This is a genomic window from Peptoniphilus sp. BV3AC2 (assembly GCF_000478945.1).
Lineage (GTDB): Bacteria > Bacillota > Clostridia > Tissierellales > Peptoniphilaceae > Peptoniphilus_B > Peptoniphilus_B duerdenii.
Window position 1 is genome coordinate 1 of sequence record NZ_AWXD01000018.1, and the last position, 56393, is coordinate 56393.

The 56393-nt window shown below is 36.6% G+C and carries 64 protein-coding genes and 1 pseudogene (1 of these 65 running past the window's edge); 9 read left to right on the forward strand and 56 right to left on the reverse strand.

Going from position 1 to position 56393, the window contains the following annotated elements:
• The first annotated feature begins 1529 nt into the window (after positions 1-1529).
• Complete coding sequence (locus HMPREF1252_RS04210; protein WP_023059563.1) at positions 1530-2120, forward strand: S-layer homology domain-containing protein; 591 nt, start codon at positions 1530-1532, stop codon at positions 2118-2120.
• A 117-nt stretch (positions 2121-2237) separates the two neighbouring features.
• On the opposite strand, the gene HMPREF1252_RS04215 is transcribed toward HMPREF1252_RS04210, so the two are convergent.
• From HMPREF1252_RS04215 to whiA, 52 genes and pseudogenes are all read right to left on the reverse strand, one after another.
• Entirely contained in the window at positions 2238-2831 is a 594-nt protein-coding gene (locus HMPREF1252_RS04215; protein WP_023059539.1) for a ComF family protein, read from the reverse strand.
• The gene (locus HMPREF1252_RS04220; RefSeq protein WP_023059552.1) at positions 2818-5022 is read right to left on the reverse strand and encodes an ATP-dependent RecD-like DNA helicase; all 2205 of its coding nucleotides are present in this window, start codon (positions 5020-5022) and stop codon (positions 2818-2820) included. The genes HMPREF1252_RS04215 and HMPREF1252_RS04220 overlap by 14 nt, the downstream gene beginning before the upstream one ends.
• A gap of 4 nt (positions 5023-5026) precedes the next feature.
• The gene (locus HMPREF1252_RS04225; protein WP_023059523.1) at positions 5027-5668 is read right to left on the reverse strand and encodes a hypothetical protein; all 642 of its coding nucleotides are present in this window, start codon (positions 5666-5668) and stop codon (positions 5027-5029) included.
• Positions 5658-6578 carry an oligopeptide/dipeptide ABC transporter ATP-binding protein gene (locus tag HMPREF1252_RS04230; protein WP_023059547.1) on the reverse strand — a complete coding sequence of 307 codons (921 nt, stop codon included), beginning with the start codon at positions 6576-6578 and terminating at the stop codon, positions 5658-5660. The genes HMPREF1252_RS04225 and HMPREF1252_RS04230 overlap by 11 nt, the downstream gene beginning before the upstream one ends.
• Entirely contained in the window at positions 6571-7533 is a 963-nt protein-coding gene (locus tag HMPREF1252_RS04235) for an ABC transporter ATP-binding protein (RefSeq protein WP_023059530.1), read from the reverse strand. Before HMPREF1252_RS04235 ends, HMPREF1252_RS04230 begins: the two co-directional genes overlap by 8 nt.
• On the reverse strand, positions 7530-8363 hold the full coding sequence (locus HMPREF1252_RS04240) for an ABC transporter permease (protein WP_023059525.1): 834 nt from the start codon (positions 8361-8363) through the stop codon (positions 7530-7532). Before HMPREF1252_RS04240 ends, HMPREF1252_RS04235 begins: the two co-directional genes overlap by 4 nt.
• 1 nt (position 8364) lies before the next feature.
• Positions 8365-9288, reverse strand: a complete 924-nt coding sequence (locus HMPREF1252_RS04245; RefSeq protein WP_023059516.1) for an ABC transporter permease — start codon at positions 9286-9288, stop codon at positions 8365-8367.
• A gap of 45 nt (positions 9289-9333) precedes the next feature.
• Positions 9334-10854 (reverse strand): ABC transporter substrate-binding protein, encoded by a 1521-nt coding sequence (locus tag HMPREF1252_RS04250; RefSeq protein WP_023059557.1) that lies wholly within the window; start codon positions 10852-10854, stop codon positions 9334-9336.
• Between the two features lie 10 nt (positions 10855-10864).
• A complete protein-coding gene (gene murA, locus HMPREF1252_RS04255; protein ID WP_008900983.1) occupies positions 10865-12115 on the reverse strand; it encodes a UDP-N-acetylglucosamine 1-carboxyvinyltransferase in 1251 nt (416 codons plus the stop codon).
• Between the two features lie 1106 nt (positions 12116-13221).
• Positions 13222-13563, reverse strand: coding sequence for a 50S ribosomal protein L17 (gene rplQ, locus HMPREF1252_RS04265; RefSeq protein WP_008900984.1), 342 nt, complete (start codon positions 13561-13563; stop codon positions 13222-13224).
• Positions 13564-13573: 10 nt separating this feature from the next.
• A complete protein-coding gene (locus HMPREF1252_RS04270; RefSeq protein ID WP_008900985.1) occupies positions 13574-14521 on the reverse strand; it encodes a DNA-directed RNA polymerase subunit alpha in 948 nt (315 codons plus the stop codon).
• A gap of 29 nt (positions 14522-14550) precedes the next feature.
• Positions 14551-14946 (reverse strand): 30S ribosomal protein S11, encoded by a 396-nt coding sequence (rpsK, locus tag HMPREF1252_RS04275; RefSeq protein ID WP_008900986.1) that lies wholly within the window; start codon positions 14944-14946, stop codon positions 14551-14553.
• 12 nt (positions 14947-14958) lie between these two features.
• Positions 14959-15321: a 30S ribosomal protein S13 gene (gene rpsM / locus HMPREF1252_RS04280; protein WP_008900987.1), complete on the reverse strand. Its 363-nt coding sequence runs from the start codon at positions 15319-15321 to the stop codon at positions 14959-14961.
• A gap of 12 nt (positions 15322-15333) precedes the next feature.
• Positions 15334-15447 carry a 50S ribosomal protein L36 gene (gene rpmJ / locus HMPREF1252_RS04285; RefSeq protein ID WP_004820371.1) on the reverse strand — a complete coding sequence of 38 codons (114 nt, stop codon included), beginning with the start codon at positions 15445-15447 and terminating at the stop codon, positions 15334-15336.
• A 24-nt stretch (positions 15448-15471) separates the two neighbouring features.
• Positions 15472-15690: a translation initiation factor IF-1 gene (gene infA / locus HMPREF1252_RS04290; RefSeq protein ID WP_008900989.1), complete on the reverse strand. Its 219-nt coding sequence runs from the start codon at positions 15688-15690 to the stop codon at positions 15472-15474.
• Entirely contained in the window at positions 15683-15946 is a 264-nt protein-coding gene (locus HMPREF1252_RS04295; RefSeq protein WP_023059536.1) for a KOW domain-containing RNA-binding protein, read from the reverse strand. Before HMPREF1252_RS04295 ends, infA begins: the two co-directional genes overlap by 8 nt.
• Entirely contained in the window at positions 15930-16583 is a 654-nt protein-coding gene (locus tag HMPREF1252_RS04300; protein WP_023059544.1) for an adenylate kinase, read from the reverse strand. Before HMPREF1252_RS04300 ends, HMPREF1252_RS04295 begins: the two co-directional genes overlap by 17 nt.
• A 9-nt stretch (positions 16584-16592) precedes the next feature.
• Positions 16593-17870: a preprotein translocase subunit SecY gene (gene secY / locus HMPREF1252_RS04305; RefSeq protein ID WP_008900992.1), complete on the reverse strand. Its 1278-nt coding sequence runs from the start codon at positions 17868-17870 to the stop codon at positions 16593-16595.
• The gene (gene rplO, locus HMPREF1252_RS04310; RefSeq protein ID WP_023059540.1) at positions 17870-18316 is read right to left on the reverse strand and encodes a 50S ribosomal protein L15; all 447 of its coding nucleotides are present in this window, start codon (positions 18314-18316) and stop codon (positions 17870-17872) included. The genes secY and rplO overlap by 1 nt, the downstream gene beginning before the upstream one ends.
• A gap of 16 nt (positions 18317-18332) precedes the next feature.
• Positions 18333-18503 (reverse strand): 50S ribosomal protein L30, encoded by a 171-nt coding sequence (gene rpmD, locus HMPREF1252_RS04315; protein ID WP_008900994.1) that lies wholly within the window; start codon positions 18501-18503, stop codon positions 18333-18335.
• Between the two features lie 10 nt (positions 18504-18513).
• The gene (gene rpsE / locus HMPREF1252_RS04320; protein WP_008900995.1) at positions 18514-19020 is read right to left on the reverse strand and encodes a 30S ribosomal protein S5; all 507 of its coding nucleotides are present in this window, start codon (positions 19018-19020) and stop codon (positions 18514-18516) included.
• 15 nt (positions 19021-19035) lie between these two features.
• Positions 19036-19398: a 50S ribosomal protein L18 gene (gene rplR / locus HMPREF1252_RS04325; protein WP_008900996.1), complete on the reverse strand. Its 363-nt coding sequence runs from the start codon at positions 19396-19398 to the stop codon at positions 19036-19038.
• Positions 19399-19410: 12 nt separating this feature from the next.
• Complete coding sequence (rplF, locus tag HMPREF1252_RS04330) at positions 19411-19947, reverse strand: 50S ribosomal protein L6 (protein ID WP_008900997.1); 537 nt, start codon at positions 19945-19947, stop codon at positions 19411-19413.
• A gap of 13 nt (positions 19948-19960) precedes the next feature.
• A complete protein-coding gene (gene rpsH / locus HMPREF1252_RS04335) occupies positions 19961-20356 on the reverse strand; it encodes a 30S ribosomal protein S8 (protein WP_023059527.1) in 396 nt (131 codons plus the stop codon).
• A 23-nt stretch (positions 20357-20379) separates the two neighbouring features.
• Positions 20380-20565: a type Z 30S ribosomal protein S14 gene (locus HMPREF1252_RS04340; RefSeq protein ID WP_008900999.1), complete on the reverse strand. Its 186-nt coding sequence runs from the start codon at positions 20563-20565 to the stop codon at positions 20380-20382.
• A gap of 12 nt (positions 20566-20577) precedes the next feature.
• The gene (gene rplE / locus HMPREF1252_RS04345) at positions 20578-21120 is read right to left on the reverse strand and encodes a 50S ribosomal protein L5 (protein WP_008901000.1); all 543 of its coding nucleotides are present in this window, start codon (positions 21118-21120) and stop codon (positions 20578-20580) included.
• 11 nt (positions 21121-21131) lie between these two features.
• A complete protein-coding gene (gene rplX / locus HMPREF1252_RS04350) occupies positions 21132-21440 on the reverse strand; it encodes a 50S ribosomal protein L24 (RefSeq protein WP_008901001.1) in 309 nt (102 codons plus the stop codon).
• A gap of 13 nt (positions 21441-21453) precedes the next feature.
• A complete protein-coding gene (gene rplN, locus HMPREF1252_RS04355; RefSeq protein WP_008901002.1) occupies positions 21454-21822 on the reverse strand; it encodes a 50S ribosomal protein L14 in 369 nt (122 codons plus the stop codon).
• Positions 21823-21840: 18 nt separating this feature from the next.
• Complete coding sequence (gene rpsQ / locus HMPREF1252_RS04360) at positions 21841-22095, reverse strand: 30S ribosomal protein S17 (RefSeq protein WP_023059526.1); 255 nt, start codon at positions 22093-22095, stop codon at positions 21841-21843.
• A gap of 3 nt (positions 22096-22098) precedes the next feature.
• Positions 22099-22305, reverse strand: a complete 207-nt coding sequence (gene rpmC, locus HMPREF1252_RS04365; RefSeq protein WP_023059538.1) for a 50S ribosomal protein L29 — start codon at positions 22303-22305, stop codon at positions 22099-22101.
• Positions 22295-22726, reverse strand: a complete 432-nt coding sequence (rplP, locus tag HMPREF1252_RS04370; protein ID WP_008901005.1) for a 50S ribosomal protein L16 — start codon at positions 22724-22726, stop codon at positions 22295-22297. The genes rpmC and rplP overlap by 11 nt, the downstream gene beginning before the upstream one ends.
• A gap of 20 nt (positions 22727-22746) precedes the next feature.
• On the reverse strand, positions 22747-23505 hold the full coding sequence (gene rpsC / locus HMPREF1252_RS04375) for a 30S ribosomal protein S3 (protein ID WP_008901006.1): 759 nt from the start codon (positions 23503-23505) through the stop codon (positions 22747-22749).
• Positions 23506-23515: 10 nt separating this feature from the next.
• The gene (rplV, locus tag HMPREF1252_RS04380; RefSeq protein ID WP_008901007.1) at positions 23516-23851 is read right to left on the reverse strand and encodes a 50S ribosomal protein L22; all 336 of its coding nucleotides are present in this window, start codon (positions 23849-23851) and stop codon (positions 23516-23518) included.
• A gap of 12 nt (positions 23852-23863) precedes the next feature.
• Positions 23864-24148: a 30S ribosomal protein S19 gene (gene rpsS, locus HMPREF1252_RS04385; protein ID WP_008901008.1), complete on the reverse strand. Its 285-nt coding sequence runs from the start codon at positions 24146-24148 to the stop codon at positions 23864-23866.
• 10 nt (positions 24149-24158) lie between these two features.
• A complete protein-coding gene (gene rplB, locus HMPREF1252_RS04390) occupies positions 24159-24989 on the reverse strand; it encodes a 50S ribosomal protein L2 (protein WP_023059554.1) in 831 nt (276 codons plus the stop codon).
• A gap of 17 nt (positions 24990-25006) precedes the next feature.
• Positions 25007-25297, reverse strand: coding sequence for a 50S ribosomal protein L23 (rplW, locus tag HMPREF1252_RS04395; RefSeq protein WP_008901010.1), 291 nt, complete (start codon positions 25295-25297; stop codon positions 25007-25009).
• Positions 25297-25986: a 50S ribosomal protein L4 gene (rplD, locus tag HMPREF1252_RS04400; protein WP_008901011.1), complete on the reverse strand. Its 690-nt coding sequence runs from the start codon at positions 25984-25986 to the stop codon at positions 25297-25299. The genes rplW and rplD overlap by 1 nt, the downstream gene beginning before the upstream one ends.
• A gap of 11 nt (positions 25987-25997) precedes the next feature.
• The gene (gene rplC / locus HMPREF1252_RS04405) at positions 25998-26630 is read right to left on the reverse strand and encodes a 50S ribosomal protein L3 (protein ID WP_023059545.1); all 633 of its coding nucleotides are present in this window, start codon (positions 26628-26630) and stop codon (positions 25998-26000) included.
• A 59-nt stretch (positions 26631-26689) separates the two neighbouring features.
• On the reverse strand, positions 26690-27001 hold the full coding sequence (gene rpsJ / locus HMPREF1252_RS04410) for a 30S ribosomal protein S10 (protein WP_008901013.1): 312 nt from the start codon (positions 26999-27001) through the stop codon (positions 26690-26692).
• Positions 27002-27625: 624 nt separating this feature from the next.
• On the reverse strand, positions 27626-29299 hold the full coding sequence (gene ilvD / locus HMPREF1252_RS04415; RefSeq protein ID WP_023059548.1) for a dihydroxy-acid dehydratase: 1674 nt from the start codon (positions 29297-29299) through the stop codon (positions 27626-27628).
• A 37-nt stretch (positions 29300-29336) separates the two neighbouring features.
• A complete protein-coding gene (locus HMPREF1252_RS04420) occupies positions 29337-30608 on the reverse strand; it encodes a GntP family permease (protein ID WP_023059518.1) in 1272 nt (423 codons plus the stop codon).
• A 128-nt stretch (positions 30609-30736) separates the two neighbouring features.
• Positions 30737-31861 carry a helix-turn-helix domain-containing protein gene (locus tag HMPREF1252_RS04425; RefSeq protein ID WP_369756262.1) on the reverse strand — a complete coding sequence of 375 codons (1125 nt, stop codon included), beginning with the start codon at positions 31859-31861 and terminating at the stop codon, positions 30737-30739.
• 39 nt (positions 31862-31900) lie between these two features.
• A pseudogene (locus HMPREF1252_RS10075) lies at positions 31901-32364 on the reverse strand (PrpR N-terminal domain-containing protein); the annotation flags it as partial.
• Positions 32365-32442: 78 nt separating this feature from the next.
• Positions 32443-33561, reverse strand: coding sequence for a hypothetical protein (locus HMPREF1252_RS04435; protein WP_023059520.1), 1119 nt, complete (start codon positions 33559-33561; stop codon positions 32443-32445).
• Positions 33558-34445 (reverse strand): ADP-ribosylglycohydrolase family protein, encoded by an 888-nt coding sequence (locus HMPREF1252_RS04440; RefSeq protein ID WP_023059558.1) that lies wholly within the window; start codon positions 34443-34445, stop codon positions 33558-33560. Before HMPREF1252_RS04440 ends, HMPREF1252_RS04435 begins: the two co-directional genes overlap by 4 nt.
• Positions 34439-35101 (reverse strand): HAD family hydrolase, encoded by a 663-nt coding sequence (locus HMPREF1252_RS04445; RefSeq protein ID WP_023059542.1) that lies wholly within the window; start codon positions 35099-35101, stop codon positions 34439-34441. The genes HMPREF1252_RS04440 and HMPREF1252_RS04445 overlap by 7 nt, the downstream gene beginning before the upstream one ends.
• Before the next feature lie 8 nt (positions 35102-35109).
• Positions 35110-35577 carry a tRNA (cytidine(34)-2'-O)-methyltransferase gene (locus HMPREF1252_RS04450; RefSeq protein ID WP_008901020.1) on the reverse strand — a complete coding sequence of 156 codons (468 nt, stop codon included), beginning with the start codon at positions 35575-35577 and terminating at the stop codon, positions 35110-35112.
• Positions 35568-37103, reverse strand: a complete 1536-nt coding sequence (locus HMPREF1252_RS04455) for an NAD(P)/FAD-dependent oxidoreductase (protein WP_023059517.1) — start codon at positions 37101-37103, stop codon at positions 35568-35570. The genes HMPREF1252_RS04450 and HMPREF1252_RS04455 overlap by 10 nt, the downstream gene beginning before the upstream one ends.
• Positions 37100-38053, reverse strand: a complete 954-nt coding sequence (gene pfkA, locus HMPREF1252_RS04460) for a 6-phosphofructokinase (protein WP_023059519.1) — start codon at positions 38051-38053, stop codon at positions 37100-37102. The genes HMPREF1252_RS04455 and pfkA overlap by 4 nt, the downstream gene beginning before the upstream one ends.
• A gap of 7 nt (positions 38054-38060) precedes the next feature.
• Positions 38061-41483, reverse strand: coding sequence for a DNA polymerase III subunit alpha (locus HMPREF1252_RS04465; protein ID WP_023059549.1), 3423 nt, complete (start codon positions 41481-41483; stop codon positions 38061-38063).
• A 150-nt stretch (positions 41484-41633) separates the two neighbouring features.
• Complete coding sequence (locus tag HMPREF1252_RS04470; protein WP_008901024.1) at positions 41634-41900, reverse strand: HPr family phosphocarrier protein; 267 nt, start codon at positions 41898-41900, stop codon at positions 41634-41636.
• A complete protein-coding gene (gene whiA, locus HMPREF1252_RS04475) occupies positions 41890-42816 on the reverse strand; it encodes a DNA-binding protein WhiA (RefSeq protein ID WP_238318186.1) in 927 nt (308 codons plus the stop codon). The genes HMPREF1252_RS04470 and whiA overlap by 11 nt, the downstream gene beginning before the upstream one ends.
• Positions 42817-43106: 290 nt before the next feature.
• Between whiA and HMPREF1252_RS04480 the strand changes: the two genes are divergently transcribed.
• The 4 genes from HMPREF1252_RS04480 to HMPREF1252_RS04495 all read left to right on the forward strand — a co-directional run bounded on the left by HMPREF1252_RS04480 (position 43107) and on the right by HMPREF1252_RS04495 (position 46756).
• Positions 43107-44039 carry an AAA family ATPase gene (locus tag HMPREF1252_RS04480; RefSeq protein WP_023059562.1) on the forward strand — a complete coding sequence of 311 codons (933 nt, stop codon included), beginning with the start codon at positions 43107-43109 and terminating at the stop codon, positions 44037-44039.
• Positions 44029-45711, forward strand: coding sequence for a hypothetical protein (locus HMPREF1252_RS04485; protein WP_023059560.1), 1683 nt, complete (start codon positions 44029-44031; stop codon positions 45709-45711). Before HMPREF1252_RS04480 ends, HMPREF1252_RS04485 begins: the two co-directional genes overlap by 11 nt.
• A gap of 164 nt (positions 45712-45875) precedes the next feature.
• Positions 45876-46316, forward strand: a complete 441-nt coding sequence (locus tag HMPREF1252_RS04490; protein WP_023059515.1) for a LytTR family DNA-binding domain-containing protein — start codon at positions 45876-45878, stop codon at positions 46314-46316.
• A gap of 8 nt (positions 46317-46324) precedes the next feature.
• The gene (locus tag HMPREF1252_RS04495; protein WP_023059537.1) at positions 46325-46756 is read left to right on the forward strand and encodes a DUF3021 domain-containing protein; all 432 of its coding nucleotides are present in this window, start codon (positions 46325-46327) and stop codon (positions 46754-46756) included.
• A 58-nt stretch (positions 46757-46814) separates the two neighbouring features.
• On the opposite strand, the gene HMPREF1252_RS04500 is transcribed toward HMPREF1252_RS04495, so the two are convergent.
• From HMPREF1252_RS04500 to HMPREF1252_RS04515, 4 genes are all read right to left on the reverse strand, one after another.
• The gene (locus HMPREF1252_RS04500; protein WP_023059543.1) at positions 46815-48188 is read right to left on the reverse strand and encodes a GntP family permease; all 1374 of its coding nucleotides are present in this window, start codon (positions 48186-48188) and stop codon (positions 46815-46817) included.
• 23 nt (positions 48189-48211) lie between these two features.
• Positions 48212-49207 carry a 4-hydroxythreonine-4-phosphate dehydrogenase PdxA gene (gene pdxA, locus HMPREF1252_RS04505; RefSeq protein WP_023059550.1) on the reverse strand — a complete coding sequence of 332 codons (996 nt, stop codon included), beginning with the start codon at positions 49205-49207 and terminating at the stop codon, positions 48212-48214.
• A gap of 8 nt (positions 49208-49215) precedes the next feature.
• Positions 49216-50505 (reverse strand): four-carbon acid sugar kinase family protein, encoded by a 1290-nt coding sequence (locus HMPREF1252_RS04510; protein WP_023059522.1) that lies wholly within the window; start codon positions 50503-50505, stop codon positions 49216-49218.
• Positions 50506-50626: 121 nt separating this feature from the next.
• Positions 50627-52351: an S-layer homology domain-containing protein gene (locus tag HMPREF1252_RS04515; RefSeq protein WP_023059524.1), complete on the reverse strand. Its 1725-nt coding sequence runs from the start codon at positions 52349-52351 to the stop codon at positions 50627-50629.
• 330 nt (positions 52352-52681) lie between these two features.
• On the opposite strand from HMPREF1252_RS04515, the gene HMPREF1252_RS04520 reads away from it, so the two are divergent.
• The 4 genes in view from HMPREF1252_RS04520 to HMPREF1252_RS04535 are tightly spaced (at most 44 nt apart) and all read left to right on the forward strand, a layout consistent with a single transcriptional unit that may run on beyond the window.
• On the forward strand, positions 52682-53473 hold the full coding sequence (locus tag HMPREF1252_RS04520) for an SDR family oxidoreductase (RefSeq protein ID WP_023059531.1): 792 nt from the start codon (positions 52682-52684) through the stop codon (positions 53471-53473).
• Between the two features lie 12 nt (positions 53474-53485).
• The gene (locus HMPREF1252_RS04525; protein ID WP_023059532.1) at positions 53486-54757 is read left to right on the forward strand and encodes an MFS transporter; all 1272 of its coding nucleotides are present in this window, start codon (positions 53486-53488) and stop codon (positions 54755-54757) included.
• Positions 54757-55551 (forward strand): amidohydrolase, encoded by a 795-nt coding sequence (locus tag HMPREF1252_RS04530; RefSeq protein WP_023059546.1) that lies wholly within the window; start codon positions 54757-54759, stop codon positions 55549-55551. The genes HMPREF1252_RS04525 and HMPREF1252_RS04530 overlap by 1 nt, the downstream gene beginning before the upstream one ends.
• A 44-nt stretch (positions 55552-55595) precedes the next feature.
• Positions 55596-56393, forward strand: the 5' portion of a protein-coding gene (locus HMPREF1252_RS04535; RefSeq protein WP_023059541.1) for a dihydrodipicolinate synthase family protein. 99 nt of this gene lie beyond the right edge of the window; only the first 798 of its 897 coding nucleotides appear in the window; its start codon is at positions 55596-55598; its stop codon lies off the right edge, out of view.

A 56393-nucleotide genomic window follows, 5' to 3' on the forward strand; every position in this document is an offset into this window, starting at 1 on the left:
AATAGGATGGATGCCCTTACCAATTTCTTGGTAGTATATTAATACCCTGCTGTAATAAATCTAAACATGTTTTTGTTAAAAATTTTTAAAAATATTTTTTGTTTTTTTTGTTTTTTGTTATTTTTTGATTGTTTTGAGTGTTATTTTTTGTTTATTTTTTTGTTTTATTGTAAGGTTTTGAAAGTTTTGTAAAGTCTAAGGAAACAGTCACCCTAAGGAGAGGGTGGAGGTTTTACGACACCCGTATTCAAACGGGTATAACCCTAGTGGGGTAAACCCCTCTACACGGTCATCCTGAGCGGAAAAGGCGTTAGCCTTTGGAGTCGAAGGATCTTACCTATATTTAACCCGTCTCTGCCAAAAAAATATAAAAATTTTCCTCCCAACTACAGTCACCCTGAGCGAAAGAGCCGAAGGCTCTGAAGTCGAATGGGTATAACTTCCGAAGGTAAAGTCTTTGCAAATGAAATAATTTTAAAAATTATAATGAATATAAATAAATATCTTATTAATAACCTAACCATAATCTTTCTTCTTCAAATTTTTTACGAGGGAGAGGGAGGGAATTAACGTCTCTCGAAAAAACCTGCGGTTTTCTCTTCGAGACTCGCAGTTTCCTCCTTTCTCCCTCGAGCTCCCTCTACCCACCTCGCATTGGGGAGGTTTTGGTAGTGATTTTCTTATTCGGCTAAAATTTTCCAAACTCGCTACGCTCAAACAGTGGAAAATTTCTTAACGCCGAAAGCAAAAATCACTTGTGGTTGTATAGGTTTTATCTGTATTAGTATTGTGAGTAAGGATTCTATGTGTTTACATATACATTTAGATATTCTACACGCCTGCCAGTTTAGTTAAAAAAACTTAGTATCCAAGTTTATGGAAGCAGATTGCTTCCGCTACAAAGATAAGTAATTTATAATGTTTTTTAATAATATATACATTTGCATAAAATAAAAAGCTCAAAAGGAGATTCCGTCTGGAAGAAACTCTTTAAAATTCAAGCCTAAGGAGACCGGCTATAAATCGCACTGTTTGAGCGCAGCGAGCCTAGATTTATAGGTCGACGCGGCTTAGAATTTTTGAGTTTCTGTAATCGGAATCGACTTTGAGCTTTTATTTTTGGGATGATTCATTTGCTAAGACTAGGTTAAATAAAGGTCAGATCCTTCGAAGCCCTAGCCGAAATCTCTGATTTCGTTGCAGGTCTCGTGCAAAGAGTTCCAAAGAAGCCGAATGAAATGAAGGCTGATTTGTTGAACTCGACTGCCTCTCAGGGTGACTGCCTTCCTTTGAGCTTTCCGTGCAGAGCCTCTCGGCTGTGGAACCTAGAAGGTTCCGCTACGGGGATAAATTTAAGGTTTAGTTATAACACGCCTGAAGGCTGAGGAAAAGGTATTTAGTGTCAGGGTTTATGGAAGCAGATTGCTTCCGCTATAGAAATAATTCATATCTATTTTTCCCCATCCATTTGCCTAAATTCCATTATTATTATAAAATATACTTTAGAATTTTATTTTACGAGGAGATTTATGAAGAGATTATATATTTTTATTTTATCTGTTATTGTACTTACTTCTACTTTTATAAATGTAGATGCCCGCTCATTTAGCGATGTGGCGGAAAACGACTGGTTCTATTCCACCGTTTCAGAACTCACCGACAGAAGGATTGTAAAAGGCTATGACGATGGCACTTTTAAACCTTACAAAGAGGTGACCTACGCTGAGTTTTTCACTCTTATGACCAATGCGACTGGTCATTCTCAAGAACCTTTTACCATTGTCCCAAGAAAGTGGTACTTAAATACTTTTAACTTCCTTAACCACAGCGGTGTTCCTGCCGATGAAGCTAAGGCGGATATGCCTATTTCAAGGGCAGAGATGGCGAGATTTACTTCTCTTATCTTAGAAAAGGTAGTTGGATATGAGTTTAGCTCTGGTTCTGTCTCTTTCACTGACGAAAAGGATATCGACAAGGATTACATCCAATATGTAAAGAATTTGGCAGCTGCAAATATTATAACTGGAGATGATTCTGGCAATTTCTTGCCGGACAAATCTCTAAATAGAGCCGAAGCTTCACAAGTTATCAAAAAGATTTTAGAGCTTGTGAGAAATTAAAACAAAAAAATTAAACGACTAGTAATAGTCGTTTTTTTATGCGAATTTTTAATTTTCTATGTTAAACTTTCCCAACAAAAAAAGCAATCCTTCGACTGCTTTTTCTCTTTATTATTTTTAATGGGCGAGGACTACCACATAGACTTCTTCTGCTCCTGCTTTCTTAAGTGCCTTCGCCGCTTCTTCAACAGTTGCTCCTGTGGTTAATACGTCATCTATTAGTAGCACCTTTTCTCCTTGTAGTTTTTCGCTTTCAAAGGCATCCCTTAGATTTAATTTTCGCTCTACAAAACTAAGTCCTATTTGATCCTTGGTGTGATTTTTCTTTCTTAAGACTTCTTTTACTTCGATGCCAGTCATATTTTTTATTTCTTCTGCGATGAGTTTCAGTTGGTTGTAGCCTCTTTTTAGATATGCGGCTCTCGTCATTGGAATATAGGTTAAAAAGTCTATCTTTGTAGATAGTTTTTCTCTAAATATTTCTTCTATTATTATTTCTGCAAATGTCTTGTAGAAATGGGTTTCGTCGTTGAACTTGTACCTCTTTATGATTTCTCTTAGGAATCTATTGTAATTTAAACAGATATTTATATCTGTAATTCCATCTAGTTTTATCTTCGGAGTATCGAAGTCGAGGTTTGAGTAACAATCTTTGCAGAGACCAGCTTTATACTTTGGGTTGGTGCAATTTTCACATCTAGATAAATCCATAGATTTTCCTCTTCTCCCAGGTGGTTATGATTTTATCTTTTAGACCTGTGTACCTTCTCATGACATGGTTGTTGTTGACCATGATGTCTAGATATTTTCTATCTCCAACTAGCACAACCATTTCAGATGCCCTCGTGATTGCTGTGTAGAGTAAGTTTCTTGAAAGAAGCATAATCGGTGCTGAGTGCAAGGGAATTATCACCGCGCGAAACTCTGAACCTTGGGACTTGTGAATTGTGCTTGCGTAGGCTAGTGTGAGCTCCGATAGATTTTCCATAGGGTACTCAACTCTTTTTATTTCGTCGAATACCACCCACATTTCACGATTTTCTCTATCGATGGATTCAATCATGCCAAGCTCTCCGTTGAAGACGCCCATTCCTTCTTCTTGGTAGATTTCCGATTCGGAACTAAATTCCAAATTATAATTGTTTTTGATCTGCATTACCTTGTCACTTTCTCTAAAAGTTCTGCCAAAGGATACAATTTCATCTCCTGACTTTGGATTTAGCGCTTCCTGCAAGGTCTTGTTCAAATTGTCCACGCCGACTATTCCCTTCTTCATAGGGCTTAGCACCTGGATATCTCTTATGGAATCGAGATTTTTAAAGGCTGGAAGCCTATCTTTTACAAGATCTACTATGGTGTTTAAAGTTTCCGTAGGATCTGGACTTTCTATAAAGAAAAAGTCTTTTGATTTATTGTCCAAGATCGGCCTTATCCCTTTATTTATTCTGTGGGCGTTCTCTATTATAAGCGAACCTTCTTCCTGTCTGAAGATTTCATTTAAGTAGACCACGTGAATTATTTTCGATTCGATGATGTCCTTTAAAACATTTCCTGCTCCTACAGAAGGAAGCTGATCCTTGTCTCCTACGAGAACGAGCCTTATCTCTTCTGGAATGGCTTTTAATATATTGTGCATAAGAAATAGATCCACCATGGAGCACTCGTCGACTATGAGCACGTCGCAATTCAGTTCTTCCATCTCCTGAATGCTTACTCCCGGTTTTATTTCCAAAAGTTTGTGCAATGTTGACGCCGGTCTCTTGGTGGCTTCTTCCATTCTTTTTGCCGCTCTCCCCGTCGGTGCTGCTAGACTTACCTTGAGCCCTTCTTTTTCACAGAGGTCGATGATGGTTGTAAGGGTTGTGGTCTTACCTGTACCTGGACCTCCTGTGATGACTGTGACTCCATTTTGGAGCGCTTCTTCCACAGCTTTTTTCTGATTCGTCGCAAGATGGATTTCCTTTCTATCTTCTATTTCTTCGATTTCTTCTTCGATATTTAATTTAATCGGATACTTTTTCGATGCGAGTTTTGTAAGCACTCCCGCCACGAAGTTCTCTGCTTTATAGTAGTTGGTGAAGTAACAACTGTCCACATCGTCGATTCTCTCTATGTAAAAAAATCTATCGAAGGCGAGACTATTTATCTGACTTTCCACCTGCTCAATGGTGACTCCCAAAACTTGGGCAGATTTCTTCACGAGGATTTCCCTTGGAAGATAGGTATGACCTTCCAAATTTCCTTGGGAGAGGGTGTACTTTATGCCGGATTTGATTCTAAATGGATCGTCTTTTTCAAAGCCGAGGCTCATGGCGATTTCGTCGGCAGTTTTAAACCCGATGCCCTTTACTTCTTCCGCCAAGATGTATGGATTTTCTCTCACTATCTTTTCGCTATCGTCTTTAAAAACTTGGTAGACCCTCATGGCGAGGTTTGAAGTCATGTTTAATTTTCCGAAGAACATGATTACAGATTTTGCTTCCTTGGTCTCTTGGAGAGCTTCCATCATCTTTCCAAATTTAACAGGTCCGATACCTTCCACTTCTTTTAATCTCTCTGGAGTTTCTTCCAAAATCTTAAATGTTTCCATTCCGAACTTGTCATAGATAGATTTTGCGGTCTTCTCTCCTATGTAGGGAATCAGCCCAGAGGATAGGTATGCTATGACTCCGGACTTGGTGTCGGGAAGTATCTCTTCAAAATGCTCAAATTTAAATTGTTCTCCATATTTGTTGTGAAAAACCATGTTGCCGCTGAATTTGTAGCGCAGACCTTCCTTGATGGTCATGCCATTTCCAGTTACAACTAGATCGGTATCTCCACTTATGGTTCGAAGAACGCACCATCCATTTTCTTCGTTTCTAAAGATGATACGCTCTACGATTGCTTCTATCTCTAACATAGTATCACTTCGCCAATCTTATTTTACTTTCCTTGCCCTGGTAGACGTATATGACTTCCAATCCTCCGTCCACCTTCTTTACAGACTTTATCTTGAAGAATTCTTTGGGCACTTCAATAGTCTCTGCAACTTTTTCCTTTATATATTCTTCGGTCTTCAGTTTCTTTTCGTTTATATAGTCGGTTACAAATGGAATGGTCTTCGTGGTGTAGTAACTGTAACCGCAATATAGTAGAAATACGAGGATTGAAAGTTTTATTAATAAAAAGAATAGTTTTATTCCATTAGATACGAATGCAAATAGATCCGCCAACGCTCTAAACGGTCTAAATCCTCTTTTGCGTTTTGGTTTTCTGTAATATTCGTATTCATCATCGTCATCATAGTAATCATATTCATCGTCATAATCTCTTTCGAATTTATCTTCTTGAGATTCATCCCTTTCGCCTCTACCAAATCCAATGAACTTCTTTTTCTTTTTAATTTTATTCTTTTTTGGAGCTTTTGGTCTTTCTTCGTAGTCGTCTAAATCTTCTTCAAAGGATTCCTCTTCTGATTCATTTCTCATATTTTCCAGTTGCAGCTCTTCGTTTAATTTCCTTGCCACTTCGTCCATTGGAAGTGTGTCTTCTAATCTATCCTTCATTGCACATTACAAAGTGGCCTTCCTCCACTTCTACTAGGCAGTTTTTGCTATTCTTTCCACTGCAGTTAACTCTATGTTTACAATTTTCTTTTAATTTTATAAGCTCTTTTGAATTATCCTCGAGTTCGATTTTTTTATCCCAGGGATTCTGTTTCGGTATAGCTGAAAGAAGTCTCCTCGTGTATGGATGGACTGGATTGTTAAATATTTTTTCCGTCTTCGCCATCTCTACTACCTTTCCATGGTACATAACCACCACTCTGTCAGCGATATGTTCTACCACTGCCAGGTCGTGGGATATAAATATCATGGAGAGATTCATCTTTTCTTTAAGTTCATTTAAAAGATTTATTATATGCGCCTGGATTGAGACGTCTAGGGCTGATGTAGGTTCGTCTGCAATTATAAGTCTTGGATGAGGTGCCAGCGCTCTTGCTATTGCAATTCTCTGTCTCTGCCCGCCGGAAAATTCGTGTGGATATCTGTCGTAGGTAAAGCTACTAAGTCCAGATAGTTCCATGGTCTCAAGGACTCTTTCTCTCAGTTCTTTTCCTCTTAAGCCACTTATATTTCTCGCACCTTCTGCTATGATCTGTCCAGTCTTCATTCTAGGATTTAGAGATGAATATGGATCTTGGAAAATCATTTGAACCTGTTTTCTATATTCTACCAGTTCTATGCTGGTCATGTCGAAAATATTTTTATCCATGTAGAATGCCTTGCCTTCTACTCCTTCGTAGAGGTTCATAATGCATCTAGCCACAGTGCTTTTGCCAGAGCCACTCTCTCCTACTATTGCCAAGGTTTCATTCTCTTTTAAATCGAAGGATACCCCGTCCACTGCGCGGACTTCTCTCTCCTTGGATTTAAAAACCATTGTCAAATCTCTTACTTCTAAAATATTACTCATCATAATCACCATATAAAAAACAGCTTACTTTGTGTTCGCCGCCGACTTCTCTAGGCATTTGCCATTTACAAATATCCATCTCCTTTGGACATCTGGAATGGAATCTACAGTTGTCGCTAAACTCTTTTGGACTTGGTACGGAGCCAGGTATATTGTAAAGAGTCTTTTGATCCGCTCCGATAACTGGACGAGATTTCATAAGTCCAATGGTGTACGGATGTTTTGGATTTCTAAATATCTCTTCTACTGGTCCAGACTCTATAACTTTACCCGCATACATTACAACCACATAGTCTGCAATCTCTGCAACCACGCCAAGGTCGTGGGTTATAAATAGGATTGAGGTGTTGTAGTCTCTCTTTAGATCCACCATAAGCTTTAAAACTTCCGCTTGAATAGTCACATCAAGCGCAGTTGTAGGTTCATCTGCTATAAGAAGTTTTGGGTTTGCAGATAGCGCCATGGCAATCATTATTCTCTGCCTCATCCCACCGGAAAGCTGGAATGGATAGCTTTTGTACACAGTTTCTGGATTTCTAATTTCTACTTTTTCTATCATCTCTATGGATTTTTTCTTTGCTTCTTCTTTGTTCATATTGAAATGGGTTTTGAAGACTTCATCCATTTGGTATCCAATCCTAAGAGCAGGATTTAGAGATGTCATCGGCTCTTGAAAGATCATTGAGATTTCTCTACCACGGATCTTCCTTAGTTCTTCTTCCGATTTATTAAGTAAATTTTTGCCTAAAAATTCTATTCTTCCTTCGATCTTCGAGTTTCTTCTATCCATAAGTCTAAGAATCGACTTGGCGGTTACGGATTTTCCACAGCCAGATTCTCCGACAAGTGCCACAGTCTTCTTCTCAGGAATTTCGAAGTTTACACTGTCCACCACTTTTAGCCAAGAAGAGTCAGTTTTGAAACTTATGCTTAAGTCTTGTACAGATAAAATCATTTTGCCCTCCTTAGTTTTGGATCCATTGCGTCTCTTAATCCATCTCCTACAATATTTAAAAGTAGAATGGTAATTGCGATTGCAAGCCCTGGAAACATGGACATATATGGATAGTCTCTAAAGTACATACGAGATTCAGAAAGCATAGAGCCCCATTCAGGATTAGGAGGTAAGACTCCCATACCGATAAATGAAAGGGACGCCGCTGATAGGATAGAAGTCCCTACTCCGATGGTCGCCTCAACTATTATCGGCGCGATACAGTTTGGCAATATGTGTACAAAGAGGATTCTCATATGGCTCGCACCAGAAACTCTAGCAGATTCTATAAATTCTTTTTCTTTTAAGGACATAACCGTTGATCTTACTATACGAGCGTACCTTGGAACTGATGAAAGGCTCACAGCGATGATTAAATTTTTCATTCCATTGCCAAGAGATGCAGCAATTGCAATTGCAAGCACTAATGATGGAATAGAAAGTACGATATCCATAATTCTCATGACGATTCTGTCAAAGGTATTTCCGAAATATCCTGCAAATGCTCCGATGAGTGTACCTATTGCTCCAGCTATGATTACAGAAATAAATCCAATCTTAAGAGAAATTCTCGCACCGAATATAATCCTTGAAAATATATCTCTACCAAAATTATCTGTCCCCATTAAATTTTTGATATTTGGAGAGGTAAAGGCAGCTTCTGGATGTTGTTCAGAAAAAGTATATGGAGCTACATAGTCTGCAAAGATTGCAAGAAAAATAATTACGATTAGTAGGTCCATTGCAATCCTTGAAACCCTTGATTTTCTAAATTGTTTTAAAGTTTCCATATTAATCCCTACCTATCCTTGGATCTATAAATCCGTACAAAATGTCTACGACGATACTGATTAAACTATAACAGATTGAAATCAAAATAACTCCGCCTAAGACCACTGGAAGATCCCTCGTCTTTATGGATTCAACCATAAGTCTTCCTATGCCTGGGATGGAAAATACGGTTTCTGTTAGGACAGATCCTCCAAGAAGACCTCCCGCTTGAAGTCCAATGGTCGTTATAATTGGAATCATCGCGTTTTTAAGGGCATGAATAAAGATAATCTTTTGTTTCTTTAGTCCCTTTGCAGTGGCGGTTTCTATATAGTCTTGATTTAAAACTTCTAGCATAGATGATCTCGTCATCCTCATTATGATTGCTGATGATTGAAGTCCCAGTGCAAATGCAGGCATAATCATCGCCTTGAAACTGGAAAAGCCTGATGGAGGAAGCCATCTAAGTTTTACAGAGAAAAGTAAAATAAGTAGAATTCCCGTCCAAAATATAGGCATGGCAATCCCAGCCATTGAGAATATCATTACAAATTTATCTACAAATGTTCCCCTATTCACAGCGGATAAAACTCCCAGTAAAATTCCAAAAAATACTGCGATTAGTAGAGAAAATCCTGTGAGTTTTAAAGTGTTTGGAAATACTGCAAGAAGAGTTTTAGTTACACTTGAACCAGAAATATATGAAGTTCCAAGATCAAATTTAAATATAAGTCCTTTTAAAAATCTAAGATATTGAGCGAGGAATGGATCGTTTAGACCCATCTTCTCCCTTAGAGCTTCGATTACTTCCTTTGGGGCATTTGGTCCTGCCTTAGCAAGGGCAGCGTCTCCTGGACTCAAGTAAAAGAGAAGAAAAACTATGAAACTTACTCCTATGACCGTGGGAATAAGCATCAGTATTCTTTTAAGCACACGTTTAGTCATAATTCACCTTTATTTAAAGAAAAGAGGGGAAGTCCCCTCTTTTTATTATTTTTCTACAGCTTCGAATCCAACTTTTCCAAATTTTTGTGCATAGGTTGGCGCTATATCAAAGCCAGTTACATTCTTTTTCATACCTACCACTGTTTCACCATAGCAGATGTACATCCATGGTAGTTCTTTATTTACAAGTTCTTGAGCTTCTTTGTAGATAGCTCCACGTTTTGCGTCGTCAAATTCACGAGCCCCTGCATCGATTAGTACATCAAGTGCAGCATTTCCGAAATCGTTGAAGTTAGGTCCGTTACCCTTACCATCACTGTGGAATGGTTGGTAAAATTCGTAATGGGTATCCTCTGCAGGAGTCCAGCTCATGATGAACATATCATCTTCTTTATTTTTAAGAGCTTCAACAAGAGCGCCCCATTCTAGTTTTACAATTTCAAGATTGATTCCGTATTCTGTAAGTTGCTCTTTCATCATTTGAGCAACGTCATTTCTCTGTTGATTGTCATTTACATAGATCTTTATAGTTGTGCCTTCTGTCATACCAGCTTCTGCAAATAATCTCTTAGCTTCTTCTTTATCAACCTTAGTAGGCTCTATAGAGTCTGCAATTGAATATTTGAAGTTAGGGTTTACGTTTGATGTTGCACGCTTACCAACGCCTTGGTACACAGTCTTAAAGATGGTGTCCATGTCGATAGCCTTGGTCATTGCAAGTCTCGCATTTATATTGTCAAATGGAGGCTTAACTGTGTTAAATGACACGAAGTGAACAGAGTTGTCTAGTTTTCTATCAAGTTTAAGATCTGGATTTTCTTCAACTTTTTTAATGTCGTTTGGAGCGATTTGGAAAGCCATATCTACTCCACCACTTTCAAGTTCAATGATTCTTTGAGAAGCCTCTGGAATAACTTTAAACACTAAGTTTTCTATGCTTGGTTTGTCACCCCAGTAATTTTCATTTCTCTTAAAAGTAACTGAATCTAGTTTAGTCCATTTATCTAGTACAAATGGTCCGGTTCCAATTGGATTTTCACGGAAATTTTCGCCTTTTTCTTCCAAATCTTTTTGTGAAATTATGCTGCTTGCTGGATGGGCAAGAGCTTCAAGGATTGTAGCATCCGGTTCTTTTAATTTAATTTCTAAAGTTGTATCGTCAATCTTTCTTAAATTGTCTGTATCAATATTTTTGAAAATATATCCAAATTGATCACATTCAGCTACCCTCTTAAGTGAAAATATTACATCTTCAACAGTTAAAGGATCTCCATTAGAAAACTTAACACCTTCTCTAATCTTTATAACTAAAGTCTTATTGTCCGGTCTTTCCAAAGATTCAGCAAGTCCATTTACAAGATCTCCATTTGGAGCCTTATCTAAAAGAGTATCGAAGATTTGCTTCAAAATATTTTCTGAGAAAACATCGTTGTAATCAATTGGGTCAAGGGATGTACCATCAGCAGAAACTGCAACTCTAAAAGTACTTAGATCCGCCTCTTTATTTCCGCAACCCGTCATAAACAATATCAATCCAAAAACAACAATTAATAACCTCTTTTTCAATTTTTACCTCCTATTTACGACTGATAATTGCACCAAGAGCAGTGAATTTTTCCTCAATATTTTCATATCCTCTGTCGATATGATAAATATTTGAAATAGTAGTCGTTCCATCTGCAACCAGACCAGCTATAATAAGCGCTGCTCCAGCTCTAAGGTCCGTAGCTTCTACTTCAGTGCCTACCAGACTTCTAGTACCTTTTACAATAGCTTCTCTATCTATAACATTAATATTTGCACCCATTTTAGCAAGCTCTGCAGCGTGCATAAATCTATTTTCAAACACAGTTTCCTTCATAACGCAGGTTCCGTTTGAGATAGTCATAAGAGCCATGAACTGTGCCTGCATATCAGTTGGAAAACCTGGATAAGGAAGGGTCTTGATATCGAAAGGATTTACGATTTTATTTCCCTTTACCCTTACAGAATCATCGTCAACTTCCACCTCAGCACCAGCTTCGATAAGCTTTGCAATAATAGGTTTCATATGGGAAGGAATGCAATTTTCTACTAGCACATCTCCACCGGTCATAGCCGCTGCCACCATAAATGTACCCGCTTCGATTCTATCAGGAATAATTTGGTGAGTTGCACCGCTTAGACTTTTGACACCTTTAATTCTTATGCTAGAAGTACCTGCACCCATAATTCTCGCACCCATCTTGTTTAAAAAAGATGCAAGATCTACAATCTCAGGCTCCATAGCCGCATTTTCGATTATAGTTTCACCTTCCGCCATAGTTGCAGCCATCATAATATTTTGAGTAGCACCAACAGAAGGAAAGTCTAAGTAAATAGTCGAACCTATTAATTTTTCAGCAGAAGCAGTAATCTTCCCAGGTTCTTCCACAATATCCACCCCTAGAGCTCTAAAACCCTTTAGGTGAAGGTCTATTGGTCTAGCACCAATATTGCAACCACCAGGAAGAGGATTAATAACCTTTCTCATTCGAGCAAGAAGTGGTCCCATAACCACAGAAGAAGCTCTCATTTTGCTCATAAGCTCGTAGCTAGTTTCATAAGCATTTAAATTTTTCGCATTGATTTTAAGAGTATGTTTGCCAAGGTGCTCAACCTCAACTCCGAGGCTCTTAATAACCTCGATCATTATACTTATATCCTTTAAATCAGGAACACCTTCTAGAATCGTCTCCGTCGTTCCAAGAATAGTCGCTGCAAGAATAGGAAGAGCAGCATTCTTCGCTCCAGATACTTTTACAGTACCATTTAAAGGTCCTGATTTTTTTACATAAATTCTTTCCATATATATCTCCTAATATAATTTCAACATTAAAAAAGCTCACAAGAGCTATATAAATTATATCATAAATTCTCGTTAAATATTATAATATCGGCAAAAGCTTGTTATCTTTTAATATATACCCAAGTGTATTTGTAATATATTTATTTGAGAAGGAATTAAATATATATGGTTTTGGTTTTTGGTTAAATGGAATTTTAAATAAATTTTATTAAATTAGGTTTATAATTTGCGTAAACCTTAAAGAAAGATAGCCACCATGAGCGAGTATTAGTCGAAGGATCTCTTAAAAAAAACCAATTGCAAAGACTGGTTAAATATAGGTCAGATCCTTCGACTCGGAAATAAATTTCCTCGCTCAGGATGACCAAGTGAGAGGGTTGCCCCTAGATTTGCATCAATTACTTGTATAGTTTTAAGACTTCACGTCTTCTGCTGTTGAAGCAAAATACTTCCACTACGGCAATGATATATTTTCCTGCATTAAAATAATAATTACATTTACATAAAATAAAAAGCTCCAAAAGAGATTCCGTCTGGAAGAAACTCGTAAAATTCAAACCTAAGGAGACCGGCTGCAAATCGCACTGTTTGAGCGAAGCGAGTTGCGAATTTGCAGGTCGACGTGGTTTAGAATTTTTGAGTTTCTGTAATCGGAATCGTCTTGGAGCTTTTATTTTTATTATGACATATTTACATAGACTTGACCTTCGGAGGTTATACCCATTCGACTTCAGAGCCTACGGCTCTTTCGCTCAGGGTGACTGTAGTTGGGAAGGTCATTGTAGCGTCGAAGCCCTAGCCGAAATCTTTGATTTCGTTGCAGGTCTCGTGCATAGTTCCAAAGAAGCCGAATGAAATGAAGGCTGATTTGCAGAACTCGACTGCCTCTCAGGGTGACTGCAGTTGGGAGGACTTTGTAGCCTTCGGCTGTGGAAGCAAAATACTTCCGCTACGGAGATTATATAAAGGATTGGTTACTTCACGGCTACGCCTGATTAAAGGTAGTTTACTTTCCCTAAAAATAAAAAAACCCTATTTCCATAGGGCATAGAAAAAAGCATAAATTAAAACCAGTGGATTGTTTTAACTTATGCTTCCTATTCTTTTTATACCAATTCTATTATTGCTTTTTCTGCTGCGTCTCCTCTACGTGGTCCTACTTTGATGATTCTTGTGTATCCACCATTTCTGTCTGCGTATTTTGGAGCTATTTCGTTAAATAGTTTGGTTACTACGTCTTCGTCGTATATATATGCTAGTGCGAGTCTTCTTGAGTGAAGGTCGCCTCTTTTTCCTAGTGTTATCATACGCTCTGCCATTCTTCTTGTTTCTTTTGCTCTTGTTAGAGTTGTTTCTATTCTTCCTTCTCTTAGTAGAGATGTTACAAGATTTCTTAGCATTGCTAGTCTATGATCTGTAGGTCTTCCAAGCTTTCTAAGCTGTGCCATATAATCCTCCTTACTCTTCTTCTTGCTTTAAACCTAATCCTAGTTCTGCAAGTTTATTTTGCACTTCTTCAAGTGATTTTTTACCGAGATTACGAACTTTCATCATTTCTGCTTCTGACTTGTCTACTAGTTCTTCTACTGTGTTTATGTTTGCTCTTTTTAGACAGTTGAAACTTCTTACTGAAAGGTCTAACTCTTCCACCGTCATTTCAAGCACTTTTTCCTTACGATCTTCTTCTTTTTCCACCATTATATTTACGTCGCTTACATGTTCTGTTAAGCCTATAAATAGTTTTAGATGTTCTGTTAGGATCTTAGCTGCTAGTGATGTTGCTTCATCTGCTTTCATTGATCCGTCGGTTGTCACGTCGAGTACTAGTCTGTCGTAGTCTGTTCTTTGTCCTACTCTTGTGTTTTCAACTTTCCAGTTTACGTGTCTTACTGGTGTGAAGTTTGAATCGATTGGTATTACTCCGATTGTGCTTACTTCATCTTTTTTGAGTTCTGAAGGAACGTATCCGCGACCTCTTTCTATTTTCATTTCTATATAGACGTCTGCGTCTTCATTTAGTGTTGCTATGTGTTCTTCTGGGTTTACTATTGTTACTCCTAGTGGACAGTTTATATCTTCTGCGGTTATTTCGCCTGGTCCTTTTTTCTCGATTGTTACTAGTGCTTCGTCTATTTCTGTCATTTGTATAACTACACTTTTAATGTTTAAGATTATTTCTGGTACGTCTTCTAATACTCCTGGTATGGTTGCAAATTCGTGTTCTGCACCTCTTATATTTACAAATGATACTGACGCTCCCGGCAGTGATGATAATAGTACTCTACGGAGTGAGTTGCCTATTGTTATGCCATATCCACTTTCAAGAGGCTCCACTACAAATATTCCTTTTTTGCCATCTTCGCTTAGTTCTTGTATTTCTATGCTAGGCTTTTCAATTTCTATCATGGTACCCTCCTTCTTGGGTAATTAGATGATTAAACTCTTCTACGTTTAGGTGGTCTACATCCATTATGTGGGATTGGTGTTACGTCCTTTATCATTGTTACTTCAAGTCCTGTTGCTTGAAGTGATCTTATTGCTGCTTCTCTTCCTGAACCTGGTCCTTTTACATATACTTCTACTGATTTTAATCCATGTTCTTTTGCTTTTTCTGCTGCTGTTTGTGCTGCTTCTTGTGCTGCAAATGGTGTAGATTTTCTTGATCCTCTAAATCCAAGTTGACCTGCACTTGCCCAGGAGATTACATTGCCGCTCATGTCTGTTAGAGTAACCATTGTGTTGTTAAAAGATGATGCTATGTGAGCTTGTCCTTTTTCTATGTTTTTACGCTCACGTCTTCTAACTTTTGTTACTTTTTGTTTTTTAGCCATGACTCCTCCTTATTATTTCTTCTTAGATACTAACTTCTTAGGACCTTTTCTGGTTCTAGCGTTGTTCTTCGTATTTTGACCACGTACTGGAAGTCCTCTCATATGACGAATTCCTCTGTAGCATTTGATTTCACGAAGTCTCTTGATGTTCATTGCTACATCTCTTCTTAAATCTCCTTCTACATGGTATTTGTCTATTTCGCTTCTTATGCGAGCTACTTCTGCTTCTGTTAGGTCTTTGACTCTTGTGTCTGGGTTAACTTCTGCATTCTTTAGAATTTCGTTTGATCTTGATCTTCCTATTCCAAAGATGTAAGTTAGGCCTATTTCAACACGTTTTTCTCTTGGTAAGTCAATTCCTGCAATTCTTGCCATTATTTACCTCCGTTAGCCTTGTCTTTGTTTGTGCTTAGGATTTTCGCAAATTACCATTACTCTTCCTTTACGTTTAATGATTTTGCATTTTTCGCACATCTTCTTTACAGATGGTCTTACTTTCATATAATCCCTCCTATTTTATAGGACTTATTTCTTTCTCCAAGTGATTCTACCTCTTGTTAAATCATATGGTGATAGTTCAACAGTTACTTTATCTCCTGGTAAAATCCTAATATAGTTCATTCTCAATTTCCCTGAAATATGCGCTAGTATTATATGCCCATTTTCAAGTTCTACTTTAAAGTTTGTATTAGGTAGGGCTTCGACTACGACGCCCTCTACTTCTATTACATCTTCTTTAGCCACGAAATACCTCCGTTTCTTTTAGTCTTTGTCTTAAGTTCTTATCTGATGTTACTTCTTCTAAATCTATCTTTTCTTTTGATATTATTAGATGTGATACTTTTTTTAGTTTTGGTTTTTCTAGTGTTCTGGTCTTGCCGTCTACTATTTTTACCATTTTATCGTCTACGATCTCTTTTATAACAAAGACTTTTCCTTCATCTCGACCTCTTGTAGCTTTTACTATTTGCCCTAAGGTTAGTCTAGTTGTTTTTTCCATCTAGTACTTCTACGATTTCTTTTCTTATTGTGTCTATGTCTTCTTTGCCGTCTATGTTATCTAGTAGCCCTTGTGCTTTGTAGTAATCTATTAGTGGTGCTGTTTGTTCGAAGTAAACTTTGATTCTGGTCTTTACTGTGGCTTCGGTGTCGTCGTCTCTTTGGATTAAAGGACCTTGGTCTTTGTCGCACACGCCGTCTTCTTTTGGTGGGTTGTATTTTACGTGGTAGCTTGCTCCACAGGTTTTACATACCCTTCTGCCTACTGCTCTTTCTACTAATATGTCTGTGTCTACGTCTATATTTAGTACTGAGTCTAGGCTTTGACCTCTTTCTTCTAGAAATGCGTCTAAGGATACTGCTTGTGCTACTGTTCTTGGGAATCCGTCTAGTAAAAATCCTCCTTGTACGTCGTCTTTTGATAGTCTATCTTTTACGATTTCTATTACTAATTCGTCTGGTACTAGTAGGCCTTTGTCCATGTAGGACTTAGCTTTTTTTCCTAGGTCGGTTCCGTTTTTTATATTTTCTCTAAATATATCTCCTGTTGAGATGTGTGGGGTTTTGAAGTTTTCTACTATGAAGTCTGCTTGTGTTCCCTTACCTGCTCCAGGAGGTCCTAATATTACGAGTCTCATATATTCTCCTTATTTTAAGAATCCTTTGTAATGTCTCATTAGTAGTTGTTGTTCTAGGACTCTTGCTGTTTCCAATATTACTCCGACTACGATTATTATTGATGTTCCACCGTAGTTAAATCTTAGTTTTGCTACTCTTGTTAAGATTGTTGGTAGTACTGTTAAGATTGCTAGTGCTATAGCTCCTGGTAGAACTAGTCTATTTACTACTCTTCCAAGGTAGTCACTGGTTGGTTTTCCTGGTCTTATTCCTGGGATAAATCCACCGTTTTGTTGTAAACTCTTGGAATATTCTACTGTGTTAAATTGAATTTGTGTGTAGAAGAAAGTAAAGAATATTATCATTAGTATTGATAATAGTACGTAGATCACAAGTCCTGGTCCACCTTGTGGTGTTAGCCATTTGATTACAAAGTCTTTGAACTTTCCTTCTCCTGTAAACATGATTATTGTTGATGGGATTGCAAGGATTGAGTTTGCAAAGATTATTGGCATTACTCCTGTCATTAGTACTTTGATTGGTATGTGAGTTGATTGTCCTCCATACATCTTTCTTCCTACTACTCTCTTTGCGTATTGTACTGGAATTCTTCTTTCTCCTTCGTTTAAGGTTACTACAAAGAATACTATTGCTATTGCTAGTACAATGTATAGGATTAAAAATGCCCAGTGTGCTTGTCCTGCTCTTACTAGTAGGAATGATTGATATAAGTCTCTTGGCATTCTTACGATGATTCCTGCAAAGATTATGATTGAAATACCGTTTCCGATACCTTTTTCTGTGATTTGTTCACCTATCCAAATTAAGAAAGCTGTTCCTGCTACGATTGACATTATTACTACTGATTTTTGTAAGAATGTGTGTGCTTCTACTGCTTTTCTAAAGATTCCGAATGTGAATCCGATTGCTTGAACAAATGCTATTGCTATTGCTAAATATCTTGTATACTTAGCTATTGCTTTTCTTCCTGTATCTCCTTCTTTTGCTAGTTGTTCTAGTGAAGGGATAGCTATTGTTAGAAGTTGAAGTACAATTGATGCTGTAATATATGGTGTTATATTTGCAGCAAATATTGTATAGTTGCTGAAGTTTCCTCCTGCCATTAAGTCAAGGAATGTTAATACTCCTGCGTTTTGACCTGAGAATAGTTGTGATATTGCCTCTTTGTTCATGAAAGGCACTGCTATATGGGATCCCAGTCTGTATATTAGAAGCATAAATAGTGTAAATAACATTTTGCGTCTAATTTCTGGTAGTTTCCATGCATTTTTAAATGTTGTTAGCATTAAATCACCTCAGCCTTTCCTCCTGCTGCTTCGATTTTTTCAGCTGCAGATTTGGTGAAGTGTTGTGCTTTTACTTCAAGCTTAACGTTTATTTCTCCATTTCCTAAGATTCTAACGCCGTCCTTAGCCTTTTTAACTAATTTCTTTTCTAATAATATTTCTGGAGTTACTACGTCTCCGTCATTAAAGTAATCTGCTAGTACTCCAACGTTTATTTCTGCAAAGTCTTTAGCAAAGATGTTGGTGAAACCTCTCTTTGGAAGACGTCTGAATAGTGGCATTTGTCCACCTTCAAATCCTGGTCTAACTCCTCCGCCAGATCTTGCATTTTGACCTTTGTGTCCACGACCTGAAGTCTTACCTAGTCCTGAGCCTATACCTCTTCCTAGTCTCTTCTTAGCTTTAACTCCGCCGCCTTCTGCTGGTCTTAAGTCATGTAGCTTCATGGTTTGCACCTCCTTATTACTCTGTAACCTCTAGCATATAATCTACTGTTCTTATCATACCTCTGATTTCAGGGGTATCTTCTTTTTCTACAACCTGTCCGATTTTTCTAAGTCCTAGAGCTCTTACTGTTCTCTTGTGGGACTCAATTTTACCGATAGGGCTTTTTACTAATTTTATTTTAAGCATTTTATCCCCCTTATCCTAGTATTTCATCTACAGATTTATTTCTTAGTCTTGCAACTTTTTCTACTGTCATTAAGCTTGTTAATGCGTTCATTGTTGCGTTTACTATATTTCTACGGTTGTTTGATCCGATGTTTTTAGTTCTGATATCAGATACTCCAACTAGTTCTAGTACTGCACGCACTGCTTCTCCCGCGATAACTCCTGTACCTGGTTTAGCTGGCTTTAAGAATACTTTTCCTGCTCCTGCAACTCCAGTGATTTCGTGTGGGATTGTTGTTCCTACTAGATCTACTTTTACAAGGTGTTTTCTTGCGTCTTGGATTCCTTTTCTGATTGCTTCAGGTACTTCTAGTGCTTTTCCTGTTCCTACTCCAACGTATCCGTTTCTGTCTCCAACTACCACTAGTGCTGTGAATCTGAAGTTTCTACCACCTTTAACTACTTTTGCTACTCTGTTTATTGCTACAACTCTTTCTTCTAGTTGAAGCTCATCAGGATTAATTAGTTTGTGTTCCAATCTTTTGCCTCCTTACTAGAACTTAAGTCCGTTTTCTCTTGCAGCTTCTGCAAGGGATTTTACGCGTCCATGATATAGGTATCCAGATCTATCGAATACTACTTCTTCTATTCCTTTTTCTACTGCTCTTTTTGCAATAGCTGCTCCAACTGCTGCTGCTGCATCTTTGTTGTGAGTGTGATCTAGGCCTAGATCTTTATCTAGAGTTGATGCACTTGCTAGTGTAACTCCCTTAGTGTCGTCGATAATTTGTGCGTAAATATGGGCATTTGATCTAAATACACATAGTCTTGGGCAAGATGAGGTGCCAGAGATCTTGTTTCTTATTCTCTTATGTCTTTTTACTCTTGTAGACTTTTTATCGATTTTATTTATCAAAGCGTCCTCCTATTACTTACCAGTTTTTCCGACTTTACGTCTTATGATTTCATCTGAGTACTTAATTCCTTTTCCTTTGTAAGGTTCTGGTCTTCTGTATCCTCTGATGTGTGCTGCGTATTGTCCAACTTGTTGCTTATCTGAACCTGAAATTATAATTTTGTTTGGTGCTGGAACTTCTACTTCTATTCCCTTTGGATCTTCTAGTTCTAGTGGATGTGAGAATCCTAGTGTTAGAGCTAGTTTCTTTCCTTGTTTAGCTGCTCTGTATCCTGTACCTACTATTTCAAGTTCTTTTGTATATCCTTCTGTTACTCCCACTACCATGTTGTAGATTAGAGTTCTTGTTAGTCCGTGTAGTGCACGGATTTTCTTTTCATCATTTGGTCTTGTTACTTCAAGTACTCCGTCTTCTAGTGAGATTGTTAAATTTTCATTGAATGTTTCTTTAAGTTCACCTTTTGGTCCCTTAACTGTAACTGTATGTCCGTCAATGGTTACTGTTACGTTTGATGGGATCTCTATAGGTTTTTTTCCAATTCTTGACATTTATAGCCTCCTATTACCAAACGTAGCAAATAACTTCGCCACCAACGTTAAGTTCTCTCGCTGTTTTGTCTGTTATTATTCCTTTTGATGTTGAGATTATTGCAATTCCTAGTCCTCCTAGTACTTTTGGAAGTTCTGCTGAATTTGCATATACTCTTAGTCCTGGTTTAGAGATTCTCTTTAGTCCTGAGATTACTCTGTCTCCGTCTTGTGTATATTTAAGTTCTACTTTTATCATTCCTTGCTTGTTGTCTTCGATGAAGTCAAAGGATTTGATGTATCCTTCGTCAAGTAGAATCTGTGCTATTTCTTTTTTGATGTTTGACGCAGGTACGTCAACTGTTTTATGTTTTGCATTATTGCTGTTTCTAATTCTAGTAAGCATATCTGCAATAGGATCTGTCATCATATAGTTTTCCTCCTTCGCTAAACTTACCAACTAGCTTTTTTCACGCCTGGGATTTGTCCCTTGTAAGCAAGTTCTCTAAAACATATTCTACAAATACCATACTTTTTAAGAACTGAGTGTGGTCTTCCACAAATTTTACATCTTGTGTATGCACGTGTAGAAAATTTCGGTTTTCTCTTTTGTTTAGCAATCATTGATTTCTTTGCCATTTTCTACCTCCCTTATCTGGCAAAAGGCATTCCCATTTTTTCAAGGAAAGCTTTGGCTTCTTCGTCAGTATTTGCTGTAGTTACTATTACAATGTCCATTCCTCTTATTGCATCTACTTTATCGTATTCAATTTCTGGGAATATTAATTGTTCTTTTAATCCTAAAGCGTAATTTCCTCTACCGTCAAATGCAGTAGGTTTTACTCCTCTAAAGTCTCTTACTCTAGGTAGAGCAACGTTCATTAGCTTATCTAGGAAGTCATACATTTTTTCGCCTCTTAGGGTTACTTTTGTACCTATAGCGTGTCCTTCACGAAGTTTGAAGTTTGCGATAGATTTTTTAGCTTTTGTTATTATTGGCTTTTGTCCTGTGATGATTGTTAAATCATTTACTGCTGATTCTAAAGCTTTTGGATTGTCTTTTGCTTCTCCAAGTCCAATGTTTACTATTACTTTTTCAAGTTTTGGTACTTGCATTACATTTTTGTATCCAAATTTATCCATAAGATAGCTTATTACTTCTTCTTGATATTTTTCCTTTAGTCTGGAAGTCATCCTCTACCTCCTTATTTAATGGTATTTCCGTCGGATTTTTTAAATCTAACTTTTTTACCGTCTTCTATTCTATATCCAAGTTTTGTTCCTTTTCCTGTCTTTGAATCAAAGTACATTACGTTAGATACGTGAATTGGTGCTTCCATTTCCACGATTCCGCCTGGATGTTGAGGTCCTTTTGGTTTTTGATGTTTCTTAACCATGTTTACCTTTTCAACTACTACTTTATCTTCTTTTGGAAAAGTCCTTAAAACTTTACCGGTACTTCCTTTGTATTTACCGGCTATTACTTTAACTGTGTCACCTTTTTTTATTCTCATAGTTTCCTCCTAATTAAAGTACTTCCGGTGCAAGAGAGATTATCTTCATAAAGTCTTTGTATCTTAATTCTCTCGTTACTGGTCCAAAGATACGAGTTCCTACTGGAGACTTGTCATCTTTGATTATTACTGCTGCATTGTCATCGAATTTTATATAGCTTCCATCAGGACGGCTAATTCCTTTAGATGTTCTTACGATAACTGCTTTTACAACACTGCCTTTTTTAACAACGCCACCAGGTGTTGCATTTTTAACTGAACAAACTACGATATCTCCAATATTGGCGATCTTTCTGTTTGTTCCTCCTAGTACTTTGATTACTAAAAGTTCTTTAGCACCGCTGTTGTCTGCAACACGCATTCTGCTTTCTTGTTGAATCATTAAAGAAATCCTCCTTCCTTATTTTGCTCTTTCTAGAATTTCCACTAGTCTCCATCTTTTGTCTTTTGATAGTGGTCTAGTTTCCATTAGTTTTACTTTATCGCCTATTTGGCACTCATTGTTTTCGTCATGAGCTTTAAACTTACTAGTCTTTTTAAATCTCTTTTTATAGATGGGATGTGCAACAAATGTTTCTATAGCAACAGTTATAGTTTTGTCCATTTTGTCACTTACAACTGTTCCGATTATTGTCTTTCTATGGTTTCTTTCCATGGATTATGCCTCCCTTCCTAAGTTTAGTTCTCTTTCTCTTAAGATAGTCTTGCATCTTGCAATGTCTGTCTTAACTAGCTTTATACTTGATGGATTATCAAGTTGACCTGTAGCGAGTCTAAATCTTAGATTAAATAGTTCGTTTTTTAATTCTTCTACTTTATTTACAAGTTGTTCACTTGAAAGGCTTCGAATCTCTTTAGTCTTCAATTGATTCACCATCCTTATCTTTCATAACAAATTTAGTTTTGATTGGTAGTTTCATTGCTGCAAGCCTCATTGCTTCTCTTGCAATTTCTTCTGATACTCCACTCATTTCAAACAATACTCTTCCTGGTTTAACTACTGATACCCAGTAAGATGGTGCACCTTTACCAGAACCCATTCTTGTTTCAGCTGGTTTTTCTGTTACTGGTTTATCTGGGAAGATTTTGATCCAAATATTACCACCACGGCGGATATATCTTGTCATCGCACGTCTTGCTGCTTCTATTTGGTTTGCTGTTATCCATGCTGGATCTAAAGCTTGAAGGCCGTATTCACCATAGGTAAGTGTGTTACCTTTTTGTGCTTTACCCTTCATTCTGCCTCTGTGTACTCTACGGTATTTAACTCTTTTAGGCATTAACATATTGTGTTCCTCCCTTCTTACTAAGCTTCCTTGTTAGTGTTGTCTTTTCTACGGTTTTGGAAATTTCCTTTTCCTCTTCTATTTCTACCGTCACGATCGTTTCTTCTTTTTTTTCTATTATCTCTTTCGCGAGGTTGTCCGTTTCTTGCTTGAGGAAGAACTTCTCCCTTGTATAGCCAAACTTTTACTCCTAGTTTTCCGTAGGTTGTATCTGCTTCTGCAAATCCGTAGTCGATGTCTGCTCTTAGTGTTTGTAGAGGAATGGTTCCTTCTGAATATCCTTCAGTTCTTGCCATGTCTGCTCCGCCAAGTCTTCCAGATACTGCTGTTTTAATTCCTTTTGCTCCAGCTCTCATGGTTCTTTGGATTGCTTGTTTCATAGCACGTCTGAATGAAATTCTTCTTTCTAGTGCTTCTGCTATTGATTCAGCTACTAGCACTGCATCCATGTCTAGATTCTTGATTTCTTCAACATTTACTACTACGCTTTTACCAGTTAATTTTTCTAGTTCTGCTCTTAGTTCTTCTACTCCAACTCCTCCACGGCCTATTACCATTCCTGGTTTACCGGTAGAGATTGAAACTTTTACTCTATTTGCAGCTCTTTCGATTTCTACTTTTGCGATTCCTGCTGCATATAGTTTAGTCTTTATATACTCACGAATTTTGTTGTCTTCGATTAGAAGATCGCTAAAATCTTTTTTGTTAGCATACCATTTTGAATCCCAGTCTTTTATAATGCCAACGCGAAGACCGTGTGGGTTAACTTTTTGGCCCATTTTTACCTCCTTACTCTCTTTCTGCTACGACTACGCCGATATGACTTGATCTCTTTAAGATTGGATAAGCCATACCTTTTGCTTTAGGACGGAATCTCTTCATAGTTGGTCCGTCATTTGCGTAAGCTTCTTTAACATAAAGATCGTCAGCATCTAAATTCAAATTATTTTCTGCATTGGCTACTGCTGAATTTAATACTTTTAAAAGCTCTTTTGCTCCACGTTTTGGTGTAAACATAAGTATAGCTTTTGCTTCTTCAACGCTTTTGCCACGAATTTCATCACATATATAGTGAACTTTTAGAGGTGAAATTCTTATATATTTTGCAATTGCTCTTGCTTCCATTTAAAAACCTCCTTATTTTCCACCAATGGTCTTTTCGGTTTTTCCAGCATGACCCTTGTAAGTTCTAGTAGGTACAAATTCACCTAATTTGTGTCCTACCATATCTTCTGTTATATATATTGGAACATGTTTTCTTCCGTCGTGAACTGCTATAGTGTGTGTTACCATTTCTGGGAAAATTGTTGAACGACGTGACCATGTTTTAATTACTTGTTTTTCATTCTTTTCGTTAAGTGCATCTACTTTCTTTAGAAGATGCTCATCAGCGAAAGGTCCTTTTTTAAGTGATCTACTCATTTTTCCCCTCCTACTTAGTTCTTCTTCTTATAATAAATTGGTTAGATTTCTTGTTTTTCTTTCTAGTCTTAAGTCCTAGAGTCTTCTTACCCCATGGAGACATTGGAGATGGACGACCAATTGGAGCACGTCCTTCACCACCACCGTGAGGGTGATCTACTGGGTTCATCGCTGAACCTCTTACGTGAGGTCTTCTTCCAAGATATCTGCTCTTACCTGCTTTACCTAAAGTTATAAGTTCGTGAGAGATGTTACTTACTTGACCAATTGTTGCTTTACAATTGATAGGTACCATTCTCATTTCTGTAGAAGGTAATCTTAGAGTTGCGTACTTTCCTTCTTTTGCCATAAGTTGAACTTCAGCACCTGCAGATCTTGCAAGTTGTCCACCCTTACCAGGTAGTAATTCAACGTTATGAACAGTTGTACCAACTGGGATGTTCTTAAGTTCTAGAGCGTTACCAACTTTGATGTCAGCGTGTTCTCCAGATTCAACAACATCTCCAACCTTTAATCCGTTAGGTGCTAAGATGTATCTCTTTTCACCGTCTGCATATGCAACAAGTGCAATGTATGCAGTTCTGTATGGATCGTATTCTATAGATTGTACTTTAGCTGGTATATTATCTTTATTTCTTTTGAAATCGATGATTCTGTATTTTCTCTTAACTCCGCCGCCTCTGTGTCTAGAAGTGATTCTTCCGTGAGCGTTTCTTCCGGCAGTAGTATTAAGATTTACAGTAAGTGACTTTTCAGGAATGCTCCTTGTAACTTCTTCAAATGTAGCTACTGTCATTTGACGTCTAGAAGGAGTTGTGGGTTTATATCCTCTAATTGCCATTACTTAATCCCCCTTTATTAGTTCAAACCTTCAAAGAATTCAATCGGTTTAGATGAATCTTTAAGGGTTATAATTGCTTTCTTCCAAGAAGCTCTGTATCCACTAGTAGCTCCTTGTCTCTTTAATTTACCTCTAACATGCATAGTATTTACTCTTTCAATTTCTACTCCGAAGATGCTTTCTAGAGCACTTTTAATTTCAGGCTTAGTAGCAGTCTTTTTAACTTTGAAAGTGTACTTATTATGTTCCATGTCAGCCATTGATTTTTCAGTTATTATTGGTTCTATAATAATATCAAACTTACTCATTATTTAAACACCTCACTAACTGTTCCTAGAGCAGCCTTAGAAATAACAAGATTTTCATGTTTTAAAAGATCATAAACATTTATAAGTCTTGCTTCAGAAGCTTTAACTCCAGCGATATTTCTAGCTGATAGATTAACATTTCTGTCATGTTCTGCAGTAACAACGTAAGCACTCTTCTTAACGCCAACAGCATTTAAGAAATTCTTGAAGTCCTTAGTCTTAATGTTATCCATCTTAATGTCGTCAATTACGATAATTTCGTTTAAGTTTACTTTAGAAGTAAGCACAGACTTAAGAGCAAGTCTTCTAACTTTCTTAGGAGTAGTGTATGAGTAATCACGAGGTTTTTTCGCAAATACGATACCACCTTTTCTCCATTGTGGTGAACGGATACTACCTTGACGAGCACGTCCTGTACCCTTTTGTCTCCAAGGTTTTCTACCTCCACCTCTTACTTCTGCACGAGTTTTGCAAGCGTGAGTACCTTGTCTCTTGTTTGCAAGTTGGTTTTTAACAACTAGGTAAACTGCGTGTCTATTAATTCTATTTTCAGTATCGAAGTTTCCTTCTTCAACTAACTTTTCGATTTCTTCTTCAGTTAGCTCTTCTTTTAAACCAAAGATGTTTTCATCTAGTTCAATTTCTGAAACCTCAGCTCCAGTCATATCGAATACTTTAACTTTTGTCATGAAAACCCTCCTTACTTACCTTGTTTAACTGTTTCTTTAACAGTGACTTTTCCACGTTTAGGTCCTGGAATAGATCCTTTAACGAAGATTAAGTTTCTTTCTTCGTCAACTCTTACAACTAGTAGGTTTTGAACAGTAACTCTTTCGTTACCAGTCTTTCCAGCCATTCTGTGGTTCTTCCAAACTTTTCCAGGATAAGTTGCAGCTCCCATACCACCAGGCATTCTGTGGAACTTAGAACCGTGAGTTTCACGACCACGTCCGAAACCGTGACGAGTTACAACCCCTTGGGTTCCCTTACCTTTAGAAGTTCCTACAACATCTACGAAATCTCCTTCAGAAAAGACAGTAACATTTAATTCTTTTCCGATTTCATAGCTATCTAAATCATCAGTTTTAAATTCGTTAAGATATTTCTTAGGCTCAACATTAGCCTTTTCGAAATGTCCTTTAGTTGGTTTGTTTACCCTGTTTAGCTTAACATCGCCAGAAGCAACTTGAACTGCATTATAACCATCAGTTTCAACGCTCTTCTTTTGAACAACGACATTAGGCATAGCTTGAATAACTGTTACAGGAGTAACTGTACCATTTTCGTCAAAAAGTTGAGTCATGCCGACTTTTTTACCAATTAGAAATTTCAAATTTCTACACCTCCTAAATTTTACAGCGGATTACATCGTAATCTTATAAAGAACAATTATTAAAGCTTAATTTCTATATCAACGCCTGCAGGAAGATTTAACTTCATAAGAGCGTCAACGGTCTTTTGGTTTGGACCAAGAATATCGATAAGTCTTTTATGAGTTCTTTGCTCAAATTGTTCTCTAGAATCTTTGTACTTATGAACAGCTCTAAGAATAGTTACAACTTCCTTTTCAGTAGGAAGAGGAATAGGTCCTGAAACCTTAGCTCCAGTAGCCTTAGCAGCTTCTACAATTCTCTTAGCTGAATTATCAAGTAATTCGTGATCATAAGCTTTAAGCCTGATTCTAATCTTTTGTTTGTTTGACATTTTTACCTCCTCTTTGCGAAGGGGGTTATGGATAAACGCATCCTGGTGTATCCAGTGCGTAGGAAAATAACCCAGCCCGATTCTTCGGACTTCTCCGTCATAATTACCCCAAGGTCCTTTTCCCGAAAATCTTAGGCAACCTATGACATCATCGCAATTTTTTCATTAAACAAATACTTAAATATTATACAATAAAACGGCTAAAATTTCAAGTAATTAATGATTTTTAAATCAAAATAATTAGAAATTTTCCCGCATAAAAAAGCCTAGGAACACCTAAGCTTTAGATATAATACCATATGATTTGCAAAAAGTAAAATGATTAAGATGAAATTTTTGTGAAAAATGTAAATTTAATAAAATTTAGCAAATTTGTTTCAAAAAATATTTTGCTTCTATAATAGATTAGATTTTTCTAATCACTCAGACTTAATTTTCAATATATCTTAATAATAAATTTTTTTGTAAAATTTGGTTACTCATAATATCTTCAAGAAATAATTTTTAAACTCTCTTAATGATGTAAATAATTATGGATAAAAAAAGACCAAATAAGATTCCTCTTACCGGTCTTTTATATTTTCGCTTATCGTTTCAAATTGTTAGGAGTTTTATAAGCTTTTATTATTCTAGTACTGCTCCTCTGTTTGCTGATGATACCATTCTTGCGTATCTTACTAGGTATCCTTCTTTTACTTTTGGTTCTGGCTTAACTAGATTGTCTAATCTCTTCTGGATTTCTTCATCACTTAGTTCTATATTTACTGTTCTGTTTGGTATATCGATGTCTATGATGTCTCCATCTTCAATTATTGCGAATGGTCCACCTTCCATTGCTTCTGGTGATACGTGTCCTATTGCTGCTCCTCTAGTTGCTCCTGAGAATCTTCCATCTGTTATAAGTGCTACGTCATTGGCTAGGTGCATTCCTACGATTGCAGATGTTGGTGTTAGCATTTCTCTCATTCCTGGTCCGCCTTTAGGTCCTTCGTACTTGATTACTACTACATCTCCCTTTTTAACTTTTCCAGAGAAAATTCCTTCTGTCGCTGATTCCATGCTGTTAAATACTACTGCTGCTCCTTTGTGTTTCATCATTTCTGGTCTTACTGCTGCTGATTTAACTACACATCCGCCAGGTGCTATATTTCCTTTTAGCACTGCGATTCCACCTTCGTCGTTAAACGGTGTTTCTATTGGTCTTATTACTTCTGGGTCTCTCGTTGCTTTTCCTTCTATGTTTTCTTTTATTGTCTTACCATTGATGTTTTTAAGTGTATTGTTAAGAAGTCCTTTCTTGTCAAGTTCGTGCATTACAGCTGGGATTCCGCCAGCCATGTGAAGGTCAAACATGAATTTGTCTCCAGATGGACTGATGTGGCATAGGTTTGGTGTCTTCTTAGATATTTCATCAAATTTTTCTAGTGATAATTCTAGTCCGCATTCGTGTGCAATTGCTGGTAAGTGTAGAGTTGTGTTGGTTGAACCTGCTATCGCCATGTCAACTACTATCGCATTTTTAAATGCTTCTTCTGTTACTATATCTCTTGGTCTGATATCTTCTTTTACTAGGTCTACTGATCTTTCTCCTGCCATCTTAGCTAGAGCGATACGATCTCCATAGTATGAAGGGATAGTTCCGTTGTATGGAAGTGCTAGTCCTAGTACTTCTGATAGACAGTTCATACTGTTTGCTGTAAACATTCCTGCACATGATCCGCATGATGGGCACGCTGCGTGTGCGTATGCTTCCATTTCTTCTTCGTTCTTTTCTCCAAGTTTATATGCGGCTATTTGTTCTATACAAGTTGAATAGTCAGCTGTTTTATCTTTATAGTATCCTGTTGCCATTGGTCCACCACTTACAACTATTGATGGTATGTTTAGTCTAAGTGCTGCCATGATCATTCCTGGTACTATTTTGTCACAGTTAGGAATTAAAACTAATCCATCTAGTCCATGTCCTTTAGCCATTGCTTCAATACTGTCCGCTATTAGTTCTCTTGATGCCAGTGGGTAGTGCATTCCTTCGTGGCTCATTGTTATTCCGTCACACATAGCTATTGCTGGGAACTCTACCGGAATTCCACCGCCTGCTGCTACTCCAAGTTTTGCAGCATCTGCAATGCTTCTTAAGTGGAAATGTCCTGGAACGATTTCGTTAAATGAGTTTACAACTCCTATTAGTGGTTTTCTTCCGATATCTTTTTCTAATTTTCCTGTTGCATATAGTAGTGATCTTGCTTCGATTCTTTCTGGTCCTTGATAAACCTTTTGACTGTTCATTTGTTTTTTCATATTAACCCCCTAAATTTTTAAACCTTTTATCTTCTAACTAAAAATTTAAACCTATTAATCCATATACAATAGTAGCTACTATTGTCATGACTAAACCTACACAAAATTCGAATGGTAATAGTCTAAGTTTTTCTTTTATATCCATTCTTATACTACCTGCACTTGTGTGGAAGAAACTTCCGTGTGGTAGTCCGTCTAGAGTATTACTTCCTGAATGTATCATAACCGCTGCTTGCAGTGGTTTTACACCAAAGGATAGTATTGTTTCTCCAAATACTTGAGATCCAACTGTACTTCCTGCTGTTGCAGATGCGGTTGCAGCCCCCATAACTAAACCAGTAATCGGCGCTAATAAAAATCCTGATAGGCCTAACACTTCAACTATGTGTATTAACGACTCTTTTAATCCTGAGTTTGCAATTATTCCTGATAATGCTCCAGTTCCTAAAAGAAGTAGAATAACACCTGACATCATAGTTAATCCCTTTGAAGAAAATTCAACGAATTTCTTAGAATCTCCAGTAAGAATACAAGTGATTAGTCCCCCTATAGGTAGAGCTATTAAAGGATCTATTTCAATTCCTGCAATTGGTCTAAGTGCCAATAGTAGAATAGCTACTACTGGACCTGTTATTGCCGCAAATAGACTAGGTCTTCCTAATTCTACTGCTCCTTCTTCTTCTACAATAACAACTTCACTTCCAATCCCTAGTTTATGTACCAATTTTGTAAGAAGTATTGTAGCTATAAAACCGAATACTGCCGGAATTATTCCTCCTAGCATTACTGTTGTAAGAGGAACTTGGAAATAATCCGATAGAGCTATTGCTTGTGGATTTGGAGACATTACATTACCAGCGTGCGTTCCTCCGCACATAGCCATCATGATAACTGACTTAGAGCAATTTGTTTTTTGTGCTATTAGCATCGCAATCGGCGCAACAGTTAAACAAGCTACGTCTGCGAATACTCCAATTGCTGTCAAAATAAATATAGATGCGATTATTGCTATTAGAGAATTTGCTTCTCCTAGTTTCTCGACAATGTTTTCCGCTATGACATCTGCTGATCCGGAATTTATCAAAGCTCCTGCCAAGACTCCCGCTGCCATAATTCTAAGTAGAGTTGGTGACATTCCTCCAGCTCCACCAAACATGAGCGTAACTACTTCTTTAGCGTTTACTCCTCCAACAATTCCTCCAATTAATGCACCTAGTATCATACCGTATGCTGGCGGAGCTCCCATAACAATTACTATAATAGCTATTGCTAATGCAATAAGAGCACCTGTTGTTGAAACACTTACCAAAACTATTCTCCCCCTTCTTAAAAGAATTTAAATCATTTTGCAAACGATTTAATTATATTTTGCCATTTAAGCTTTCATTTTGCAACATCAATTATTTAAAATAAAAAAACCGTTTCATTTTGAAACGGCTAAATATTATATTTCTTCATTTTTCTCCATAATGTAGATCTACTAATCCCCAATATCTCACTTACTCTACTCTGATTATAGTTTTCTTTTTGTAATTGATAGAGAATTGCTTCTTTCTCCATCTGATCTAGACTAATATCTCTACAAGGCTTGGTATCTTCATTTTTAATTTTGTATAGATGTTCTAGATAGATCTCCTTTGTTATCAAAAGCTCATCTTCTTCCAAAATGCATCGTCTTAAAACCATCAATAGGTCGTCTAAATCTTCTTCTAATAAACTTTCATCATTTTCAAACATGTCATCTTGGATTTTTAAAGCTGCTGTTCCATGTTTTTCCCTATAGTTAGTTATATAGTTGTTAAATATATTTATTAAATCATCTTTTCTCTTTATGGTGCCAGGTATCATAATAGTTTTGCTAGGATCAACACTTTCTAATAGAATAGAATTCTTATCTAAAACTATTATAAGTATTCCGTCATAATTTTTATTTTTCTTAGAAATTCCTTCTATTGCTTCATAGCTTTTAATGTTTTTTAAGATTATATTTTTTGTGTCATTTTTTATTGATTCAAAGTAGTTTTCAATTTCTATTTTGTCTCCATCTATTAGAATGGTTTCTGATTTATTCAGGCTTAGTATATAATTTAGCACCTCATTAAGAGTGTATTCATTGTCTTTTTCTATAAATATAGCTTCATTTTTTTCAACCAACTTCTGCAATTTCAGGTATAAATTCTTCATAGCCTTAGACTTTTCAACCGGAATAAAATTATTGCCAATTTCAAATTCGTACACTCCTATAGGAAGGTTATCCTCTTCTTCAATTTTTTTAAATTCAAATAGATAGTATTTGTCATTCGAAATATTGATTGAAGTTACTCTTATATTAATGTCATCAATTTTAGTTTTAATTTCACTTTTGTGATTTCTTATTTCTTCAAATTCATATATTAGGTTTATACATTTTTCATAGGAAACTGGTATTTTTTCAAAATTTTCTAGTTTTGAAAAGATTATTTTATTGTTTAAAATTACGCAATAATTGTTTATAGTATTTGTTAAAAACCTAGATCTGATCACATCCATTTCATTGATCTTCTTGGTTTGTTTCAAAATCATAATCGCATATCCCAAGAAATTTTCTAAAGTTTCATAGCTAGTCTGAAATAAAACAGTGTTGAAATTTAGATCTTTAGCAAGCTTTATTGCAAGGGAGTCTCCCAAAATTTGTTGATACCCTTCATTTTTCAAATCAATAAGAAGTGAACTTAGCCCAACTTTGTCCTTTATATAGTGTACTTGAAAATTCAAATTTAAAAGTTCTATTATTTCTAGAGCTCCATCTGTTATGTTGGAATATGCAATTACAGATGTTTTTAAATCATTGTTCTTAGCAATTAAAATGCTTTTTAAGAGGTCGTTTCCCGATGGCTTCGCATCTATTACCGGAATATCCAAATGTTTTTTATTAATCTAGCTGTTCCACCTCTGGATATTATAGCTTCGTAGCCTCTCTTTTTAGCTTCTGTAGCAAGTTTAAGTCCATCATCTAGCATCCCTACCCCATAGTCGATGTCAATATTTTTATATTTCTTCATCAGCTTCTTAATTGGATTTACCATAGCTTCATAGGTCGCAACAATATAAATTCTCACAATACCACCTCCCTTTCTATATATTTCTTATAAATTAATCCATTCTTACTTACTATATAGTTCCGCACCTATAAACTTAGATGCTTTATACGGATCTTTTGTGGTTCCTTCGCCGTCAGAGTATTCGTACTTTATTACTAGTAGTTCGTCATTTTCTCCTTTATATATGTCGGAGATTATATTCTTCTTTCCATTTTCAAATTTTATAAAAGAATCTTCTTTTCTATTATAGATAAACTGTTCTCCCGTCTCTCTATTCATTATGGTTGGCACCATGTAATCTTCTGTCACGTCTTGAGCGTAGACTGCAAAGTCATATAGATCTTCCTTATCCTTTGGAACTACTAAGTATAGTTCATCTAGTTTTAATTCGTCTGTAAGCTTATAAAGAATAATTCTATTATCTGCCGGTGCGTACGCCATGATAAATCCTGTTGGTTCTGAATCCAAAATCATTAATCCTTCTACACTTATCTTGGTTTGTCCATTTTCATCTAGAAGCGTATATTTGCCTTCTTCTTTTGCAAATGAGTATGATTTGCCGCCGATTTCTTGGTAGAATCCTCCAGTCATCGGTTTTGAAAATTCTTTCTTTTCTATATTGTAGACACTTGTATAGGTGTCCTTTCCGTCCTTGGTTGATAGTTCTAGTGCTACATTTTGATCTGTGATCATGATTCTTCCGATGAAGAGATCTTTTTCTTTTATAAATTTCTTTAGTTCTTCTGTTAGTGGAACTTCTGTCACTGTTTTATCCTTTACATTTAGGATTTTAAATCCATCTTGCGGTTTCTTCACGTCGGCAAAGACTGCATAGCTTTGTGATTTGTTTAGTAGGTCCGCACCTCCTAGGTCCACTTTTTCTTTTTCTCCAGTTTCTAAGTTAAGGTAGAACATCTCATTATCCTTAGTTGCTAGTACATTTTTGTCATCCAAGTATTTTATTACCAAGATTTTATCCATGTCTTTTTCTGCAACTTTTACTTCTTCTTTTTTAAAGCCCATGTCATCAATTGTCTTTATGGCTTTCTTATAGGTTTGGATTCCTTTTTCTGTTTCTATTGTTGTAGATTTTACTTGATGTGATGTGTTTTTATTGCCGCATGCTACTAAAAATAACATGAAGGCTGCCATCGCAATTATCTTTTTATTTATCTTTTTCATTTATTTTCCTCTTTGATTATTAATTTTTCAAATTCATCGTAGATTTTTCTTTCATAACTATCCATGTAGCTAAGTGCCTTATTCGCTATTTCTTCTGGAATGGTGTAGTAGGCTTCTGCTATGGAGCCTACTATCGCCGCCAAGGTGTCCGAGTCTCCTCCTATGGAGATGGCTGTCCTTATTGCATCTTCGAAGTCTTTCGATTCTAAGAATATATATATAGCTTCTGGAACTGTTCCTTGGCAGGTTTCGTCGAAGCCGTAGTTTTTTACCAGGTCTTCGTAGTTAAAGTCTAGGCTATAATATTTTTCCATCTCAGCTTTTATTTCTTCTTTGCTACATTTATTTCTCGCCATAAATATTGCAACTGCTGTAGCCTCCGCTCCCTTTATACCTTCTTCGTGGTTGTGGGATACTTTGGTCACTTCTTTCGAAAGAAATTTAACTTCTTCTAAATTCTTAGCTACATATGCCACAGGGCTTACTCTCATGGCGGAGCCGTTTCCAAATGAATTGTATGGAATTGGATCTTCTAACCAGTATCTAAACCTGGTTCCGTAGCTCATGTACGGATATTTATTTCCGATTTCAACCATTCTAAGAATTGCATTTGCTTCAAGCTCTGTTTTCGGATATATTTCTCCTGCATTAAATTTATCTCTTATGAATTTTAATTTTTCTTCTGAGATTTTTCTAGATAGATTTTTAAAACCACTTTCATTTCCCGTTTCCAATGTATCCATTAGAGCTCTTGCAACTGCCAAGGTCATGACGGAGTCATCGGTTAGTCCCATATTATCTTGGAAAAATTCAAAATTCTTGGTGTTTATATTGTCAAATTCGTAGATTGAACCTACTATATCCCCTATGATTGCTCCTAACATTTCTCCTCCAATCTCATTACTTCTAAAAGTTCGTCTATGCTATCAATTCTATAGCTTGCATCTTTTCCTTCTTCTGGTTTTCCATATCCGTAGTTACAAAAGATGGTGGTCATGTTGTTTTTCTGTCCGCCTACCATATCGAAGAATCTGTCCCCAACTATGTAGTATGGCGCAGGATACTTGTGCTTCACCGATTTTAAAATTTCTTCCTTTGGAAGTTCATTGTACATCTGTGAGGTCAAAAATCCATCGAAAAATCTATCCAATTTATAATTTTCTTTTACCTTTTCATAGTAGGTGTTTCTCGCATTGGAAATATAAACTAAGGTGTAGCCCTTATCTTTAAGTGTCAGAAGAATTTCTTCCGTCTTTGGATAGAGTCGTCCAAGGCCTTTATCCAAGTTGGAATTCATCTCTCTTCCTACGATGCTTGAAACGAAGTGAATGGTCTCCTTATCATTGCCACCCATGACCATCTTCCACATATCGTCTGCGTTGTAACCGAGATAGGTGTGATAGAGGTTCTCTTCCAATCCTTGGTAAGGTATCTTGTGTTCATCTAAGTATTTTTTCGCCATATCTAGCGCCGGTCCGTAGATGTACATGGTTTCGTGAATGGTTCCGTCGAAATCAAAAAATATAGTTCCTTTTTTCATTTATCTCCTTATCCTAAATCTAAAAAATTAAGTTGTCTTAGCGCTTCAAACAAGATTATATTTGCAGAGTTTGCAAGGTTTAGACTCCTTCCAAAGTCTTTCAGCATCGGAATCTTTATCGCCATATCGTAATTTCCAAAGATCATATCCTCTGGCAATCCTCTCGTCTCTGGTCCAAACATTATGAAGTCTTCATCTTGAAATTCAACTTCTGTGTATAGTTTCTTCGCCTTGGTCGTCGCCATGAAAAATCTGCCTTCTGGATACTTAGCGTATAGCTCCTCTACATTTTTATATATATTTATATCTACTAGGTCCCAATAGTCGAGGCCCGCTCTCTTTAAATGTTTGTCGTCTATTTCAAATCCAAATGGCTCTATAAGATGGAGCCTAGTGTGGGTTAGTCCACATGATCTCGCTATGGCTCCTGTGTTCCAGTGGATTTCTGGTTCGTATAGTACTATGTTTAGTGACATTTTTCCTCCAATATTTCAATTGCGCATTTCACTCCGTCGATGGCGGAACTTATAATTCCTCCTGCATATCCTGCTCCTTCTCCTATTGGATATACATTTTCTATGGAGGATTTCATGTTCTCGTCTCTTACGATTCTAACTGGTGATGATGTTCTCGTTTCACATCCTGTCAAAACCGCGCCGTCTAAGAATCCTTCCATCTTTCTGTCCATTTCAATAAGTCCTTCACGAAGGGATTCTGATATTTCTTTTGGATATATTTTCCAAAGATTTTCTATTTTAAATCCAGGTTTGTAACTTGGTTTTACATTTTTAAATTCTTTCGTTTCTCTCTTCTCTACAAAGTCTCTCGCAAGTATGACAGGTGCGTGGTAGTCGCCTCCTCCAAGATCATAGGTTTTCTTTTCAATCTCTCTTTGAAAATACATTCCGTCAAGATTTCCATCGCCATAATCATTTTCGTCCACAGTTACAACCACTGCAGAGTTTCCATTTTCAAGATCTCTAGCATGGTAGCTCATTCCATTTACCACTACTGTGTTTTCTTCGCTCATTCCTGGAACTACCACTCCACCGGGACACATACAGAATGTGTAGATGGATCTCTCACCAGACTTCGCCCTAAGTGTATAAGACGCTCTCGGAAGATCTTTGTAGTGTTCTTTGTACTGAGTTTTATCTATATATTCTTGGAGATGTTCAATTCTAAATCCCACCGCAAATGGTTTAGATTTCATCTCCATCTCTTTATTTAAATATTCGAAAGTGTCTCTTGCAGAATTTCCAAGGGCGAGGACGATGTAGTCACTTAGGTAGCTGTTCTTTGTAGTTTTGATTCCAACTACATTTCTTTCGCCTTTAGAATTTTCTTCATAAATAAATTCTTCAAACTTTTCGTTGTAGAAAAACTTGACCCCGATGGACTCCATGTACTTTCTCATATTTATTATAACTTGTCTTAGAACATCGGTACCTACGTGGGGCATCTTTTCATAGAGAATATCTTCCGGCGCACCATGTTTAACCAGCACATCGAAGACGTAGTGACTTCTCTTGTCCTTGGAGCGGGAAGTGAGTTTGCCATCGGAAAATGTACCCGCTCCTCCCTCGCCAAATTGGATATTGGAGTCGACATTTAAAATTCCATCTTCCATTAGTGCTTCCACTTCTTCCGCTCTAACTTCAATGGGACTTCCTCTTTCGATTACATTTACCTTCGCTCCGTGTTCTGCAAGGAAGTATGCTGCGAAAAGTCCAGAAGGACCTGCTCCCACCACTGTGACAGTCTTACCATTTCCATGAGATGTGGTCTCGAAGTTTTCTTCTTCAAAATCTTCCCAATCAAGACCCTTTAGTTTGATTCTGTCTCCATCTACAAGGACTTGGTAGTTGTGGTAGACTTCCCGTCTTGCATCTATTGAATGTTTATATATTTTGTAGGTGAAGTTTTTCGATTTCAGTTTCTTTTCAAGTACTTCTCTCAAATCTTCACCGATATTTACTTTTATATTTCTTATTAAAATCATATTGAAACCATCTTCATCGTCTCGTAAAGTTTTCTGTTAAATTTATTCTTCGTTCTTAGGGCGGTACCAATAGGTTCAGAAAAGATTCTGCCACCTCTTATTCCTATCGCCACAGATTTATTTTCTAGTAGACTCTCCACAGCGACAACTCCCATAGATGTAGCCATGATTCTATCTGCAGGACCAGGACTTCCTCCCCTTTGAATGTATCCAAGAATTGTCACTCTAGTTTCGATTCCCGTAAGCTTTTGAAGTTCTCTTGCAACTTCGTGAGCTTCTCCCGCACCTTCTGCAACTAGAATGATGTGGTGTCTCTTGCCACGATTTTTTCCTTCGAGCATCTTCTTTGCGATTTCATCCATGTTCGTTTCCATTTCCGGTACGATAATGGATTCCGCTCCGCCGGATATACCTGCATAGAGAGCTATATCTCCACAGCTTCTTCCCATGACTTCCACCACATTTGCTCTACCATGAGCTTCTGTGGTATCCCTTATCTTTGAAATTGCATCTGTAACCGTTTCAACGGCGGTATAAAATCCAATGGTCGATTCCGTATATCCCATGTCGTTGTCGATGGTGCAAGGTATGACTGCAGTCTTTATTCCCTTTTTCTCAAGAGCCATGGCTCCCTTTGCACTTCCATCTCCACCTAGAACTACGAGTTTATCTATATTATAAATTTTTAATTTACTTACCGCGCTCTCTTGACCTTCTTCTGACTGAAATCTCTTGGAGCGAGAAGTCCCTAGGATGGTTCCACCCTTTTGAATGATATCCGCAACAGAGGATAGATTTAATTTTTCAATCTTTCCTTCAATCAGTCCTTCGAATCCACCGTAGACTCCGTAGACTTCCATCCCTTTATAAATAGAAGTCCTCACCACCGCACGAATGGCTGCGTTCATTCCAGGCGCATCTCCACCGGAGGTCATAACTGCTATATTCATAACACACCTACTTTACTACAAACTTGTTTGGATCATTGTCTATTAGAGGTAGCACTTCGTACTTTAGCTCCTCTACCTTGTCCAAATCTATATACAAATCTTTTATTATCTTAAATGGGGTCTTCTTCTTTTCATCATAGATGATGATTGGACTACTGCCCCTATATCTTCTAAATATGCCTGTAAGGGCACGATTTATCCCCTCGTCAAAACTTTTAACTGCGATGTAGAGAGTTCTGTTGTCCGATTCTTTCAAAGGCTCAATGGTATTTACTAAGATCTTTGGTTCTTCAACATCAGAGGCACTGACAGTTCCCGTCACTGTTATGACCTCTTCCTCTTCTACGAGATATCCATAGTTTTGAAATACATTTGGAAAGACGATGAGCTCAATGGTGCCGAAGAAATCTTCCAATGTTGCAAAACACATCATCTTGTTGTTCTTTGTAATGAGATTTCTCTTTTGTTTTATGATTCCAGAAATCTTTACATTCTGTCCGTTTACAGGATTTTCAAAAATCTTTGAAGTGTTGGTGCTGCTGTTGTTTTCTATTGCATTTCTATATGGATTTAACGGGTGACCGCTGGCGTAGATGCCGAGCATTTCGTATTCCATGTTAAGTTTCGTCTTTTCATCGAAATCTTTTAAGTTTGGCAGATCATCTTCATCAGTCTTTTCATTAAACATGGAGAACTGTCCCTTTACATTGTTTTTGATTCCAGATTGAACAGATTCCAAAATTCTCTCATAAACAGCCAGGTATTTCGCACGATTTCCAGGTAGGAAGTCAAATGCTCCAGCCTTTATAAGAGATTCCAAAGCTCTCTTGTTTATTGCAGATGAATTTACTTCCACAACTCTTCTTATAAAATCGGTCATGGAGGTGAACTTCTTTTCCTTTCTCGCTTCTACGATTGCATCGATGAAGTTGTCTCCCACATTTTTAACCGCCTTTAGTCCGAATCTCACCGCATCTTCTTCAACGGTAAATTTATTTCTAGATTCGTTTACTGAAGGTGGAAGAAGTTTTATATTTAGCCTCTTTAGCTCTTCTGCATATAGCGCAACCTGTTTTGGAGAACTCATAAAGGAACTGATTTGTGAAGCCATAAATTCCTTTGGATAGTACCTCTTTAAAAATGCAGTTCTATATGCAACCACAGAATATGCAACTGAATGAGATTTGTTGAATGCGTAGTTCGCAAAATCTATCATCAAATCGTAGATTTCGTTGGCGCTCTTTTCGTCGACACCATTTGCAAGTGCTCCCTTTATAAGCACGTTGCCCTCTTCATCTTTAAGTCCGTAGATGAAATTATTTCTCTCCTCTTCCATAACGGACATCTTCTTTTTACTCATGGCACGCCTTACCAGGTCCGCACGTCCTAGACTGTATCCACCTATCTGTTGCACAATCTGCATAACCTGTTCTTGGTAGACGATACATCCGTAGGTTACGTTTAGTATCGGTTCAAGGGACGGATGAATGTAGGAAATTTTGGACGGATCGTGTTTTGATTCAATAAATCTAGGAATTTGAGACATAGGTCCCGGTCTAAACAATGCGTTCGCCGCTACCAAGTCCTCAAATGCATCCGCCTTTAATTCCTTTAGAAACGCCCTCATTCCAGAGGATTCAAATTGAAATATTCCAAGAGTGTTTGCATGTTTAAAGAGATCTATAACTTCAGGATCATCAAAACCTTGGTCTTTAAAATCTATTTCTATACCATAATTTTCCTTAACCATGTTCACAGCGTCACGGATAACAGTTAAAGTTCTAAGTCCCAAGAAGTCCATCTTAAGTAGACCGAGTTCTTCTAGCTCCGTCATATTGAACTGGGTTAAAAGCTGCTCGTCGGTTCTCGCAAGAGGTACGTAATCCGTTACGTCTCTGTTTGAAATTACAACACCAGCTGCATGGGTGGACATATGTCTTGGAAGTCCTTCGACTTTTAGCGCCGTATCTATTATCCCCTTCACCTGCGGATCGTCTCTCATTGCATTTCGAAGATCCTCAGACATTTCAATAGCTTTATTTATAGTTATATTTAATTCTTGAGGAATCATCTTGGCAACTTGGTCCACCTTTGAGTAGGAAATATCCATTACACGACCTACGTCTCTTATGGCTCCCCTCGCCGCCATGGTTCCAAATGTGGCTATCTGTGCCACGTGATCCTTGCCATACTTTCTATTTACATATTCGATTACTTCTTCGCGTCTTTCGTAGCAGAAGTCGATATCTATATCAGGCATGGAAACCCTCTCTGGATTTAAAAATCTTTCGAAGAGAAGATCAAATCTAAGGGGATCCACGTCTATAATTCCAAGTCCATAAGAAATGATTGAGCCAGCGGCAGAGCCTCTACCGGGACCGACCATAATTCCATTTTCTTTTGCGTAATTTATAAAGTCCCAAACGATTAAGAAGTAGTCGGTGTAACCCATGGAGATGATGGTGTTAAGTTCGAAATTAAACCTCTCCATAATCTTTTCGTCTAGGTTTTCGTATTTTTCTCTAAGACCTTTTAGAGCAAGTTCTTTTAGATATTCGTCGTTTGTGTATCCATCTGGCACGTCGAACTTAGGTAGATGATAGTTGTGAAACTCGATGGTCACATTGCATCTCTTAGCGATTTCGTAAGTATTTTCTATTGCATCTGTAAAATCCGGCAGAGCCTCTTTCATTTCATCTTCGCTCTTTAAATAAAATTCGTCAGAAGGAAACTTCATCCTCTTTTCATCGGAAAGAATAGTTCCTGTTTGGATGCAAAGAAGCACATCATGAGCTTTTGCATCTGATTTTTCTAAGTAATGCACATCGTTTGTCGCAGCAAGAGATATCCCAAGTTCTCTATTTAAATTTCTAAGGTGAATATTCGCTTCAAGTTGCTCCCTAATGCCATGGTTTTGAACCTCTAAAAAGAAATTGTCCTTTCCAAAAATATCTCGATATTCTAGAGCAGCTTTCCTTGCAGCTTCGAAGTCCCTATCCAAAATCTTTCTTTGCACTTCCCCTTGAAGACATGCAGAAAGGGCAATGATTCCCTCGCTGTATTCTCTCAAAACCTTCTTGTCTACACGAGGTTTGTAGTAGAATCCATCTACCCAACCCTTGGAGACAATCTTCATAAGATTTTCGTAGCCCTTATTGTTTTCCGCAAGGAGAATTAAGTGATACCTTTTAGAAGTCCTGTCCTTCACATTTAAATCCGTAGACGAAACATAGACCTCGCATCCCATGATAGGTTTCACCCCTTCATCCTTGCAAGCTTTATAAAATTGTATCGCCCCGAACATATTTCCGTGGTCAGTGATGGCAATAGAATCCATGCCCAGTTCTTTTACCTTCTTCGGCAATTCCTTGATCCTAGTAGAACCATCGAGCAAACTATATTCAGTATGCACGTGTAAATGTGTAAACATAAACTCCCTCTTACTCTATATCTTTTATCTTTCTTCTATTATATAAAAACAAGTATATAAAGACAAAGTTTTATTAAACCTTCTTTATAAAATTATATAGCCGCAAAATTTAAATCTCATTAAAAAAACAAAAGAGCTTATAAAAAGCTCTTAAGAAATTATAAATTTATTTTCTATTAAATTTGCAAGACTACTTATCGCTTCATCTTCATCTGGACCGTCCACCTTGATTGTGATCTCTTCACCTTCAAATGCTCCAAGCGACATAATCCCTATGATGCTCTTGCCGTTGACCTCTTCTCCATCTAAAGAAAGTGTAATCTCAGATTGAAATCTATTTGCAGTCCTCACAAAAAGTGCCGCCGCTCTAGCGTGAAGTCCCTCTTCATTTGTAAGTACCAAATTCTTAGTCACCATCATATTCCCCCCTTAAATCATCAGCTATGTTTCGTATTTTTTTCATCCGATGGTTGACACCGCTCTTCCCAACCTTTGGATTTAGAAGCTCACCTAAATCCTTAAGAGAAGCATTTCTATTTACGAGCCTTAGTTTAGCAAGCTCATAAAGAGAATCTGGAAGAGACTCAAGGCCAATCATAGAGTCAATATACATAATATCATTTACCTGTTCAATAGATGAATTTACTATTTTTTCTAAATTTGCAGTTTCGCAATTTACCATTCTATTTACGTTGTTGCGAGTTTCCTTCATCGCCCGCACATTTTCAAATTCCAGCACACTTCTATTGGCACCGATGACCGTCAGTGTATCTGAGATCATCTCTGCACCCTTTATGTAGAAGATAAATTTGTCAGATCTCTCAATAATATTTCCTGAAATTTGATATTCATTAAGAATATTCTTTAAAATATCAGCAGCGTCCCTATTGGAAAACACAACTTCAAAATGGTAACCTCTCCTCGGATTAGTAACCGAGCCTGCCCCAAGAAAACAACCCCTCACAAACGCCTGCTTAGATTTCGAATCCGAAAGGTCTGGAGAAATTTCGTTATAAATAGAGAAATCTCCCTCGCCATAACAGAAATTCAACAGTTTTCTAATGGCAGCATCATCACTTAAACTAATTGTGTAAATGTTTCTTTTAAGTTTAACATTCTTCCTTGCACTGGCATTTACATCGTCGGAATAAAAACTCTTAAGATGAGTAAAAATTCTCCTCGCCACCGGTGCATTTTCGGTGCTCAAACTTACCACGAGTCTTCCTTGTGCAATGGAGATGGATCCACAGGTACTTATAAGACCACAAAGCTCAGCGTCAACTAGGTAGCCCTCTCTTACGCTTACCTTTGCAGCTTCATTTTTAACACTCATAGAAAAACTCATATAACACCTCAATATAAACTACTATCATTATACAGAAGTTAAAGACAAAATAAAAGTGTTTTTAGCAATTTAATAATTTTTTTGAAAAGGTTTTTCTTTGCACAAAAGTTTGCCCGTTCAAAAATCTTTTGTGTTTATCAAATAATTCTTATTAAAAATATGATCCAAATCACATTTTTATAAATTTATGACAATGTTTTCAATTTTTAGTGAAGAGGCTAAACTATTTCTTTTTAAATATTTACTTTTCTAGTATAATACCATTGGAGGAATTTTAAATGAATATAAATAGAAATGATTTAATAGATATTTTAAAGGAAGAAGAAATCGACGAAAGACTTCTTAAAGAAATCGACGATTTTAGAAAATTTTATAAACTAGATGATTCTGTAATGGACCGTGTGGCTAGTCCAAGGTTTATCTACTACGGAAGTGACGTTTGGAACAAGGCAATCACCGCTATTCTTTCCGGATTTCACATTCTCTTATCCGGACCAAAGGCTACTGGGAAAAACGTACTTTCTGAAAATTTGAGTCTACTTTTCAATAGACCTATGTGGACCGTGTCATTAAATGTTAATACTGATGCGGAAAGTTTAATCGGTTCAGATACTTTTAAATCTGGTGAGGTTACTCTTAAGAAGGGTCCTGTTTATGAATGTGCTGAGTTCGGAGGTTTTGGAATTCTTGACGAAATAAATATGGCGAAGAATGAAACTCTTTCCGTTATTCACTCTGCCCTAGACTATAGAAGGGTCATCGATGTGCCTGGTTACAATCGTTTGAAGCTTCACGAAGCTACGAGATTTATCGCAACTATGAACCATGGCTACATCGGTACTAGAGATCTAAACGAAGCATTGGTTTCAAGATTTCTAGTTATTAATATGCCGACTATCGAAAAGAAATATTTGAAGAAAATTCTAAAGGTTGAAGGCGAACTTAAGGACGAATATGTGGAATTATTCTCCCAATTCTTTGAAGATTTGCAAGAAAAGTCTCTAAATTCTGAAATCAGTTCCAAATCAATTGACCTAAGGGGACTTATCTCCGCATTGGAACTTATGAAGCGTGGACTTAGCATCAAGAATTCTCTCGAAATGGGTCTTATGGATAAATCCTTCGACTCCTATGAAAAAGAAATTGTAATGGATGTGTACCGCACATTGTTTAGTAGTACTATAAATCCTGGTGATATCTTTGTTAGATAAGATAAGAAGACAGAACCTTGTATGGACTGTGTCGGAGGACTATCTGGCAGAAGGTTTTGAAATCTTCGAGAGAAATAGTTTCTACGAGGTTTCCCTCATAGCCTATGCTTATAAAGTCTATGATTTTAAAGCTTTTATAAATTTTGCAAAGGAAAATATTTTAAATCTCACCAATAGATTTGACATCATGACCATCGCCTTTCTAATTTTAGAAGAGAATTTAAAGGATGAGCTTCTAATAAAAAGACCCGGACTTAAATCTTATAGAGAGAGTTTTAAATCTTCTGCTATTCGTAAAAATCCCAAGAGTTTCGCAGATGAAATTTTAAAATGGTACTACGAAACGGAAGACGGATCCTATCCAAGGACTCACGAAAATATTGTAGAGATCTTAAAGAAGATTCGCAGCGTAAAAATTAAAAGTATTATGGATTTAATAGATATGCTTCTTAGTATTTTTAAATCCTACTTCCACGTTGAAAATACAACTTCCATTGAAAAAATGGAAAAGACTTTAAAAGAAGCGAAGAAAAATCCAGAAATTTTAAAATCAAAACCGACATCTAAGAATTATTTGGAAGATTTCCAACTGGAAAAATATAATATTATGAGTTCAGAGTTCTTTGAAGAATCCTATGAAAATCTAAAGGTGGTCATGGAGACTGTGGAAGGAGAAACCGGCGAAAGCGACTTTCAAAAGACTGTAGAAAAACATTTTGGCAAAAATATTTTGTCCATAACAGACGCTCATATTTTGGAAAGCCAAGTATGCACAGGTATCCACAGAGGAATCAAAATCCACATGACCAAGGGAGATTTTCCAAGTGAAAGCTACTACAAAAGTCTAATCGATGAACAGAAATCTTCGAATAGAGAATTCTTCAAACTAAATAATCTCACTTACAAGAGAGGAATCACCAGTCTAAAAGAGACCATTAAAAATTCCCTTTTAAAAGAGTCTGAACATTATAAGATTATTTCAAGCTCTGGAGAAGTGGTTCCATCGAAACTTTGGAAGATAGATAGAACTAGCGACAATCGAGTGTTCAAGAAAGAATTTTTAAATGATTATGGAGAGCTTCGTGTGGATATACTCCTCGATTCGTCTGCATCTCAACACGAAAGGGCATCTGAGGTTGCAACTCAAGGGTATATAATTGCCCAGGCGCTTTCTGAATTAAATGTAAAGACTCGGGTGGTCGGATTTAACAATCTCTTCAACTACATGGTTTTAAATGTGTTTAGAGATTACGAAGACTCACAATACAAAAACTCAGAAATTTTTAAATACTATCCTTCCGGCTCAAACAGAGACGGACTCGCAATAAAGACGATGATTCACCTGATGAAGAAATCTTCTGCAGAGAGAAAGATACTTATCGTACTCTCAGATGGTAAGCCAAATGACGAAGTAAATATAGCAAGCTTCGGCAAGAAGAAGCTGGATGCAGAAGACTATGTGGGAAATATGGCGATTTATGACACTGCCATGGAAGTTATGAATGCAAGAAACATCGGCATCAATGTCCTCGGAGTATTCACAGGAGAGCTAGAGGATCTAAATAGCGAAAAGATCATCTATGGAAATGACTTCGCTTATATTACGAAGATGAGTAGATTCTCTCAAATCGTAGGACTATTCTTTAAATCCGTTGCAAGTAAACTTGAATAAAAACTATTGACTGTTTTACTATGAAATTTAATGGGCTAAAACTTTTTAAATGAATTATAGTTTAACAGTCTTTTTTTACCGCTTATCCCAATATTTCTACCACTTATCGCAAAACAGATGAAACTGATTTACAAGCAGTCTATAATAATCATTAGGAGGTGGCTATGAAGGTTGAAATAATAATCGATGAATCCTTAGACGAAACTTCCGTTAAGATCTTCGCCAAGGAATATTCTAAAGAGATTGAAAATTTAAGAAATATGCTAGAAGGAAACCCCATTGATAAAGTAGTCGCTTTTCGCGATGAAGAAGTGTTCATCCTATCCTTTGATGAAATAATTAGAATCTACGCAGAAGATAAAAATGTATTCGTAAAGACTAAAAGCGGAATTTATAAATCAAGGTTAAATGTTTCTGAATTTGAAGCAAGGCTTGATAAAAACAAATTTATAAGAATATCTAGATCTGAAATAGTAAATCTTGATTATGTAAAGAGACTCGATTTATCTTTTACAGGTACCATAGCCGTGGAGCTTAAGAACGGAGATATAAGCTATGTCTCCCGTAGAAATCTAAAAGAATTTAAAAGGGTTTTGGGATTATAGGAGGATTTATGAAAAATATAGAAAGAATTATTAGATCATTTATGATTGGGATTGGTATCGGAGCTTTGATAGAAGCATTTATATCCCTAGGTATCGGAGAAAATATAATAGGAGTTCCTGAATTTGTAGAAAGTTTAAAACCAGGAAGTGCAAAGATTGTCCAATGCATGGTCTATGGTGGTTTTGGATTGGTGCCTGAACTTTTTTCAATAATTTTAAAGCTTAAAGAAAATCATACTGTACCTAAACAAATTATCCATTTTGCAGTGCTAGCTATCTACTTTTTATGTGCCGCACATTATCTAAAATGGTACGATGGTACAAGAGCCCTAATCTACTCACTAATAATCTTTGTAATAGTTTACTTAGTAATTTCTTTTATCTACTATCTTTCAGCCAAGAAAACTATTGATGATGTAAATAGAAAATTAGCAAATTAAAAGATTATTTTTATTACTAAATCACAAAAGACGAGGATGTTTTCCCTCGTCTTTTATTTTATCCAATAATCATATTTAATATTAGTAGCGCTACAAGTCCTACCGCCCAAGCGATGGTTGTTGTAATTGACCAGACTCTTATCTGTTCTTTTGGATCTTCTATTCCGATGGTTCTATTTACAACGTTGAAGAAACTATCGTTGAAGTAACTGAAGAATAGTGAACCAACGCAGGCTGATAAGGTCGCCATAACCGGATTTACATTTAGACTTGCCATTATCGGCGCAGTTATAGATGCTGCTGTTAGCATTGCTACCGTTCCTGATCCTTGAATAAATCTTATTATGGTTGCAATTATAAATGGAAGTAGTATATGTGGTACGTTTAAATCTTTTATGATTTCTGCAATATGGTTGCCTACTCCACTATCTCTTAGCACTTGTCCTAGGGCTCCACCTGCTCCAGTGATAAGGATTATTATTCCCGCAGATTCTATCCCAACTTCCATTACCTTTATAACTTCTCTTCTTTCCATATGAGATGCAAGGGTAAAGATTGCAAGAAGTAGTCCAATGGCAACTGCAACTATCGGCGTGCCGAAGAATTGGAAAAATACGCTCGCTTGTCCTGTCACTCCCAAAGCTTTTGAAACTGTAGATAGAAGTATCAAAATAATTGGAACTATTATAGGCATAAAAGATTTTGTAGCTGAAGGAAGTTCTTCATCGAGTTTTACTTCTACTGCTCCTAAATTTTCTCCTAAAGCAGGTCTTATCCATTCACCATCTTCTCCTGGAATTTGGTAGATCTTATTTCCAAGCCATTTTCCATATGCCAATACTGCTAAAAGCATAGGCACTGCTATAATCATTCCGTAGATGATTACAAGGCCGACATTTGCTCCGAAGATTCCCGCTGCTCCAACTGGTCCTGGTGTAGGTGGCACAAGTGAGTGGGTGATTACTAATCCTCCTGCCAAACAAACTGCAAGACTTACTATGGATTTTTTGCTCGCCTTTGATAGAGCTTTTATAAGTGATGCAAGGATTACGAATCCTGAGTCACAATAGATTGGAATTGAAACTAAAAATCCTGTGATCGCCAGTGCTTCTTCCTCTTTATTGACTCCAAGTTTTTTAATAAATGTATTCGCCATGGTCTTTGCAGCTCCAGTAGCTTCAAAGATCTGTCCCATCATAACTCCAAATCCAATTATGATTCCTATGGAACCTAGGGTTGAACCAAATCCGGAACTGATTGCGGAGATTACCATGTCCTGTGGCATCCCACCTGCAATTCCTACGAATACAGCAGTTATTATCAGCGCCAAGAATGTGTGTATCTTGGTCTTTAAGATCATAAGCATTAGAAATACTATTCCAACTCCGAGAGCGATTAGCATTCTCGTACCGTCTAAAACGAAATTCTCCATATGGTCCTCACTTATTTTATATTTTATTTATGGTTAAATTTTGGGGCGTACTTCGCCGCAAGGATTACTGCTTCAATCATTGAAACGGCAGATGCAATATTCTTACCTGCAACTGGATAAGCCGTTCCGTGGTCTACAGAAGTTCTTAAAAATGGCATTGAGTTTGTGATTGCGATGGTCTTGTAGAAATCGTAGGTCTTCGTAGCTATATGACCTTGGTCGTGGTATAGAGAAAGAACGGATGAAAATGTTCCTTCCAGTGCCATGTGAAATACTGAGTCCGCTCCAATAGGTCCCACTACATCATATCCAAGCTTCCTTGCTTCTTTAATTGCAGGTTCGATTTCATTTACTTCTTCGTATCCAAATAGTCCATGTTCACCGCAATGAGGGTTAAGTCCTGCAACAGCCATAGTTCCTTCAACTCCGAGCTTCTTCATAGCTTCTGAACATCTTATGATGTAGTCAAGGACTCTGTCGTACTTAACCATTTCTATTGCCTTACTTAGGCTTACGTGTCTTGAAAGGAAGAACACTCTTAAATTGTTCACTTCAAACATGGTAAGAGGATCATGAACTCCTGATACTTCTTCGAGCATTTCAGTGTGTCCGATATATGGCACTTCTGCTGCTCTTAGTGATTCCTTGTTAATTGGAGTGGTTGCCATTGCATCTAGTTTTTTCTCCATGCAAAGTTGAGCGGTCTTCTCAACATATTTAAATGAAGCAAGTCCACATCTCGCATCTACCTTTCCAAATTCATAATCTGAATTTACAATATCTAGGTCGAGCATATCGATGGTTCCTTCTTCAAACTTAGCTTCTTCAACTGAAGATACGACATTTACCTTTAGTTTTGAGTTTGTAATTTCAATTGCACGATTTATAACGAAAAGATCTCCAATTAAAAATGGTCTACAAACTTCCCAAATTCTCTTTTCTTCAAATGTCTTAACGGTTATTTCCGGTCCAATTCCAGCCGGATCTCCTAGTGGTATTCCAATAATAGGTCTTTCCATACTTCCTCCTAATTTTCTTCTACTTCAGTGGAAAGTTTATTTAGGCAGACTTCCATAGTCTTTGCATCTCCAACCATTCCACCCTTAGTTACTATTCTCAAATCATCAAACGCTCCTCCGGTTAACCTTCCATAGGCAACCAGTGGTTCTAGTTCTTCTCTAATTGTAATTCCGGCAGAATTTAAAAGTTTCACAAGTTCTACCGTAATATCTCCTCCGCTGGTATAGACTCCTGCGAAAGAATGTTTGCTATTTAAAATTTCCTTGCCAATTTCTCCAAGCCCACTGGAGATTAAAATGGAAATCTCATCAATTGTAATATTTCTCTCTTTAGATATTTCTACCAGGTCAAGCCTCTTATCTCCTTCTTCAAAAGGCGTTGTGGTCACGAGAAGAAGATTGTTGTCCTCTAAAATTAAATCAGCTTTACTAGTAACACTCTTTATCTCCAAATCCCTCTTGTCTTCGTCAATGAGGTTTTTTGCAGAGACTTTTATGACTTTTACATCCTGATTATTTAGTAAATCTCTAATCTGTTTAATAGTTATATCAGTGACAGAACCGCAGATCATAAGCACCTTGCTAAGTAGATTTTCCTTATCCAAAATAGATCTTGCAATGTGCATTGAAAATGGTCCCGGATCCACAGAGAAGAATTTTATATGAGATTCAAACACTGCTTTTCCGATTATCTCCAAATGACTATCTAAAACTGCATCAAATACCAATAGACTAATTCCTTCGTCGTAGTATTTTTTGATAAGTTGGGATAGATGTGTAGCTCCTTTTTCAATGTCCGAAAGATTTATGGACTTAATATTTCCATTTAGTCCGTCCTTTAAAATCTCCTCCACATTGTCGCTTGATACTGGCATCTTCGGATCTCTTCCTGCGTCCGTATTGGTCAAAAGACTTCCTTCTACAAGCATAGTTCCATTTATAACAATTCTTTTACTGCTTGGAAATGCAGGGACACAAATCCCCATATATCCTGGAAGCTCTTCAAAAAAAGCATTTATTTCATAGGAAATATTGCCCCTCATAGTAGAGTCTATTCTCTTCGAATAAAACATAGGATTTAAGCTTTTCATATACTTTAGAGCTTCTTTTACACATTGGTATGCTTCTTCAGGATGAACAGCTCGAGAAAGTGTACTATAGCTTACCACATCTATGTCTTCATTTACTTCTTCTGCAAAATCAATCATACTAAGAGCATTTAGCCCCACCTTTTTCAGTAGTGAACAGGTGGCGTTAGATCCAGTAAGATCGTCTGCAATAATTGCAAATTTTACCATTTAACTCTCCATAATTGTATTTGCCTTAATTATACCATCTAAAGATATTCATCTTCAATACAGTTAACACTTCTCATGATTCTATATATTTTGCAAAAAAATAAAAGGGGTATTTCCCCCTTTATTTTGTGAAATTTGGTATATTTGAAATCATGGTTACAAATTCACATCTCTTTAGTTTATTTGTCGGCTTAAAGGTCCCATCTGGATAACCACTAATAGTTTTATTTGAAACTAAAAGTTCGATTTCATTTAAATAATTTATATCCCTTTCATCCTTAAATTTATTTACATTTTCTTTGCCAGTTTTGTAATTGAAGAAATGAGCCATTACATAGGAAATTTCATCCCTTCTAGCTTCTGTTTCCAAATCTACATTTTGTAAAATATTTTTAGGAAGTCTTGAAAGGACGAATCTCACATCATCATCTCCCCAAGTTCCCTTTACGAATTTCGGATTACTATTTTTAACTACTGAAAGACCAACCAAATTTTTATCTCCAAGTCTTTTAATCATGGATAGAGCCTCTCTATAAGTAAGAGGTCTTTCTGGTTTAAAAGTTCCATCAGGATATCCCATAATTATCTGTTCTTTTACGAATCTTTCGATATTTTTTTCTGCCCAATGTCCTTTTATATCAGATAGATTGGCACTCTTCTTAACATCTACTACATTTTCTGTCTTGAAAGTGGTATTCTTTTTATCTGCGTTGAAATCTTCCATTTTAAGTTTAGTTCTTGGAAAATCTGTGTAGTGGAATGGATTTTTGCCAAATCCTTCTATACCTTTTTCTAGAACCAATGTGTTATATGTCTTGTAAGTTGCAACCATGTAGCAATTGTCACATCCATCTAACGGATATTCCAACACCTTGTCTTCTGCTTGGATTACTCTGGCATCTCTCTCATATGGAGTGTAGATTTTATAAGTCGCTTCCAAATTATTTGTCTTAGCTGGAATGGTAACGAATTTTCTACCTTCATGCATGTAAAATCTAACCTGTTGTAATGCGTTTGACGCTTCATTTAGAAGATTAAATCCCTTATTTTCTTTGATTTCGATGTAGTCAGAGATGTATGCAAAATCTGTCACCACAGTTCTATTTCCATTCTTAATCTTTACCATAGCAGAAGCTTCCACTAAGTCCAAATCTTTTTCTGTGAAGTAGACAGTCTTTTCAGTTTCGAATTTCAAATTCATTCTACCAGTTGATTTTGATTTTGAAACTTCTACTTGAAGCTCTCCACTATATCCCTTAGGTAGGTTCGGAGTTGTGATTTCATATCCGTTATCAGTCTTTTTAAATCTCACTTCTGAAGCAAGTCTTCTTGCAATATCATCGTCCCTAGTTTGATAAAAATCAGAAGTGCTCTTCGTTTCTTTTCCAACATTGTAGGTGACACTGTCTGTGGAGATGGTAGTTCCATCGAAAGAAACAGATTCAATACTCATCTTATATTCTCCACCGTAGTATCCATAGCCCACAAATATTTTTTGTTCTCTATCAGATGTGGTGAAGTTGCCTAAATCTTTGGAATCTCCATTTCCATAGTAAGAAATACCAACCCTTGATTTAAAATTTTCTGAAGCCTTAGGAATGATTGCGTAGACATCTCCTCTTTCAACTATAAAATAGAAACCATCCACATATTTTGAAGAGCTTCTGCCCACCATTTCATTCTTTGCAAGCTCCACTAAGTATCTAGGGTTTGCCCTATTATTTTCTTGTAAATTTTTATTTTCTATAAATTTAAGCTCGATCCTATCCGCTGCAAATGCGCCGGAAGGAATAGAAATAAACATAGCTAAAATTAGAAAATATATGATCTTCTTAAAATTTTTCATAATCCACCTCTTACATCATATTTACCTAATTTTATCAATTGTTAAACAGAGAGAGCTAATACTTCATTTTTAAGAAAGAAAATTTCTACTCCATACTTTTTATTTCTTTAAAGGTTAAGAAATTGTTTTCAAATAATTTAATGCAAAACTTGAAAATATCTCTATTTCATCCCATACATAAATTTTTAAAATAAATTTTTTGCAAAAAATATTGTTTTCCCTATTGTAATTTATTATTTGCTGTGAGATAATTTCTTTACAGTCGTAAATGCGAAGTAAATTCCTATTTACGAAATTTAAAAAATAAATTTGAATTTTTAGGAGGACATTATGGACTTACGTTTAGAAGGAAAAGTTGTAATTGTAACAGGAGGTTTCAAAGGTATAGGAAAAGCAATTGCTTTACAATGTGCTAGAGAAGGAATGATCCCTGTAGTTTTAAATAGAAAGAATGATGCTGCAGAACCTTTTGAAAAAGAACTAAAAGAAATAACTGATAAATATTCAATCTATTTCATCGACTTAAATAATACAGATGAAATAAAACCAATCGTTGAAGATGTTGTTAAAAAATACGGAAGAATTGACGCAATTGTAAACAACGCAGGAAGAAATGACAATTTAGATTTGGAAAGCAATGGCTGGAAAGAATTTGAACATTCTCTTCACAACAATTTAACTCACTATTATGAACTTGTTCATCAATCAGTAGAATATCTAAAGAAATCTAAGGGAGCAATCGTAAATATTTCTTCTAAGACTGCTCTTACAGGTCAAGGAAAGACTAGTGCTTACGCTGCTGCTAAGGGAGCTATTCTAGGTCTTACTAGAGAATGGGCAGCTGCTCTTATAAAAGATAGCGTTAGAGTAAATGCTATTGTAGTTGCAGAAGCTTGGACTCCACTTTATGCTGATTGGATTAAAACCTTTGGAGATGAAAAGGCTCAACAAGAAAGACTTTCTCTAATCACTGATAGAATTCCTCTTGAACACAGAATGACTGAACCTTCAGAAATTGCTGATACTGTAGTATTCTTACTTTCTGAAAGAGCTTCCCATACAACTGGTCAATGGGTATATGTTGACGGTGGATATTGTCATCTTGATAGAGCTTTAGATTAATCGGAGAGACCTATGACTGATAATAAACAATTGAAAGAACTTAGAGGATCTAAAGCTGGTCTTGCTATCGTTCTTGTAACTTCACTATTCTTTGTGTGGGGTCTTACAATGAACCTAGTAAACGCGCTTTACTCTCCTATGGGAAATTATATGCAACTAAGCGGAACAGAAACTTCCCTTCTACAAGTTGCTTACTTTGGAGCTTACTTCTTTTTATCAATACCAGCTTCAATAATTTCTAGAAAACATGGTTACAAAGCCGGAATAATAACTGGACTATTTTTATTTATAGTTGGTTCACTTTTAACTATCCCTGCTACAAATTCTATGAGCTATTCACTTTTCTTGTTGGCAATGTTTGTTATAGCTTGTGGATCTGCAACCCTTGAAACAAATTGCAATCCATACATCACAAAACTTGGCGATCCAGAAAATGAATCTATGAGAATAAACCTAGCTCAATCATTTAACGGTGTAGGTAATATAGTCGGACCTTTTATTCTTGGTAATATAATTGGACAAACTGTAAATTATGGAGATCCTGGATTTGAAGAAGCAAAACTTCAGTTTTTAACTCAAACTAAAGGAATCTATATCGTAATTGCAATCGCATTAATTCTAATAATAGCTGTATTCTTCTTTGCAAATCTTCCATCTCCTCCAGGGGATGCTGAAGAAGAAGTAAAAGATGAAAAGACTGGCGAAATAATTAAAAGACTTATGTCAAGAAGCCACTTCGTGCTTGGAATTATTGCTGAATTTATATTTATAGGACTTCAAGTTGGTGGAATGGCACTATTCTCCGGATATGCTGCAGCTCACTGGGACGGAATGACTTCCGGTACAGCTACAAAATATCTAGCGATCCTTTCTTTACTATTTACAATCGGTCGTTTTGTAACTACTCCACTTATGAAGAAGTTTGAAGCAGGTAAAATACTAGGAGTTTATATGACCATCTCAGCAATTTGTATGACTACAGTTGCACTAGGACTTGGCAAACTTTCAGTTATTCTATTCATGGGAGCATACCTATTTATTTCAATAGGATTTCCAACTATCTTCTCCCTTGCACTTACAAATATTACAGGAAGCGATGCTAAGACTGGATCTAGTATGCTTGTAATGAGTATAGTAGGGGCTGCACTTATTCCTTTACTAATGAGTGCTATTGGAGATAAATTTGGAATCCAAGCTGCAATGTGGTTTGCTGTTCCAGGATTCTTATACTGTGCTTGGTACGGATTTAAAGGTTCAAAGAAAAATTTAGAGGTTGTTAGATAATGAAAAATAAAATTATAGATACCCACTTTCACGTATGGGACTTAGAAAAACAAGATCTTCCATGGCTTGAAGGTGTTGACGAAGTTCTAAAGAGAACTTTTACTTTTGAAGAATTCTCAAATAATTATAATGAAAAAGATGGCATTGATTTTGTAGGCGGAATTTACGTTGAAGTAGATGGCAAAGACCCAATACAAGAAGACGAAATAATATATGATCTATGCAAGAAAAACAAAAAAATTCTAGCTACAATGATGAAATCTAAGGTTTCTCCAACTATGAGAGTACCTGCTTTTGCAACAGGAATTAGAGAGCCTCTACACACTGGAGATGCTCCTAAGGGAAGATGCCTAGAAGAATCATTCATAGAAGGTTTAAAAAATCTCGCAAAGAAGAACATGCCTTTTGAATCTTGCAATAGAGTTGATGAACTTGAAGATTTCTATAAGACAGCTAAGAGTCTTCCAGAAGAAACATTTATTTTAAACCACTTGGGAAATGTCACAGAGTTGTCAGAAGAATACAAATCTGTAATGAAGAAATTTGCAAAACTTGACAATGTTTATGTTAAAGTTTCAGGTTATTCTACAAAGGATAAAGAATTTGTAAAAGACCTTTTAAAATTTGTAAAAGAAACTTTTAGAAGCGATAGACTTATGTATGCGTCTAACTGGCCTGTAGTAGAACTATATTCAAGCTTCAAAGAACATCTTTTAATATTACTTGAAGAGTTCAAAGATGACGAAGATTTCTTCTATAACAACGCAATTAGATGCTATAATTTAGATATATAATATGGGGCAGTCTTTGGACTGCCTGTTCAATTGAAAGGATATTTATGAAAGCAAAAATAATAACACCTACCGTTACAATCTTTGATAAAGACGGTAATATAGATTTGGAAGGAAATAGATTATTAGTTAAATATTTAATTGATAATGGGGTTGATGGAGCTGTTCCTCTTGGAAGCAGCGGAGAATTTACAGCAATATCTCTACAAAATAAAAAAGATTTGATTAAACTTTATGTGGACGAATCAAAAGGAAAATTAGATTTAATACCTGGTACAAATTCTCTAGATATAGATGAATGTATAGAACTTTCTAACTATGCTATCTCTCTTGGAGTTAAGGGAGTGCTTATACTTCCTCCATTCTACTATGGAATAAGCCAAGAAGAAGTCTTCCACTATTTCGATGTGCTTGCACAAAAGATAAATGGAGATATCTATATCTACAACTTCCCTGCAAGAACAGGTTTTGATATGAGTGCTACTACCACTTATGAACTTGCAAAAAAACATAAAAATATAAAGGGAATGAAAGATTCTACCGGAAATCTAACCCATACAAAGGAAGTAATTTTAAAAGTTAAAGATCTTAGATCTGACTTTGAAGTGTATTCTGGATATGATGATCATTTTGTTCCAAATATCATCGCCGGTGGAAATGGTTGTATAGCTGCTCTTTCAAACTTTGAACCTAGACTATGGTCTGATTGGGTACTTGCAATAAATGAAGGAAATTATGAAAAAGTTAGATCTATTGGAAATATTATAGACAGACTTATGCCTTTATACAGCGTTGAAATGAACTTCTCACATATTTTCAAGAAGTTCTTAATCGATGATGGACTA

What these genes read in the sequence shown, in the direction of transcription:
- HMPREF1252_RS04210 (WP_023059563.1), top strand. Translation starts at nt 1,530, where the DNA reads ATGAAGAGATTATATATTTTTATTTTATCTGTTATTGTACTTACTTCT.
- HMPREF1252_RS04215 (WP_023059539.1), bottom strand. Translation starts at nt 2,831, where the DNA reads ATGGATTTATCTAGATGTGAAAATTGCACCAACCCAAAGTATAAAGCT.
- HMPREF1252_RS04220 (WP_023059552.1), bottom strand. Translation starts at nt 5,022, where the DNA reads ATGTTAGAGATAGAAGCAATCGTAGAGCGTATCATCTTTAGAAACGAA.
- HMPREF1252_RS04225 (WP_023059523.1), bottom strand. Translation starts at nt 5,668, where the DNA reads ATGAAGGATAGATTAGAAGACACACTTCCAATGGACGAAGTGGCAAGG.
- HMPREF1252_RS04230 (WP_023059547.1), bottom strand. Translation starts at nt 6,578, where the DNA reads ATGAGTAATATTTTAGAAGTAAGAGATTTGACAATGGTTTTTAAATCC.
- HMPREF1252_RS04235 (WP_023059530.1), bottom strand. Translation starts at nt 7,533, where the DNA reads ATGATTTTATCTGTACAAGACTTAAGCATAAGTTTCAAAACTGACTCT.
- HMPREF1252_RS04240 (WP_023059525.1), bottom strand. Translation starts at nt 8,363, where the DNA reads ATGGAAACTTTAAAACAATTTAGAAAATCAAGGGTTTCAAGGATTGCA.
- HMPREF1252_RS04245 (WP_023059516.1), bottom strand. Translation starts at nt 9,288, where the DNA reads ATGACTAAACGTGTGCTTAAAAGAATACTGATGCTTATTCCCACGGTC.
- murA (WP_008900983.1), bottom strand. Translation starts at nt 12,115, where the DNA reads ATGGAAAGAATTTATGTAAAAAAATCAGGACCTTTAAATGGTACTGTA.
- rplQ (WP_008900984.1), bottom strand. Translation starts at nt 13,563, where the DNA reads ATGGCACAGCTTAGAAAGCTTGGAAGACCTACAGATCATAGACTAGCA.
- HMPREF1252_RS04270 (WP_008900985.1), bottom strand. Translation starts at nt 14,521, where the DNA reads ATGATAGAAATTGAAAAGCCTAGCATAGAAATACAAGAACTAAGCGAA.
- rpsK (WP_008900986.1), bottom strand. Translation starts at nt 14,946, where the DNA reads ATGGCTAAAAAACAAAAAGTAACAAAAGTTAGAAGACGTGAGCGTAAA.
- rpsM (WP_008900987.1), bottom strand. Translation starts at nt 15,321, where the DNA reads ATGGCAAGAATTGCAGGAATTGACTTACCAAGAGAAAAACGTGTTGAA.
- rpmJ (WP_004820371.1), bottom strand. Translation starts at nt 15,447, where the DNA reads ATGAAAGTAAGACCATCTGTAAAGAAGATGTGCGAAAAATGCAAAATC.
- HMPREF1252_RS04295 (WP_023059536.1), bottom strand. Translation starts at nt 15,946, where the DNA reads ATGGAAAAAACAACTAGACTAACCTTAGGGCAAATAGTAAAAGCTACA.
- HMPREF1252_RS04300 (WP_023059544.1), bottom strand. Translation starts at nt 16,583, where the DNA reads ATGAGACTCGTAATATTAGGACCTCCTGGAGCAGGTAAGGGAACACAA.
- secY (WP_008900992.1), bottom strand. Translation starts at nt 17,870, where the DNA reads ATGCTAACAACATTTAAAAATGCATGGAAACTACCAGAAATTAGACGC.
- rplO (WP_023059540.1), bottom strand. Translation starts at nt 18,316, where the DNA reads ATGAAGCTACATGACTTAAGACCAGCAGAAGGCGGCGGAGTTAAAGCT.
- rpmD (WP_008900994.1), bottom strand. Translation starts at nt 18,503, where the DNA reads ATGCTTAAAATAAAATTAGTAAAAAGCCCTATCGGTAAAATTGAGTCC.
- rplF (WP_008900997.1), bottom strand. Translation starts at nt 19,947, where the DNA reads ATGTCAAGAATTGGAAAAAAACCTATAGAGATCCCATCAAACGTAACA.
- rpsH (WP_023059527.1), bottom strand. Translation starts at nt 20,356, where the DNA reads ATGATGACAGATCCTATTGCAGATATGCTTACTAGAATTAGAAACAGC.
- HMPREF1252_RS04340 (WP_008900999.1), bottom strand. Translation starts at nt 20,565, where the DNA reads ATGGCAAAGAAATCAATGATTGCTAAACAAAAGAGAAAACCGAAATTT.
- rplE (WP_008901000.1), bottom strand. Translation starts at nt 21,120, where the DNA reads ATGACTTCCAGACTAAAGGAAAAATATCAAGAAGAAGTAATAAGCTAT.
- rplX (WP_008901001.1), bottom strand. Translation starts at nt 21,440, where the DNA reads ATGAGAATAAAAAAAGGTGACACAGTTAAAGTAATAGCCGGTAAATAC.
- rplN (WP_008901002.1), bottom strand. Translation starts at nt 21,822, where the DNA reads ATGATTCAACAAGAAAGCAGAATGCGTGTTGCAGACAACAGCGGTGCT.
- rpsQ (WP_023059526.1), bottom strand. Translation starts at nt 22,095, where the DNA reads ATGGAAAGAAACCATAGAAAGACAATAATCGGAACAGTTGTAAGTGAC.
- rplP (WP_008901005.1), bottom strand. Translation starts at nt 22,726, where the DNA reads ATGTTAATGCCTAAAAGAGTTAAATACCGTAGAGTACACAGAGGCAGA.
- rpsC (WP_008901006.1), bottom strand. Translation starts at nt 23,505, where the DNA reads ATGGGCCAAAAAGTTAACCCACACGGTCTTCGCGTTGGCATTATAAAA.
- rplV (WP_008901007.1), bottom strand. Translation starts at nt 23,851, where the DNA reads ATGGAAGCAAGAGCAATTGCAAAATATATAAGAATTTCACCTCTAAAA.
- rpsS (WP_008901008.1), bottom strand. Translation starts at nt 24,148, where the DNA reads ATGAGTAGATCACTTAAAAAAGGACCTTTCGCTGATGAGCATCTTCTA.
- rplB (WP_023059554.1), bottom strand. Translation starts at nt 24,989, where the DNA reads ATGGCAATTAGAGGATATAAACCCACAACTCCTTCTAGACGTCAAATG.
- rplW (WP_008901010.1), bottom strand. Translation starts at nt 25,297, where the DNA reads ATGAGTAAGTTTGATATTATTATAGAACCAATAATAACTGAAAAATCA.
- rplD (WP_008901011.1), bottom strand. Translation starts at nt 25,986, where the DNA reads ATGACAAAAGTTAAAGTATTCGATATGACTGGAGCTGAGGTTTCAGAA.
- rpsJ (WP_008901013.1), bottom strand. Translation starts at nt 27,001, where the DNA reads ATGTCAAACAAACAAAAGATTAGAATCAGGCTTAAAGCTTATGATCAC.
- ilvD (WP_023059548.1), bottom strand. Translation starts at nt 29,299, where the DNA reads ATGAAAAAACAAATGAACAGTCAAAAGGTTTATCAAGGACCAGAAAGA.
- HMPREF1252_RS04425 (WP_369756262.1), bottom strand. Translation starts at nt 31,861, where the DNA reads ATGATTTTGAAACAAACCAAGAAGATCAATGAAATGGATGTGATCAGA.
- HMPREF1252_RS04435 (WP_023059520.1), bottom strand. Translation starts at nt 33,561, where the DNA reads ATGAAAAAGATAAATAAAAAGATAATTGCGATGGCAGCCTTCATGTTA.
- HMPREF1252_RS04440 (WP_023059558.1), bottom strand. Translation starts at nt 34,445, where the DNA reads ATGTTAGGAGCAATCATAGGGGATATAGTAGGTTCAATCTACGAATTT.
- HMPREF1252_RS04445 (WP_023059542.1), bottom strand. Translation starts at nt 35,101, where the DNA reads ATGAAAAAAGGAACTATATTTTTTGATTTCGACGGAACCATTCACGAA.
- HMPREF1252_RS04450 (WP_008901020.1), bottom strand. Translation starts at nt 35,577, where the DNA reads ATGTCACTAAACATAGTACTATACGAACCAGAAATCCACTGGAACACA.
- HMPREF1252_RS04455 (WP_023059517.1), bottom strand. Translation starts at nt 37,103, where the DNA reads ATGATTTTAATAAGAAATATAAAAGTAAATATCGGTGAAGATTTGAGA.
- pfkA (WP_023059519.1), bottom strand. Translation starts at nt 38,053, where the DNA reads ATGAATATAGCAGTTATGACCTCCGGTGGAGATGCGCCTGGAATGAAC.
- HMPREF1252_RS04465 (WP_023059549.1), bottom strand. Translation starts at nt 41,483, where the DNA reads ATGTTTACACATTTACACGTGCATACTGAATATAGTTTGCTCGATGGT.
- HMPREF1252_RS04470 (WP_008901024.1), bottom strand. Translation starts at nt 41,900, where the DNA reads ATGGTGACTAAGAATTTGGTACTTACAAATGAAGAGGGACTTCACGCT.
- whiA (WP_238318186.1), bottom strand. Translation starts at nt 42,816, where the DNA reads ATGAGTGTTAAAAATGAAGCTGCAAAGGTAAGCGTAAGAGAGGGCTAC.
- HMPREF1252_RS04480 (WP_023059562.1), top strand. Translation starts at nt 43,107, where the DNA reads ATGAATATAAATAGAAATGATTTAATAGATATTTTAAAGGAAGAAGAA.
- HMPREF1252_RS04490 (WP_023059515.1), top strand. Translation starts at nt 45,876, where the DNA reads ATGAAGGTTGAAATAATAATCGATGAATCCTTAGACGAAACTTCCGTT.
- HMPREF1252_RS04495 (WP_023059537.1), top strand. Translation starts at nt 46,325, where the DNA reads ATGAAAAATATAGAAAGAATTATTAGATCATTTATGATTGGGATTGGT.
- HMPREF1252_RS04500 (WP_023059543.1), bottom strand. Translation starts at nt 48,188, where the DNA reads ATGGAGAATTTCGTTTTAGACGGTACGAGAATGCTAATCGCTCTCGGA.
- pdxA (WP_023059550.1), bottom strand. Translation starts at nt 49,207, where the DNA reads ATGGAAAGACCTATTATTGGAATACCACTAGGAGATCCGGCTGGAATT.
- HMPREF1252_RS04510 (WP_023059522.1), bottom strand. Translation starts at nt 50,505, where the DNA reads ATGGTAAAATTTGCAATTATTGCAGACGATCTTACTGGATCTAACGCC.
- HMPREF1252_RS04515 (WP_023059524.1), bottom strand. Translation starts at nt 52,351, where the DNA reads ATGAAAAATTTTAAGAAGATCATATATTTTCTAATTTTAGCTATGTTT.
- HMPREF1252_RS04520 (WP_023059531.1), top strand. Translation starts at nt 52,682, where the DNA reads ATGGACTTACGTTTAGAAGGAAAAGTTGTAATTGTAACAGGAGGTTTC.
- HMPREF1252_RS04525 (WP_023059532.1), top strand. Translation starts at nt 53,486, where the DNA reads ATGACTGATAATAAACAATTGAAAGAACTTAGAGGATCTAAAGCTGGT.
- HMPREF1252_RS04530 (WP_023059546.1), top strand. Translation starts at nt 54,757, where the DNA reads ATGAAAAATAAAATTATAGATACCCACTTTCACGTATGGGACTTAGAA.